The organism is Candidatus Edwardsbacteria bacterium (genome assembly GCA_031082425.1).
Taxonomy (GTDB): Bacteria; Edwardsbacteria; AC1; order AC1; family EtOH8; genus UBA2226.
Window position 1 is genome coordinate 1 of sequence record JAVHLB010000014.1, and the last position, 42065, is coordinate 42065.

The following is a 42065-nucleotide window of genomic DNA, read 5'->3' on the forward strand; positions in this document are numbered from 1 at the left end:
CTTTTTTTATAGGGACCAATAAATTTGCTTGAAAAACATGCCTATAATATGATAACTTAAAAGGGTATGAGAAAGATAATTATATTAGCCAGCCTGCTGGCAATCCCTTTCTTGGCCCCAGCCAATGAAGACAGCCGCGATATTCCGCTGGACCACTGGTCATACCCCGTTCTGCAGAGATTTCAAGCCAAGGGATATGTAAGCCTGCCGGTATCGAAGCCATACCAGCGATGGCAGGTGATCGAACAGCTGCAGGATCTTTTACGCCGACAGATGGACGGGGCGGCGGGCCTGTCAACCACCGACCGTTATTATTTTGACCAGCTCAGCCAGGAGCTTAATATCGGGACAACAGATAGAAGGCTGTCTGATGAAGAAATATTTTCCTACGATGATGGAAGAGCCGCCCTCAGCGCCGATATCAGCCTGGGGCTGGAAGCCGCCATCTCCCATAACGAACCACCTCAGAGCCGGGGAACGGGGATGCTGGATGTTTTTGGAGGGATGCCGGACATTTTCATTTTTGACCAGAGAATAACTTTGACCCTGGAAAAAGAAACCGAGAAGGTCGAGAGATTATCCGGCAGCCTGAAAAGCTGGAGGGGAGGAGAATACTCAACCGGATGGGCTTACTTCCGGACGTCCCATCCCTATTTGGCCCTTACTTTGGGCCGGCAGCAGAGATGGTGGGGCCCGGGCACTTTCGGCACCTTGCTGCTTTCGGACAATTCGGAAGGGTTCGACGCCGTTGATCTCGAACTTAATTATAAGAGAGTTGAGCTCCAGTCCTTCTTCGGAATATTGAGCACCGACCAGAAACGCTATATCTCCGGGCATCGGCTGGGAATCAAGCTGCCGTGGAACATAGGGTGGGGTTTTTCAGAGGCGGTGGTTTACCAGGCCAATCAGATCGATCCGGCCTATATGAATCCCCTGCTGCCCTATTATGCCAACCAATGGAACCAGCGGGATGATGACAATGTCCTATGGTCGGCGGATATTCGCTGGACGCCCGGCCGGGGTTTTTCGACCTACGGGGAACTTTTAATGGATGATGTGCAGTATGAGCAGGATCCGCCGGCCCCCCAGAAACTGGGCTTTCTGCTGGGCGGCCACTGGGCAGATCCGGCCGGGCTGACGGATTCCGACCTGAGGGTAGAATGGGCCGGCAACCAAAAATGGGTATATACTCATCGCAGATACGCCAATCGCTATGTAGGGGCAGATACCGTCCATATACTGGGCCACTGGGTGGGCACCGATGCCGACGCGCTGGACATGGTTCTGGAACACCGGTTTCATCCCCGTCTGAATGCCGGAGTAGGATATCAGATGGAAAGGCACGGGGAGGGGAGGATCGACCGGGGCTATCTTGAGGCCGATGATCCCGGTACTTCATTTTTAAGCGGAGCCTTCAGCCGGATGGACAAGGGTGAAATTATCTTTCAATGGGAGCCTTTCTACTGGGTCGATCTGACAGCGGATATCTGGCTGGCTTATGTAAAAAATCCCAACAACCGGCCGGGAACCGGCTGCAACGACCGGGGCCTGGACCTGTTGATAGAAATATATTTTTAATGAAGAAGATCAGAGACATATTGGAACTTTCCCGGATCGGCAACGTAGCCATCACCGGATTCTCGGTGCTGATAGGCACCGGCGGGGATGTCGGATCGGCCAATATTCGCCTGGTGATCATGGCGGTCATCTCTGCGATGATCATTGCCGCAGGCGGCAATGCCCAGAATGATTATTACGACCAAAAGACAGACGCCGTAAACCGGCCGGAACGGCCGATCCCCTCGGGGCGCATTTCTCCCCGCTGGGCTTTTATTTTCAGCCTCCTTTGTTATCTCTCCGGCATTGTTCTGGGATGGTTGATCGGCAGGGATACCGGTCTGGTGGCCTCCGTTGTGGCGGTATTGCTTTGGCTGTATGCCGCCAGGGGAAAGATGATGGGGTTGGGCGGGAACCTGATCATCGCTTTGATATGCGCTTCGGCTTTTATCTACGGGGGATTGACCGTCAACAATCCGGTGCTGGCGGCATTTCCGGCGGTATTTGCCTTTCTGATGCACCTGTCCCGGGAGATCATCAAGGACGTTCAGGACCTATCCGGCGACAGGCAGTCGGGGGCCAGGACCCTGGTCATCAGGGCCGGCCACAAGAGAGCCCTGTCCGTTTCGGCCTTCAGCCTGCTGCTGCTGGTAAGCTTCAGCCCGGTGCCTTATCTGATGGAGATTTATAATATCAGGTACCTGCTGGCGGTTGTTCTGGGGGTGGACCTGGTGCTTTTGCCGATGATCTATCAGCTGTTAAAAAATCCACTGGGAGTCGATTACGCCAAGCTCAGTTTCATATTAAAAATCGACATGCTGGTGGGACTGATGGCCATTGCCGTGGGGATATCGTAATTAATAAAGGAGTTTATGAACCTTTTTCAGGCGGTCATTTTAGGCTTGGTGCAGGGGTTGACAGAGTTTCTGCCGGTCTCCAGCTCCGGACATCTGGTGCTGTTCGAGGAATTCCTGGGGCTGGGCGCCAGCAATCTCCGCTTCGAGGTGGCCCTGCATCTGGCCACCCTGCTGGCGGTATGCTTCGCTTTCCGTCGGAGGATTGGCAAACTGATCAAGGCCGTTTTTACCGGACGGATAAGGCGGGTCAGGGGGGAATGGCAGTTCAGCGACGACAATCTCCGGCTGGCCCTGATGCTGATCCTGGCCACCATCCCGGCGGCGGTGATAGGCATCCTCTTTGATGATCTCATCGAGCAGGCTTTCAACAATCCGGTGGCGGTGTCGCTGGCCTTGCTGGCCACCGGGGCCATTCTTTTCGGGACCGGAAAAGTGGCCAAGCGGCAAGAGAAGATCTCCTGGAAACACTCTTTGATCATAGGCTTTTCCCAGGCCCTGGCCATATTGCCCGGCATCTCCCGCTCCGGGACCACCATCTCGGCCGGGATCTATTCCGGGGTCGACCAGGAAAAGGCGGCCGAATTCTCCTTTCTGCTGTCCATACCGGTGATACTGGGGGCCGGCCTTTTGGAATTCAAGGATGTGCTGAAGACCGGCCTGCCGCCGGGCGAGCTGGAGGCGATCATATTAGGCGGGCTGGCAGCTGCGCTGTCGGGTTATCTGGCGATAAATATCCTGCTGAAAATAATCCGAAATTCCAAGCTGCAGTATTTTGCCTATTACTGCTGGGCGGCGGGCCTGATCTCGCTGGCATGGCTGCTTTTAAAATAACGTAAGGTAAAGATATGTCCAAAGCCAAGATAAACCCCATCAAGGTGTTTTTGATCATTCTGGCAACGGCAATGATCGTGGGCCTGACCGCCGGGTATTTTTACCGTCCGCTGGAACCCTCGCTGCAGAAGAGCATCAGCCTGACGATCATGGGTTTTTGTCTGGCCCTGCTGGGGATATACGCAATTCTGACGATCAGATACTGGCGGGTGGAAAAACGGGGAAGCTGGCAGTTTTTTCAGGTCCTGATCCTGACCGCCGCCACCGGCCTGGCGGTCCAGCTTAGCGGAGCTGTGGCCTCGCCGCTGGTGCTTTTATACGGCCTGTTGATAGTCCTTTCCATCTTCCGCAGCGATAAGTGGAAAGCCGTGCCTCTGGCATCCATCCTGCTGATCGAGCTGGGTTCCAGTTTTCTGGGCGGACGCTGGCGGCAGGAATTGCTGCCGGGCATGACTATAACCGCCGCATTGATACTGCTCTATGTCATCAGCTTGGTAATCACCAGGCGGGGGCGCAGTTCCGGAGCAGGCGGCCAGCCGGTAATGTCATTCGATGAGCCGGTTACCGTCCAAAAAGACCTTAAAGAGGACCTGGCCTCGCTGTGCAGCCTGATACAGGCGGCCATGAGAACCAAGACCAGCGCCATTTTCCGGGCTGACAATCTTACCGGCACTTTGAATATGATGGCTTTCAAAAGCTACAGCGCCGAGGTCATCAAGGATGCCTCCCTGGAGATCCGCAGCAGCCTTTTGGGCTGGGCGGCCCGGGAGCGCCAGGGCCTTTTATATGCCAGTTACGAAAGGGACTCAAGGGACCTGGGATATTACCGAAAATCCGAGGAGGTCCGCTCGGTGCTGTCGGTGCCGGTGCTGCAGGAGAGCGAAGTGATCGGGGTGCTGGTGGTTGACAGCGAACAGGCCGGGGCTTTCAATGAAAACGACAAGATTCTTTTGGCCGGGTTCGCCGAGGAGGCGGCCAAGTTGGTGCATTTTCATCAGAGCCACTCGGCCCTGGGGCTGGAGAAGGACCGGCTGCAGCAGTGGAACAGCCGCCTGGAGCTGATGGCCTCACGCCTGAAGGTCAACGATGTCATCAGGATAATCCAGGAGCTGATCCCCCGGCTGGTGCCCTGCGACCATATAGTCCTGCTGGAGGTGTTGCCCGAGCCGGGGAAGGCCCGGGTGCTGTTGTCCGACCCGGCCAATGCCGGCTACCCCGCCCCGGGAACGGAGATAGACATTGCCGGCTCGCTGTCCCAGCAGGCGGTCGATCTAAAGGAATGGCGCTCGGTGGATGATTTTTATAGGCGGTCCATAGGCATCAATCGTTTCTCAGGAGACGAGCGACCGGACCACGGATTTCGCTCGGTGCTGGCGGCGCCGCTGTTATACGAGGATGTCTGCCATTACGTGCTGGTGCTGGAAAGCCGCCAGCCTAAAGTCTTTGAGGCCGACCGCGACACCATTCACATCATCGCCGGGCAGTTCTCGCTGGCCCTGAAGAGCGCCGCCATGTACGAGGAAAAGGAGAATCTGGCCATCCGGGACGGCCTGACCGGGCTGGCCAACCATCGCCGGTTCCAGGAATATCTGGAGGAGACCATTACCAAGGCCGGCAGCCAGCCGGTGGGCATAGCTCTGTTCGATATTGATTTCTTCAAGAAACTCAACGACAATTACGGACATCCCATAGGCGATGCGGTGCTCAAGGAAGTGGCCGCCCGGCTGAAGAGAAGCATCTCGTCCTTCGACTTCGTGGCCCGCTACGGCGGAGAGGAATTCATAGCGGTGTGGCCGGGACGGAACGACAAGGAGACCGCCCAGCTGGCCGAGCAGGTGCGCCTGGCCATAGAGGGAGAAAAATTCAAGACCACGGCCGGGGATTTGCCGGTGACCGTCAGCCTGGGGGTGGCTTCCTATCCCCAGGACGCCAAGAAGAAGGCCGAATTGATAAAAGCAGCCGATGAGGCTCTGTATGCGGCCAAGAAGGGCGGGAGGAACAAAGTGGTCCGGTTCGCCGCCATGGAGAAGGACCCGGGTTAGCCACCAAGGCACAAAGGCTTTTACTGTCATTCCCAGGTGACTTCAATGCAATACAGGTTGAGGGATGCGGAATCGTCACCCATTTGGATAGTATGATAACCGGCAGGTCTCAGGGTGACAGCGTCAAGTCATATTTTTATAAAAGTATGCCCATTAATAAATTCATAAAATATATCAAAGTCCAGCGCAATTTGGCCGACAACACCTGCCAGGCCTACCAGCGGGACCTGCGGCAGTTCTTCGATCATCTTAAACATGATGACCTGACCAAGATCGACCGCAATACCATCCGCAATTACCTGGGAATACTGCAAAGGCAGGGATTGGACAAGCGTTCGGCGGCCAGAAAGCTTTCGGCCATAAAAGCCTTCTTCAAATACTGCGCCCGGGAGAACATCATTCCTTCCAATCCAGCCCTGGGCTTGAGATCTCCTAAATTGGACAAGAAGCTGCCTTCGTTCCTTTCCGAACAGCAGGCGGAGGAGGCCGTCCAGTCAAACCAGGAAAAGCCGGAGGATACGGTCCGCAACAATGCCATTATGGAACTGTTATACGGCAGCGGATTGCGGTCATCGGAATTGCTGGGACTGAAGGCCGGGGATCTGGACCTCTCCGGCGGGCAGGTCAAGGTCATGGGCAAGGGCAGCAAGCAAAGGATAGTGCCGCTGACCCGCGAATCCATCAGCGCCTTAAAAAAATACATTGCCGGGCGGGAGAATCAGGAAACAGTTTTCCGGGGGGCGCGGGGGATGGCCCTCAACCGGAGGCAGCTGCAAAGGATCGTCCAGACACGAATCCGCTCGGCGCATTACGGGGGCAAGGCCAGCCCCCACGTTCTGCGGCATTCCTTTGCCACCCATCTTTTGGACCGGGGGGCCGACCTGAAGGCGGTCAAGGAACTGTTGGGCCACGCCAACCTGTCCACCACCCAGATATACACTCACATCACCACCGATCGTCTCAAAAAGGTCTACCAACAGGCCCATCCCCGGGCGGACGACGAGGGGGATGATAAATAAAATCCGAAATTAAACAGATGATATATAAATGCCTGTCAATCGTTAAACCCAACGGTAATAATGTAGCCAGTGGAATTAAGACTATTGAGGTCAGAAGGTGGGAACTGCCGTTTTTCCCATTGAAGGATCTGATCATAATAGAAAACGATAATTATCTTTCGAAGCACTACCAGGAAGAGAATGGCATGATTTTGGCAATGGCCGATGTGATTGATGTCCGGCCCTGGGAGGAAAAAGATCTGATAGCATCATGCGCGAAAGTCTATGAAAAGGGCTATCTGGCCTGGATCTTGTCGAATATAAGAAAAATCAGCTATCCTGCACCGGTTCCGGCCAAGAGGAAAATCTATGAATTGGAATTGGATGAGGGGCAATTGGAATATCAATAAAATTATACGAAAACATAGGGGCGGGTTTCAAACCCGCCCCTACGACCGCCCCCTTGGCCCCCTCCGATACGGAGGGGGATCGTTGTTTGCCCTCTCCAAATGCGTTTGAAGAGGGCGGGGTGAGGGCAAAAAACATCCCGTTGCAAATCAAATTCATTTGTGCTAAAATAACCACTTGTTTTGGAAACCAAAACCCAACAACATATATATTGCCGTGTGATCACGGCAGGAGGAGTTCAAATGTCCAAGTATGTCTATTTCTTCGGCGGGAAATCGGCCGAAGGAAGCGCCAGCGACAAGAACCTTTTGGGCGGCAAGGGCGCCAACCTGGCCGAGATGTGCCATCTGGGGATCCCGGTGCCGGCCGGATTCACCATCTCCACCGAGATGTGCACCGTCTTCTACAAGAACAACAAGAAATATCCGCCGGAGCTGAAAAAGCAGGTGGAAACCGCCCTAGCCAAGGTGGAAAAGGTGATGGGCATGAAGTTCGGCGACAAGCTGAACCCCCTGCTGGTCTCGGTGCGCTCCGGAGCACGCAGTTCCATGCCCGGAATGATGGAGACGGTGCTGAACGTCGGCCTGTGCTCGGCCACCATCCCCGGGATGATAAAGAAGACCAACAACCCCCGCTTCGTCTACGACGCCTACCGCCGTCTGATCATGATGTACTCCGACGTGGTGATGGAAAAGGCCGCCGGAATGGAGCCCAAGGAGGGCCAGGGGATCCGCAAGCAGCTGGACGACATGCTGGGCGAGGTCAAAAAGAACAAGGGCTATAAGACCGATGCCGATCTGACCGAGAACGATCTGATAGATCTGTGCGGCCGCTTCAAGGCCAAGGTCAAGGAAGTAATCGGCCAGGAATTTCCCGATAATGCCATGGATCAACTATGGGGCGGCATCGGAGCGGTGTTCTCCTCCTGGAACGGCAAGCGGGCCATCTCCTACCGGAGGATAGAGGGCATCCCCGATGAGTGGGGAACCGCGGTCAACGTCCAGGCCATGGTGTTCGGCAACATGGGCGAATCCTCGGCCACCGGGGTGGCCTTCTCCCGCAATCCGGCCAACGGCGACAACCACTTTTACGGCGAATGGCTGGTCAACGCTCAGGGCGAGGACGTGGTGGCCGGCATCCGCACCCCCAATCCACTGAACGAGGACACCAAGAACGAGCAGAACAGGCATATGTCCTCCCTGCAGACCGCCATGCCGGAGGTCTACAAGGAACTGAACGGCTTCCGCAACCGCCTGGAAAAGCACTACCGCGACATGCAGGACATCGAATTCACCATCCAGGAGGGCCGTTTGTGGATGCTGCAGTGCCGCATCGGCAAGCGCACCGGCACCGCCGCCCTGAACATGGCCATGGACATGGTGGAGGAGAAGCTGATCACCAAGGCTGACGCCGTCACCCGGGTGTCCCCGGCCCAGCTGGACGAGCTGCTGCACCCCATCGTCGACCCGGCCGCAGAGAAGAATTCCGCGGTGCTGGCCAAGGGCCTGCCGGCCGGACCGGGCGGGGCCAACGGCCAGATAGTCTTCACCGCCAGCGATGCAGTGGCCTGGCAGAAGCAGGGCAAAAAGGTGATCCTGGTCCGCGAAGAGACCAACCCCGAGGACGTGGAGGGGATGAGGGCCGCGGTGGGCATCCTGACCGCCCGGGGCGGAATGACCTCGCACGCCGCTCTGGTGGCTCGGGGCTGGGGCAAGTGCTGCATCGTGGGCAGCAGCTCCCTGCATATCGACGCCCATACCAAGACCATGAAGGTGGGCGACAAGGTTTTCAAGGAAGGCGATCATATCACCCTCAACGGGACCCGGGGCTACGTCTATGCCGGGCAGCTGGCCATGATCGATGCTACCGAGAACCCACGCTTTGTAGGCTTCATGAAATACGTCGATTCCTACCGCCAGCTGAAGGTCCGCACCAACGCCGATACCCCGGAGGATGCAGCCAAGGCCCGGGGTTTCGGGGCCGAGGGCATAGGGCTGTTCCGCACCGAGCACATGTTCTACGGCAAGAATTCCGAAGCCCCGCTGTTCTGCCTGCGCAAGATGATCATCTCCCAGAGCGTCAAGGAGCGCCGGGCGGCCCTGGCCGAGCTGTACCCCTTCGTCAAGAAGGATATCAAGGCCACTTTGGAGGTGATGGACGGATTTCCGGTCACCATCCGGCTGCTGGACCCGCCGCTGCACGAGTTCGTGCCCACCCGCCAGGAGGAGCGCAACAAACTGGCCCAGGCCCTGGGCATCACCCCCGAAGCGCTCGATAACCGGGCCGACGATCTCCACGAGTCCAACCCCATGATGGGCCACCGTGGGGTGCGCCTGGGCGTCACCTATCCCGAGATCACCGAGATGCAGGTGCGGGCCATCCTGGAATCCACCGTGGAGCTGATCAAGGAGGGCAAGAAGATCAGCCCTGAGATCATGGTCCCGGTGGTGGGAATGAAGAACGAGCTGGTGGACCAGAAGGCCATCGTGGACAAGATCTATGCCGAGGTATGCGCCAAATACGGCGTCAAGAAGATCGACTACATGTACGGCACCATGATCGAGGTTCCGCGGGCGGCGCTGACCGCCAACCGGATAGCCGAAACGGCCGAGTTCTTCTCCTACGGCACCAACGACCTGACCCAGATGGGCTTCGGATTCTCGCGCGACGACATCGGGGGATTCGTGCCGGCCTACGTGGAGAAGAAGATCCTGCCGGCCGACCCCTTCCAGATACTGGACCAGGAGGGCATCGGGCAGCTGCTGGAGATAGGCATCCAGCGGGGCCGGGCCACCAGGCCCAACCTGAAGGTGGGCATCTGCGGGGAGCACGGCGGGGAGCCGTCATCGGTGGAGTTCTGCCACCGGGTGGGAATGAACTACGTTTCCTGCTCGCCGTTCCGGGTGCCCATTGCCAGGCTGGCCGCGGCCCAGGCGGCTATTAAAGACATGAAGGCAGAGAAAAATAAAATCGGAAATCGGAAACCGAAGGTGGTGAAGCCGAAAGCGAAGCCGGCCGGAAAAGCGAAAAGCGTGAAGCGGATAGCGAAACCAATCAAGAAAGTTGGTAAGAAAAAAGGCAGAAAGTAATCTGACCTATATTAAAAGCCCCTTCAGCAATGAAGGGGCTTTTAATTTCCTTCCCCTTATGCTTTAGAAGATGAAGGGTGAGGTTGTTTTATAACTCACCCACTTTCAAGAGGGCAATGCATGTTAACCTCAGTGCAGGCCCTCAAGCCCCTCACGGTGGATAACGGGGACCTCTGGACACACCCCTCAATTCCCTCTTTTTAGAGGGGATGCTGGTTCTGTGGATTCCCGCCTGCGCGGGAATAACAATTGTGGATTGCTTAATAAGGGAAGCGGGGAAGTCGTTTCGCAATGACAAGTTGGCATAAAATATCCCTTTGAGCCTTGGTGTCTTGGTGGTTCAGCCCTGGGCCAATAAAAATCAAATATTTTTCACAAATATATTGCAAAGTTGACATAAAATTTGGTATTATGTAAGTTATTGAAGTTACACAAATAAGGTCAATTTTATCGCTACCTCGGAAAAATCAAAAATAGATGTAATAGTCATCGGCGGTGGTCCTGCAGGGATGATGGCGGCCGGAACGGCAGCCCAAGGCGGATCATCAGTTCTTTTATTGGAAAAAATGTCTTCCCTGGGCAAAAAACTGCTGATCACCGGCCAGGGCCGCTGTAATATCACCAACAACCTGGAAGCAAAGAAATTCATCGCCGATTGCGGCCTCAAGGCCCGTTTTCTATACGGAGCTCTGTCCCGATTCGGTTATGAATCCACCTTAAGGTTCTTCGAGGAGCTGGGCCTTAAGACCAAGCTGGAGCGGGGCGGGCGGTATTTCCCGGAGAGCGACAGCTCCCGCGACGTGCTGGAGGCCCTGGAGAGATATCTGGCTGCTGGAAGGGCCAAGGTGACAACCAATGCCAGAGTCACCGGCATCCGAAAGGAACGGGAGGGATTCAGCGTTACGGCCGGAACCGAAGTTTACCGATCGAACAGATTGGTCATCGCCACCGGGGGTAAGTCCTATCCCGGCACCGGCTCCGCCGGGGACGGCTATGCCTGGGCATCGGACCTGGGCCACAGCGTCAGCCCTTTGAAACCATCGGACGTCCCACTTAATGTCAAAGAGGATTTCGTAAAGGAACTGCAGGGCCTGAGTTTAAAAAATGCGGAACTGACCTTTGCCCGCGGCTCAAAGAAGATAAAATATTTCGGGGAGATGCTTTTCACCCACTACGGCATCTCCGGGCCGATCGTGCTGGATGCCAGCCGGGTGATCGGCTCCTGGCTGGATGACGGCCCGGTGGACTGCCGGCTGGACCTGAAGCCGGCCCTGGATGAGGAGACCTTGAATCGGCGGCTGCAGCGCGAGATCCCGGCCTCCGGTAAAAAGACCTTCAGGATATTCATCAAGGAATACCTGCCGGCCAAGCTGATACCGGTATTCATCAAACTGTGCGTGATCGACGGCGAGTTGAGGGTCAATCAATTAAATGCCGGACAGCGCAAAAAGGTCATCGAACTTTTAAAGGATATCAGATTTACCGTAACCGGCTTGCGGGGTTTCGACGAAGCGGTGGTTACGGCCGGCGGGGTGGATCCGGACCAGATAGACCAGGCCACCATGGGATCCAAAAAGGTCAAGGGTTTATATTTCTGCGGTGAGATACTGGACCTGGACGGGCCCTGCGGTGGTTACAACCTGCAGATAGCCTGGTCCACCGGGTTCCTGGCAGGCAAAAGTGCAGGGGAAAAGTAAATGCCGAACCGAGCCAAAAGAGCCATACACATCATCTCCTTTGAGGAGAAATTATCCGGCTGGGTCCGGTGGGCGGTGCTGTTCCTGGCCTTGCTGCTGGTGACCCTCCGGCCCCAGGATCTGGCCGGGCATTACCTGGGCCTGTACTTGACCCTGGGCCTGGCGGCTTTATACAACCTGCTGGTGTTCTTTGCCGGAAGAAAAATGCTTAAATTCCTGAGGGCTTTTTGGGTGAGCCTGGTGTTCGATCTGGTCTTCGCCAGCCTGCTGATCGCTTTTACCATGGGAGCCCAGAGCCAGTTCTTCTATCTGTACTACCTGACGATATTCCTGGCGGCGGTCTCCGGCAACCGGCAGGCAGCCCTTAAGGTCACCGTCCTGGCCTCGGGAATGTATTTTCTGGCCCTGATATGGAGGGGCGAACTAAGCTGGGACCAGTACTTTTTATACGACCTGCTGTTCAAGATCGGGTTGCTGTCGCTGACCGCCTTCTGGGCCGGGCTGCTGTCCGACCAGCAGAAGAGATGGCGGCTGCGCAACCAGGAGCTGTGCCAGATCGCCGACGAATGGACCAAGACGGCCTCCGACATCCAGTCAGCCGCCCTGTTCGGGATGGGCGCCCTGCTTTCCTCCTCCCGCAACATCGAGGAGACCCTGAACCTGACGCTGGATGCGGTGCAGGACCTGCTGCAGGCCGACCGCTGTTCCATACTGCTGTTGGACCACGACACCAATGAGCTGGTCTTAAGAGCCTCGCGGGGCGTTCGGGCCGGGGCGGTGGGCAAGCTGAGGCTGAAGAGCGATCAGGGCATCGCCGGCGAAGTGTTGAGGACCGGCCAGCCGCTCAATGTCCCGGACACCGACAAGGAGCCGCTGTTCGTTCCTTCTCCCAAGCACTACCATAACCGGATCCGCTCCATGCTGGTGGTCCCGCTGATCATCCGTGACAGGCGGATCGGGGTGATCAACATCTCCGAGGTCAAGTCCAACCGCAAGTTCAGCGAGAGCGAGCTGGCGGCCATGGTGTTGGTGGCCAATTATACCGCTGTGGCTTTGGAGAACGCCGGCATCCTGGAGGAGAAGGAGAAGGAGGCCACCACCGACGGACTGACCGGGCTTCACAACTACCGCTACTTCATCGAGGAATTCGGCCGCCGGCTGGAGCACTGGCAAAAGAAGCAGGCCATGGTGTCCCTGATCTGGCTGGACCTGGATTTCTTCAAGGAATACAACGATAATTTCGGCCATCTTAAGGGCAGCGAGATACTGAAACGCCTGGGCGATATCATGAAAACAGCGGTGGGCGTGAAGGAGGCGGTCTATTTCCGCTACGGCGGCGACGAGTTCGCCGTGATCCTGCCGGGGGTGGAAAATCAAACAGCAGTGGAGAAGGCCGAGAGTGTCAGACACAGCATCTACCATACGGAATTTGCCGAAAGAAAGCCGGGGGGCAAGCAGCTTTCCGCCAGCATCGGGGTGGTGAGCTGCCCCGCTGACGGCCAGGAGTACCGGGCCCTGATAGAAAAGGCCGATCAGGCCATGTATCACGCCAAGGAGAGGGGAAAGAACCAGGTGGCTTTCTGGCAGGACGATAAAATAATAATCTACAGGAGGAAAGAATGAAGCTGGCAGTGGTGGGCACCGGCTACGTGGGCCTGGTGTCGGGGGTTTGTTTCGCCGAATGGGGGCATCAGGTGATCTGCGTGGACAATGATACCGCCAAGATCGAGATGCTGAAGAAGGGCCAGATCCCGATATACGAGCCGGGGTTGAAGGAACTGATGGACAAGAATATTCAGCGCCTGGAGTTCTCAACCTCCATCGAGGAGGCCACCGACAAGGCTGACATCATCTTCATTGCGGTGGGCACCCCGCCCCGGCCCAACGGGGAGGCCGACCTTTCGGCGGTGGAGACCGTGGCCGCCACGGTGGCCCGCCGGATGAAAAGCTACAAGCTGGTGGTGGAGAAATCCACCGTGCCGGTGCAGACCGGGGACCGGGTCAAGCAGACCATGGCGGTCAACAACCTCAACAAGGTGGAGTTCGACGTGGCCTCCAACCCGGAGTTCCTGAGGGAGGGCACCGCCATCGAGGACTCCCTGAAGCCCGACCGGGTGGTGTTCGGCACCGATTCCGAGCGGGCAAAGAAAATGCTGCTGGAGCTGTATTCGCCGCTGGGCTGCCCCATCGTGGCCACCGACATCCAGAGCTCGGAGCTGATCAAGCACGCCTCCAATTCCTTTCTGGCCATGAAGATCTCCTTCATCAATGCGGTGGCCAACGTCTGCGAAAAATCCGGCGCCAACGTGGAACAGGTGGCCGAGGGCATGGGACTGGACCGGAGGATCGGCCGGAGCTTTTTGAACGCCGGGATAGGTTTTGGCGGCTTCTGCTTCCCCAAGGACCTGCAGGCCTTCATCCGGATCTCGGAAAAGCTGGGATACGATTTCAAGCTGCTGAAGGCGGTGGAGGAGATCAACGAAGACCAGAAGAAACTGTTCGTCAAGAAGATCGAGGAGCTGGTGTGGAACATCTCCGGCAAGACCATCGGGATGCTGGGGCTGGCCTTTAAGCCCAACACCGACGACATGCGCTTCGCCCCCTCCATCGACATCATCGAGGCCCTGCAGAAGGACGGAGCCAAGATCCGGGCCTACGATCCGGTGTCCATGGACCGGGCCCGGCAGGTGCTGAAGGACGTCCACTATTGCAATGATCCATATGACGCGGCCCGGGATGCCGACTGCCTGGTGATAGTCACCGAGTGGGAGGAGTTCAAAGAACTGGACCTGGCCAGGATCAAATCGCTCCTGAAGGTCCCGGCCATCGCCGACGGGCGTAACATCTTCGATCCCGGAAAGATGAAGGAGCTGGGATTCATATACCGGGGCATCGGCCGATGAGACTGCTGGTGGCCGGGGGAGCCGGCTTTTTGGGCTCCCATCTGTGCGACCGCCTGCTGTCCGACCGGCACCAGGTGACGGCCCTGGACAACCTGATAACCGGGAGTCTGGAGAACATCAGCCACCTGCAGGGGAACAAGGATTTCAGTTTCATCGAACAGGATGTCACCCAGCCTTTCAAGATCGAAGGCCAGATAGATTTCATCCTCGACCTGGCCTCGCCGGCCAGCCCGATAGATTTCGTCAAGATCCCCCTGGAGATACTGCTGGTGGGGTCGTACGGCGTTCATAATCTTTTGGAACTGGCCAGGGAGAAGCGGGCCGGATTCCTGCTGACCTCCACCTCCGAGGTATACGGCGACCCCCTGGTGCACCCCCAGAGCGAGGACTACTGGGGCAACGTCAACCCCATCGGGCCACGCAGCGTCTACGATGAATCCAAGCGCTACGCCGAGGCCCTAAGCATGGCCTACCATCGCTATCGCGGTATCGACACCCGTATCGTCAGGATATTCAACACCTACGGGCCCAGGATGCGCCTGGACGACGGGCGGGTGGTTCCCACCCTGATCGACCAGGCTCTGAACGACCGGCCCCTGACGGTTTTCGGGGACGGCAGCCAGACCCGCAGCTTCTGCTACGCCTCGGACCTGATAGAGGGCATCTATCTGACCATCAAGTCGTCGGAGCACCAGCCGATAAACCTGGGCAACCCCCAGGAGATGTCCATTCTGGAATTTGCCCGGGCCATCAAGAAATACACCGGCACCGGGTCGGCCATCGAGCACCAACCGCTGCCGGCCGATGATCCCAAGGTGCGGCGGCCCGATATCAGCCGGGCCAGGAAGATCCTGAAGTGGGAGCCCCAGGTCGGCTTTGAAGAGGGTATAAAAAAGACCATCGACTGGTTCGCGGCAAAAAAGTAAGCAATGGCAGGCGGGATGCGGATAAAAAAAAATGTTCTTTCATATCTGCTGCTGGGCTTGATACTGCTGAACGGCCTGCTGCTGAGGGTGGGCGGCCTGAACTGGGGTATCCCCCGGGCGCCATACTGGAAAGCCTATCATCCCGATGAAAGCGTGGCCTTCACCACCCTGCTGAAGATGTCCACCGCGGAGGAGGGGCTCAACCCGCATTACTTTGTCAATCCCACCCTGCACTACTACCTGATAGGTGCACTGTGGTGGGCGGCCCATACCGCAAAGTTCGTCCCCTCACCCAGGGAGATAATGGACGAAGCCTCCACGGTGACCCTGGATCACGTCGCCAGGATCTGGCTGACGGCCCGTTCCCTGAGCGTGGCTCTGGGGGTGCTGACCATCTGGCTGACCTACCTGCTGGGGCGGGAGTTCTTTAAAGACCAGATATATGCCCTGGCCGGGGCCTGGCTGGCGGCCGTAATGCCGACCATGGTGATACAATCGCACTACCTGACGGTGGACGGCCCGGTGGGATTCTGGTTCCTGGCGGCGCTGTGGTTGATCATCAAGGCTTTCAAGGATAACCGGCTTTGGATGTGGGCGGCCGCCGGATTGGTGGCGGGATCAGCGGTGGCCACCAAATACAACGCCCTGGCGGGCGTAGTATCGGTTTTCGGAGTTCTTTTGATCCGGCAGAAAATGAACCGCGACCAGCATATTGAAAAAGCGCCGATCAAAGTTTCCCTTTTTGCCGGCTGTCTGATCGCAGGATTCCTGCTGGGATGCCCGTATTCGGTGCTGTCCTTCGCCGAATGGGAGAACGGGATAAGCCGCCTGCTGGCTTACAACGATTTTGCCACCGACTGGCTGTATCCCTGGCTCTACATCAGCCGGCATTCCCTGGGCTGGCCGGGATGGATATTGTTCCTGGCATCCCTGCCAGCGCTGGTTATAAAGCCCGACAAGACCGGCCTGATCCTGGCGGCCGGCATCGTCCCGTATCTTTTGATCTACGGCTACAAGGCTTCGCCCTATATGCGGCACATGGTGCTGATAGTCCCTCTGATGGTGCTGCTGATCATATATGCGGCGGAAAAGGCCGGGAGATATTTTAAGCGCCGCAGTTTTTCGTTGATCGCCGGCCTGCTGATCCTTTTGACCTCCGGCTACGCCTTGGCCAACAGCCTGGCCTGGGTGAAGGTGATGTCCGGCCAGGACCCCCGGGAGGCGGCGGCGGAATACATCAAGCAGCATGTGCCTTATAACTCGATCATCGGACTGGCCGGCCGGCTGTGGTTCTACACCCCGCCCCTGGATGAGAGCCAGTATCAACTGCTGAGGCTGGATTATGATCCGGCCAAGCTGGAATATTTTCATCCGCCCCTGATCATCGTCAGCGAATACGAGTCCAAACAGTACGCCTTCTGCCGGGTGGCCCCCGAGGTGCGGGATGAGTTCTTCAGAGATCTCAAGGAAGATTACCGGGCCAGCCGGGTGTTCAAAAGGATCCCGCAGTGCTGGGGAATAAAATTCGAGGGATATCCCCTGGCCGACTGGAATTACTTCTACCCCGAGATAACCATTTACGAAAGGTCCTTTTAAATGAAGCTTTCCGTGATCATGCCGGTCTACAACGAAAAGGCCACCATCGAAAAGATAATCGCCCGGGTGCTGGCGGTGCCCATCGAAAAGGAGCTGGTGATAGTTGACGATTATTCCACCGACGGCACGCGGGACATCCTGAAGACCTACGAGGGCCGGCCGGGCATCAAGATTTCATACCATCCCTACAATCTGGGCAAGGGGGCCGGGATCCGGACCGGCATCCGGGAATGCACCGGGGATATCGTCATCATCCAGGATGCCGACCTGGAATACTCGCCGGAGGAATACCCCCGGCTGGTGGAGCCCATCGTGCGGGGCGCGGCCGACGTGGTCTACGGCTCCCGGTTCTACGGCACCCACCGGGTGTTCATGGTCTGGCATTACCTGGGCAACAAGTTTTTGACCGCCCTGACCAACGTCCTGTATAATACCATGCTGACCGACATGGAGACCTGCTACAAGGTGTTCCGCTCGGAGGTGATCAAGAACCTGGATCTCAGATCCTTCCGCTTCGATATCGAGCCGGAGATCACCGCCAAGATATTCAAGAACCGGAAACTGAGGGTCTACGAGATGCCCATCACCTACGACGGCCGGGATTACCACGAGGGCAAGAAGATCCACTGGTACGACGCCCTGCCGGCCATCTGGACCCTGATCAAATACCGATTTGTCAATTGATGGGCCGTAAGGAAAAAATACCCGCTCAAAAAGTGACCCCGGCCAAAGGCGGGTTTGATCTGTCGGGATGGGCGGCGAAGCATACCCGGTGGCTTCTGATCTCAGTTCTGGCGTTGTTCATTTTGATCTCCCTGCTGATGTTCGATCCCAAGCCTTTCGTGGGCGGCGATAATGCGGCTTATGTGTCGCTGTCCCGGTCGCTGGTCCAGGGCCAGGGCTTGAGCGAAATATGGACCCCGGAAGGGAAGGCCCATACCCAGTATCCCTTCGGGTTCCCTCTGCTGCTGTCGCCGATATCATTGCTGAAACTGCCCTATGCCTGGTACAAGCTGGTCCCCTGGCTGTCGGGCCTCTTGTCCCTGCTGGCTTTTTGGCTCCTGATGAAGGATGACAGTAAGGTTCTTTACATGGCGCCGGTCTGGCTGCTGGCCATCAATCCCTATTTTCTGGAATACACCCACTGGGTGCTGTCCGAACTGCCGTTCACCCTTTTTGTCCTGCTGACATTTCTGGCCCTGAAAAAATGGGAGAAGAGCGGGGGACACCTTTGGCTGGCCGGCGTCATTCTGTCCGCAGTCTTTGCCAATCATATCCGCAGCGCCGGGATCGCCCTGTATCTGGGGATCTTTATCTATCTGCTTTTTCAGAGGAAGTTCAAAGCATCGGCAATTTTCATGGCCGGTTGCATCGCGTTGACCATGCCCTGGGCCCTGCGCAACAGCCATTACGGAACATCGGGCGGATATCTGGAGCAGTTCCTGATGCGGGACCCCTACCAGCCGGAACTGGGATTGTTGGGGATCGGCGGACTGATACAGAGATTTTTTGCCAACCTCGAGATATATTCTATAAATGTTCTGCCCCGGATGATGTTTCCGTCGGTCGATGGCTGGGGGCTGTCCGGAGGCCTGGTGATATTAATGCTGCTGACGGTGATTCCGGCTGTTACGGCTTTGATCGTCAGGATCATCAAAAATACCAAAGGCTACGATTGGTTCGTTCTTATATATCTAGGGATGTCCCTGCTGTGGCCGGAGGCCTGGTCGGACATCAGATTCTTGCTGCCGCTGCTGCCGTTTTTGCTGTTCTACTTGGTTCAGGCTTACGGATATGCTATCTCCTTAGTTTTTAAGAGGGGATCTTTATGGCCGGCGGTGATGCTGTTATTCCTTATAGCCGCTGCAAATGTCTCAGCCGGCTGGAATATGATCGACAGCAACCTGAAGGCAGGGAATTATCACTCCCAGGATAAATATTCCGGCTACGATCCGGCTTGGCGCAGTTTTTTTGCGGCGACGGAGTGGGTCAAAGCAAATACCACGGAGAATAGCATTGTGGTCTCCCGCAAGCCGACGCTGTTCTACCTTGGCGCGGAAAGAAAAGCATATTGCTATCCGTTCACAACGCAACAGGATTCCTTGCTAAAGTCAATTGAAAAGGCCGATTATGTGATGGTGGAGCCGGTCAGCGGGACAGGGCAGAGGTTTTTGATCCCGGCCATCCAGTCATTATTGGATAAAAAATTCAAAATCATATACGCCAACGGCAACCCACCGACCTATGTGCTGCAGGTTATTAAGTGATTTTAAACCGAGAAGTTAAAAGCTGTCTTTTTAACCGCCAAGACGCAAAGAACGCCAAGTGAATTACTGGGGTTTTATCCTCAACTTTCGATCAACCATAAATCATGATTGCAGTATAATCATTCGTAGTTAATAATACGAAAGGAACAGGTGTGAAAAACTCAAAAGGTTTCTCGTTACTGGAATTCCTGATGTCGCTGTTCATTGTTTTTGTGCTGGCAACAATAGGGTATACGCAGTATGTCACCTCTTCTAAAAATGCCAACCAAGCGGCAATAATTGCCAATATGCATACCATACAGTTATGCACTGAAGATTTTTCTACCAGGGCTGATGGAGCTTATCCTGGCGATATTAATACGATGGTTTGTAAGGTTTCATCAAATTATCTCGATAGTTCGGTTATTGCGGGGACTAATAAACCGCCCTATCCGTTGAAAGCTTTGATTCCAGGTTCAACTTATAACCCTATTGACTCAACACATGATGCTGTAAGAAATGGTAAAGCACGCAAACCTGCCGGGTGTGTATATTACTGTGGATTGGATGCTTCTGGTAAACCGACAGGCGAAGGCAAGCCGGCTTTTGGTTATAAAATTACGGCCATGGGATATTATCGTCCACTAACAGATATTCTTACTTATCGCATTCCGAGTGAATGGGGCAAAGGGGATAAATAATATGACCAATATCAAACTTTCAATCGTAGTCCCGGTCTACAACGAACAGGAGAACATACCCAAGCTGTCAAGCCGGCTGACCCAGGTGTGCAATTCGCTGAAGGCGTCATACGAGATCCTGTTCGTAAACGACGGCAGTTCCGATGGAACGCTGGAGGCCATCAGAAGGGCCAAGGGGAAGGATCCCAACATCTCGGCCATAGACCTGGCCAAGAACTCAGGCAAGGCCCAGGCCTATACCGCCGGATTTGCCGAGGCCAAAGGGGAGATAGTGGTCACCATGGACGGCGACCTTCAGGACGCCCCCGAGGAGATCCCGAATTTCCTGAAAAAGATCGACCAGGGCTTCGACCTGGTGACCGGCTGGAAATACACCGGCAAGGGCAAGCGGTCGCTCTCCTCAAAATTATTCAACCATGTGGCGGGAAAGCTGACCAAGCTCTCCATACACGATTCCAACTGCCCATTCAAGGCCTATCGTTCCGAGGTGGTGAAGAACCTGAAGGTATATGGTGACCTTTACCGCTTCATCCCGGCCCTGGCCTACTGGAAGGGCTACCGGATCGCCGAGATCAAGGTGGAGAATTATCCCCGCCAGCACGGGGTCACCAAATACGGCGCCTCCCGGGCCCTGAGCGGATTCTTCGACCTGATGACGGTGGCCTTTCTCACCCAGTACATCAAGCGACCCCTGCATTTCTTCGGGCTGGCGGGACTGGTTTTCGGCACCATCGGATTTTTGATCGATCTGGTGATAGTGGTCATGGGTCTGATAAACGGCCGGGTGGGTCACCAGGCGCTGCTGCTGCTGGGGCTGGTGCTGATCATCATCAGCGTGCAGTTCATCTTCACCGGGCTGCTGGCCGAGATGCAGTTCCGGCTGTTCCAGGAGCAGGGGAAAGATATTCCGGTATATAAGAAATATTAAAGTGTTTAACCATATAAGATAATCTATCGGGCCCGTGGAAACGAGCATCTAACCTTGGATCCCTGCCTACGCGGGGATGACGCTAATTGTTATAAGGCTTTTACATTTGATCAAACAAAAGAAAATAATAATATTGGGCTCCACCGGGTCCATCGGCGCCCAGACCGTGGAGGTCATCAACAAATACCCCAAGCTATTTAAAGTGGTGGGGCTGGCGGCCAATTCAAGATTTGATTTGCTGCTTGGCCAGATAAAAAAGTTTCAGCCCAAAATGATCTGTATCGGCCCAGATCCGACAGGCATATCAGCCATAGACCATCCTCAAGCGCCTCTAAAGCTGGTTCGCGGCCCGGGAGGATTGAAGCAGCTGGCCTCATTGCCCGGAGCCGACCTGGTGGTCAACGCCCTGGTGGGCTCGGCCGGGCTGGAACCCACCCTGGCGACCATCGCTGCCGGACACGATGTGGCCCTGGCCAACAAGGAGACCCTGGTGGCCGGCGGGCAGCTGGTGATGCGGGCGGTGAAACTAAAAAAGATCCGGCTGCTGCCCATCGACAGCGAGCATGTGGCCCTGCACCAGTGTCTGGACGGGCGGGATCCGGCAACCGTCAAGAATCTTATCCTGACGGCATCGGGCGGGCCGTTCCGCTCGCATTCCTCAAAGCAGCTGCACTCGGTGAAGGCGCACCATGCCCTCAACCATCCCACCTGGTCCATGGGGAAAAAAGTGACCATAGATTCGGCCACTTTGATGAACAAGGGGCTGGAGATGATCGAGGCCCATCACCTGTTCGGCATCCCGCCGGAACGGATCAAGGTGGTGATCCATCCCGAGTCCATCATCCATTCCCTGGTGGAGTTTTGCGACGGCTCTATAATCGCCCAGCTCTCGACCCCGGACATGCGCCTGCCCATCCAATACGCCCTGACCTATCCTGCCAGGCTGCCGTCGCTGGCAAAGGACTGCCGGCTGGATGAGCTGGGCCAGCTTACCTTTCACCAGCCGGACAGGATGACCTTCAAATGTCTGGACCTGGCCTACCGGGCCATTGAGTGTAACGGCGTCATGCCGGCGGTGATGAACGCCGCCAACGAGGTGGCGGTGGAATATTTCCTGGACGGCAGGATAGGCTTCATGGATATCCCGGCGGTCGTAGAAAAGACCATGTCCGGTTTTCCGGCGGGCAGCCGGGTCAACATAGACAACATCATCAATGCCGACAGCCATGCCAGGGCCAAGGCGGAAAAGATCATAAAATCAAGCATCAACAAAAAATAGAGACATGGAAACATTTTTAGGTTTATTGCTGGCGATACCGCCGATACTGTTCGCCATCACCGTACACGAAGTATCGCACGGTTGGGTGGCGTTCAAGAGGGGCGACCCCACCGCGTATCTGATGGGCCGCCTGACCCTGAATCCGCTGAAACACCTAGACATCTTCGGCAGCTTCATCTTCCCCGGGATGCTGATACTGCTGAAGGCGCCGTTCGTGTTCGGCTGGGCCAAACCGGTGCCGGTCAATTTTCTGGCCTTGAAAGAACCCAAGAAGGACATGATCTGGGTGTCACTGGCCGGCCCGGTCAGCAACCTGATCCTGGCCGCCGCCAGCGGTCTGCTGTTCCGTCTGTTGCACCCCTTTTATGAGGGGCCGGGAACCGCGCTGTACCCGGTGATGATGATCCTGTTCTATCTGGTGCTGGCCGATTCGGTGCTGGCGGTGTTCAACCTGATACCCATTCCGCCGCTGGACGGCTCCAAGGTCTTGGCCGGTCTGCTGCCGGGGAAATTGTCCCTGAGATACCTGAGCCTGGAGAAATACGGCATGTTCATCTTCATCGGGCTGATCATCCTGATGCAGGTGACCCGGATAAACATCCTGTCTTACCTGCTTCTGCCGGCATCCTTCATGGCCAGTTTCTTGGCCGGTCCGGAGATATTCAGTTTCCTGTGAAAAATCAAAGAGAACCTTGGGAGGATGATATGGAAACCTACAGCAACAAGCATTATCCGGTAAGGGAGGGGCTGGGCCTGATCACCATCAAGGGGATGCTGGCCCGTTCGGCCGGACTGTATCCCTACAAGACGGCACTGCAGATCAGGCGGGGCTCCGATTTTTACAAGGTCACCTACAAGGACCTGAAAGAGCGGACCGAACAGCTGGCTTCGGGGCTGGCCCAAAAGGGCATCAAGCACGGCGACAAGGTGGCCATCATCGGGGAGAACTGCCCGGAGTGGGTGGAGAGCTATATCGCGGTGGCCAGTCTGGGGGCCATCCTGGTGCCGCTGGACACCCAGCTGAAGGCCCAGGAGATCCGCCACATCCTGACCGATTCCGAGGCGGTGGCCCTGATCGCCTCCAATAATTTCAAGGAGGTGACCGACGAGGCCACCGGCAAGCTGCCCAGCCTGAAGCAGACCTTTTCCATGAACAACCTGTCAAGCCTTTACGAGCCGCCCGAGCCCAAGACCCTCAAGCGGCAGGTGCAGCTGGACGACCTGGCGGCCGTCATCTACACCTCGGGCACCACCGGGCAGTCCAAGGGGGTGATGCTCTCCAACCGGAACATCATGTCCGACGTGGACGGGAGCTACCAGGTATTCGACCACGATCATCACGACAATTTCATCTCGGTGCTTCCCCTGCACCACACCTTCGAAGCCACCGCCGGGATGCTGGTGCCGCTGTACGTGGGCGCCACCATCACCTACGCCCAGTCCCTCAAGTCACGGGACATCATCAACGACATCCGGGACAGCCAGGCCACCATGATGGTGGGCGTCCCCCTGCTGTTCGAGAAGATGTACCAGGGGGTGATGAGGGCGGTAAAAGAAAAACCCCTGCTGACCCGGATGGCCTTCTCCACCTCCAACGGGATCGTCAAATCCATCAAGTCCCTCACCGGGAAAAAGGCCGGGGGCAAGGTGTTTCATTCCCTGCGGGAGAAGGCCGGGATGTCCAGCCTGAGGCTGCTGGTCTCGGGCGGAGCGGCCCTCAATGTCGAGGTGGGAAAGGGCTTCGAGACCCTGGGATTCGAGATCGTCCAGGGCTACGGCCTGACCGAATCCTCCCCGGTGCTGACCATCAACACCGTCAAGAATCCGGACCACGCCTCGGTGGGGGCGCCCATCACCTGCGTGGAACTGAAGATACTGGAGCCCGACGCCAACGGCATCGGCGAGATCGCGGCCAGGGGGCCCAATATCATGCTGGGCTATTACCGGAACCCCAAGGCCACCGAGGCGGTGATCAGGGACGGCTGGCTGCTGACCGGAGACCTGGGATACATCGACCAGCGGGGCTGCCTGTTCATCACCGGCCGGGCCAAGAACCTTATAGTCTCGGCGGCCGGCAAGAACATCTACCCCGAGGAGATCGAAGCTCAGCTGCTGGCCAGCCCCTATATCGCCGAGGTGCTGGTGGTGGGCGAGAAAAATCCCCAGACCGACCGGGAGGAGGTCCATGCCATGATCTATCCCAATTACGAGGCCTTTGACGAATATGCCGCCAGACACAAGATGACCATGGACACCGCCCAGATAGAGAAGATCCTGAAGGATGAGGTCAAGCACCAGTGCGGCCACCTGGCCGATTACAAGCGGGTCAAACACTTCTCCGTAAGGGAGGAGGAGTTCCCCAAGACCACCACCCGCAAGATCAAACGCTACCTGTTCGTGGGCAAGAAGGTCAACGTCTAAACGAAAAACGATAATATAATCTCCCAAATATCGGAGGCAGGAAAAGTATGTTGTTCGCCAAAAAGAAGGAAGACAAGGCTCAGGCCAATCCCCTGGAACAGATGAAGAAGGAGGAGGCCGAGGTCATCGCCCAGGTGGAGCAGGGCCGCCGCAGCTACACCTCCCTGGACCAGCTGATAGCCGAGCGCAAGAAAACCATGGACGAGATAAACTCCCGCCTGGCCGAGTCGCTGGGCGAGGAGATGTCCATGTCCCAGAGGATGGACGATGCCAAGGCCAAGCTGGACGAGGTCAACAAGAAGCTGGATGAGAGGTCCAAGGAGGATTCCAACCTGGCCACCAAGATCTGGGAGAAGCGGGCCGAACTGCTCAACGTCAACCAGCAGATGGACGAGGCCAAAAAGACCGCCGATGCCGCAGTCCAAAAGAGCGAATCCCTGCAGGCGGACATCATGCTGCTGGAACAGCAGGCGGCCGAAGGCCAGAGCCAGGCGGACAAATGGAAGAAGGAGCTGGTGGCCCTGGAGAAGGAGATCAGCCAGAAGCGCCAGGAACAGGAGACGGTGGTCTCCCAGTTCGCCGAGAAGGAAAAGACCCTGGCCGAGTTCCAGGAACGGCGCCAGTCATTGCTGGACCAAGAGAAGGAACTGGGAGGGGCGGTGGAGGATCTCAATGCCCGGATGAAGGAGCTTCAGGTCAAGATAGACCAGGCCCAGGACAAGCAGGCCCAGATACTTTCGGACCTGACGGCGGCCGAGCAGGAGAAGAACGATCTTTTATCCCAAAGCGAATCTTTCAAGTCGGAGACCAAGCAATTGGAGGAGACGGTCAACCTCCTGAAGACCCAGAAAGAAGAGCTGGAAAATGGTATCGCCGAGATCAGGAGCTCCGAGGCCCAGGTGGTGGAGCGCCACGAGAGCCTGAAAAAGGAGGAGGATGCCATAAGGGAAAGGCTTGAGGGTCTGACCAAGCAGGAGGCCAGCGTCTCCACCAAGATGGAGGCGCTGAACGGCGGCCTCAAGGAGGCCGAGGAGAAACTGCAGGCCGTGGTCAAGGAGCAGCACGAGCGGAAGCAACAGCTGGACAAGCTGTCCGAGGAACTGGCAGCCAAGGGAAAGGATCTGGCGGAGAAGCAGGGCCGTCTGGAGGAGATCGAGCTGGATATCGACCTGAAGGCCGAGGAGCAGGCCAATGCCGCCAAATCCCTGGAGGAGGTCCAGGCCGGAGTTTTAAGGGCCGAGACCGAACAGGCGGAATCCCAGCAAAATATACAAGAATTGAACCAGGCCATAGAGGAAAAACAAAAACGGGTGTCCGAGCTGGAGCAGGAGGAGGCCCAGAAGCAGCACGAGGTCGAGGCCATCCGCGAACTGGAGACCAGCCTGAACAATCTAAAACAGCAGATATCCCAGGCCGAGGCCAGGCGCGACGAGATCAGCACCCAGATCCTGACCTCCGAGGAGAAGGTGCCGGAATTGCTGTCCAGCCAGAAGGAGCTGGAGTCCCAGGTGGAGAAACTGGCCAAGAAAGAAGAGAAGCTGGCCCAGAAGGTGGAAGAGCTGGAAGGCAAACGCAACCAGCTAAAGGAGCAGAACGAAGAATTGGCCGGCCAAAAGAAGGGGCTGGAAGAGGGTCTGAAACAGCTGGAGGAGCAGAGCCGCCATTTGGACGATATCCGGAAGCAGGTGGAGGATCTGGAGAACCAGCGCAAAGAGGCGGACGGACAATTGTCTGAACTTCGCGGCCAGAAGGAGCAGGTGGACGAGGAATACAAGCGGAAACAGGAGCAGCTGGGTAATTTCCAGAACGAGGTGAGATCGCTGGAGGATAAAAAGGCCGAATTGGAGAACAGCCACGGCCAGCTAAAACAGGAAATATCCCAGATGGAGCAGCAAAGGAACCAACTGCAGGAATTCCTGTCCCAAAAGCAGGACCTGAGCCGGGAGGCCGAGGAGATCAAGTCGAACATCGCAACCCTGCGGACCGAACTGGAGACCTCGCAGCAGAAGGTGCAGGAGCTGCGGGAATCGGAACAGCAGCTGTCGGCCAGCGTCCATGACAATCAGAACGACCTGAGAAGTCTGGAAAAGGCTGTGGAGAAGAAAAGGGCCGAGGAGGAGGAGATAAAACAGCGGATCGCCAATGCCGAAAGGTCCAACCAGGAGATCATGGCCCTGATGAACCAGATAGACGACAGGAAACAGCAGATGGGCGAACTGGAACAGCAGGTGGCCCTGCTGCAGCAGGAGGAATCCCGGCTGCTGCGGGAGCGGGACGAGAGGGAAAAGCTGGAGGCCCGGCGCAAGGAGGAGGAGAGGGCGGCCTTCCTCCGGATAAAGGCCAAGGGACGTCCGGTGACCGGACTGTCGCAATCAGGTCCTGTTTCCAAACCGGCGGAAACCACAGTTCAGGAAAAGGAAGAAGAACCAGAGGTTCAGGAGAAACCCCAGCCTGTGGCCACCAAACAGCCGATGCCGCTGATGGCCAAACCCAAGCTGGCTCCCATCAAAACCGCCCAGGAGGCTCATCCGCCCTCATTGCTGCCGGCCAGGGAAAGACCCCTGCTGCCCAGACAGCCTCTGCTGTCCCCCAGGCCTGAGGAAAGACCGATCCCCAAGGCGGCTTTGGCCCTCAAACAGGCGGTCAACCCCTTTGCCAAGCCTGCCCTGACACCCAGGCCGGCGCCGGCCCCGTTGCTGAAAAAGGAGACCCCTTCGTCCGATCATCCTTTGTTAAAACCGCCGGCCCACAAGTCACTGCTCAAGCCGGCGGCCGATAAGGACAAACCGGCCAAGGAGATCACTTTCGGGTAATAGCTGACGCCAGAGGGGCTCAATGGAACGCGCTTGCCCGCTCGTGCCACAGGCAGACCCGCCTATAGGTGCTCCCCTGCGGTGGCGGGCTATATGGACTACTTGCTTATGGCGGGGATTGAACGGACAATTGCGGATTAACACGGATCAAATTATTTAAGGATTATTTTGAACAGCAATCCCGAGATACTGGACAGGTTCCTGGGGCATCTGGCCGTGGAGCGCGGTCTGGCCGGGAACAGCATCGAGGCCTACTCCCGGGACCTGCGCCGGTACCTGGATTCCCTGGAAATCCAGGGGATAACCGATCCCTCAAAAATTCTCCGCAGCCATATAGCCCAATTCCTTTCCCAACTGGCGGGATACGGGCTCTCTCCCGGCAGCCTGTCGCAGAATATTTCGGCGGTGAGGGGGTTTCACCGCTTTTTGGTCGGAGAGGGACTCTGCAAAACCGACCCCACCGAGAACCTGGATTCGCCCAAACTGGCCAAGAAGCTTCCCGATGTGCTGGACACCAATGAGATCGAATCCCTGATGTCCCAGCCGGACACCTCGGCACCGCTGGGCTTAAGGGACCGGGCCATGCTGGAGGTGATCTACGCCTGCGGCCTGCGGATCTCGGAACTGCTGGGCCTTAAAAGGTCCGATCTGGCCTTCGACCAGGGATACATCCGATGCTTCGGCAAGGGATCGAAGGAGCGGGTGGTGCCCATCGGTAAGACCGCCCGGCACTGGACCGAAAGATACCTGGAGGGCTCCCGCCCGGTATTGATCAAAAAGATCGCCACCGACGTGCTGTTCCTGAACAACCGGGGGAGGTCGATGTCCCGGATGGGTTTCTGGAAACTGCTGAAAGCCTATGCCCAGAAGGCCGGGATCAAGAAGCGGGTGCATCCCCATATTTTAAGGCACAGCTTTGCCACCCATCTGCTGGAGGGCGGGGCCGACCTGCGCTCGGTGCAGGAGATGCTGGGACATGCCGATATCTCCACCACCCAGATTTACACCCATGTGGACCGGGAGTATCTGAAGGAAGTGCACCGGCAGTTCCATCCCAGAGGATAATTTAATAAATAATATAAGGAGCATCCCATGCGTCAGATAATCAAAACCGACAAGGCCCCGGCGGCCATCGGGCCCTATTCCCAGGGCATCGAGTTCGACAGCAAACTGGTCTTCACCTCCGGGCAGATCCCGCTGGACCCCAAGACCGGCCAGCTGGTGGTGGGCGACATCAAGGTCCAGACCAGGCAGGTGCTGGAGAATCTGAAAGCGGTGCTGGAGGCCGGAGGATCCAACCTTAAAAAAGTGATCAAATGCACTGTGTTCCTGGCCGACATGAACGACTTCGCCGCCATGAATGAGGTTTATGGCGAATATTTCAACCAGGCCCCGCCGGCCCGCTCGGCCTTCCAGGTGGCCCGGCTTCCCAAGGACGCCAGGATCGAGATCGAAGCGATCGCGGAAATCTAATTAACCACAAAGACACAAAGGCACAAAAAGATCTGCTTGGTGTCTTAGTGCCTTGGTGGCAAAAAAGGCTCAACATGCTGAGAACCAAAGTCATCTTCAATCCCAAGGCCCACGGGGGCGAGGCGGCCGGGCATCTGGAACAGGTCAAGGCCCTGCTGAAGGCCGCCGGCGTCAACTTCGAGCTGTCGCTGACCGACCGGGAGGGCGACGCCCGGAAGCAGGCCCGGGAGGCGGTGGAGCGTGGTTTCAAGGTGATCGTGGCCTGCGGCGGGGACGGGGTGGCCGGCGAGGTGGCCGGGGCGCTGGTGGGCAGCCAGGCGGTGTTCGGAATGATCCCCCTGGGCTCGGGCGACGATCTGGCCAAATCGCTGAACATCGGCCGCGACATATCCCAGGCCGTCAGCCACATCAAGCAGCACCGCACCAGGATGATTGATGCCGGGGTGGTCAACGGCTGGTACTATTTCAATTCGCTGGGCATCGGGCTGGATGGCGAGGTGATTATAGAAAAGCAGAAGATCAGGGGACTGCGGGACCTGAAGCTATATCTGCTGGCCACCGTCAAAGCATTGATGCGCTACCAGGGCCAGCGGATCAGCCTGGATTTCGGGCTGGGCAAGGTCTGGGTGGAGGCTCTGCTGGTGGAGATCATGAACGGGCGGAGCGTGGGCGGCGGCTATATTTTGACGCCCCAGGCCGAGATAGACGACGGCTGGCTGGACCTGTGCATCATCCACAAGCTGACCTGGCTGGAGTTCTTCCGGCACGTGCCCAAGACCTTCCAGGGCAAGCATACCCATCTCAAGCAGATCGTGATGGGCCGGACCCAGAAGGTGGTGGTGGAATCGGAGCATACCATGGCCGCCCAGGTGGACGGCGAGCTGTGGCCCAAGAGGGAGAAGCGCTACGAGGTGTCGATACTGCCCAAGGCGGTGGAGGCCATCGTGGGGGATCATAAATGGTAAAATTATCTGTTAGGGATAAATTGACTGATATAAAAACCCATGAGGTTTACGGCTGGTGAAAGCACTTTCCCTTCTCTCCGGCGGGCTGGACAGCATCCTGGCCGCCCGGGTTGTCATGGAGCAAGGCATCGAGGTGATCGGGGTCTGCTTCGTCACCCCCTTCTTTGGGCCGGAGAATGCCCGGAAGGCGGCCAGGGCGCTGGGCATCAGACTCATCGAGCACGATTTCACCGAGGAGTACTTCGCCATGATGAAAAGCCCCCGTTACGGCTTCGGGGGAAACATGAACCCATGCATCGACTGCCACGGCCTGATGCTGAAGACCGCCCACGGTCTTTTGGAAAAATTCGACGCTTCATTCCTGATCACCGGAGAGGTGCTGGGCGAGCGGCCCATGTCCCAGACCCGTGGCGGTCTGAACGCGGTGCTTAAATTATCGGCCGACCGGGACCTGGTGCTGCGCCCCCTGTCCGCCAAGCTGTTGGAGCCCACCAAGCCGGAACGGGAGGGCTGGGTGGGCCGGGAGAAACTTTATGACTTTTCCGGCCGGGGCCGCAAGCGCCAGGAGGAGCTGGCCAAAAGCTTCGGGATAAAGGATTATCCCCAGCCGGCCGGGGGCTGCCTGCTGACCGAGGAAAAATATTCCCAGCGCCTGCAGGAGCTGATCTCCCACGAGGGGCTGAACCGTGATGATGCGGAACTTTTAAGCCTGGGCCGCCATTTCCGGCTGGGGGAGAAGGTCAAGATGATAGTGGGCCGCAACCGGTCGGAGAACCAGCGGCTTTTAGATCTGGCCGGAGGCCAGGATACTGTCATTCGTCCGGCGGAGAATATCAAAGGCCCGGTGGGGATCATCCGCGGTGAGATGTCCGAAGAAATAATGCAGACCGCCGGAAAGATACTGGCCAGATACTGCGATAAGCAGGAGGACCAGGCGGTGGGGATAAACATCTACCGCAACAAAGAAAAGGAAGGCCTCACAGTGATGAAGCCTCGGGAGGATTTTGTTTTGAAGTGGCAGATATGAAGATCAGAAGGATATTGTTCTGGGCGGCCGTGGTGGCGGTGATGTCCCATCAGCTGCCGGCCCAGGAAAAAAATGAGGGAAAGAAGCCCCACCGTTCGCCGCTGTTGTCGGTGTGTTTCTCGGCGGCCCTCCCCGGGGGTGGGCAGCTTTACACCCAGCAGTACCTGAAGGCGGCGATCTTTGCCGGAGGCCTGGGATACCTGGGATACTGCTACAACCGGGAGGATCAGGCGGCCATAGGGAATCCCATTCAGGACGATTACAATTACCATAACCAGCGGCGGCGCAATTACAAATGGTGGTTCATCGGCATCTGGACCCTGTCGCTGGCCGATGCCTACGTCGACGCCCACATGTTCAAGTTCGACCAACACAGCGAGCCGGAGCTGTCGCTGCAGGTGACGCCGGGGTCGGTGGCCCTGGTCAAGCGATTTTGAACGTTTTTTCAGGCGGGGTCTTGTATTAGATGCCAGGGGACTTTTCCCACGCTTGTCCGCGCGGGCCACAGGCGACCCGCCTATATGTACTCCCCTGCGGTGGCGGGCTATAGATGCTAACTTGATAATGGCGGGAAACACACCAAAAGCTCGAAAATTAACCGGGCAATATAAAAATCAGTAAGAACCTTAATGCCTTGGTGGCTAAAAAGCCGAATTAGAGATCTATGTTTTTGTGGTTTTACCTTTAATTAAAAAAGCGAATAATACTTGATCGTACGGATATGAACAAAGAATTCAAAAAAATAATCTGGCCGATCGTCTTTATCGCCCTGCTGGTGATATTGTCGTCATTCCTGCTTTACGGGCTGGCCCGGATGGAGGGCCAGGAGATCACCCTGCTGAAGAGCCTGTACATGGTGGCCATCACCATCTCCACCATCGGCTACGAGGACATGATCGGCACCCAGGGCAGCCGGCTGCTGACCGTGGTCAACATCGCCCTGATCTTCATCTACATGATCGGGGTGGCCTATGCGGTCTCCAACTTCACCGCCTTCCTGATAGAGGGCCGGCTGAACAAATTCTTCCAGTTGCGAAAATTACATAAGAGGGTAAAAAGAATGGACAAGCATTACATCATCTGCGGAGCCAAGGATATCGGGGTCTATGTGGCCCGCGAGCTCAAGGAGACCAAGCGGCCCTTCGTGGTGATCGACGAGAATCCCCACGTGCTGGATGCCATCCGCAAGGAGATCCCGGACGTGGTGGCGGTGGAGGGCGACCCCACCGATGATAATGTCCTGCTGGAGGCCGGGATCAAGAAGGCCCAGGCCCTGATCGCGGCCCTGGAGAGCGACAAGGAGAATCTCTACCTGGTGGTGGCGGCCAAGGACCTCAACAATGACATCAAGATCGCCTCGCGCTTCAACAACCCCGCCACCCGGCACAAATTCGTCAATGCCGGGGCCTCCTACCTGGTCTCCCCCAACATGATCGGCGGGATGCGGATCGCCTCGGAACTGGTCCGTCCGGTCACCGTGTCCTTCCTGGATACGATGCTGCGGAGTAAAAAGCACGATGCCATGCGGGTGGAGGAGTTCCAGGTGCCCGGGAATTCCGGCTTCATCGGCCGGACCCTGCTGGATGTGCACCAGGAGACCGGGGTGCTGGCGATCTCGGCCAAGCGTCCGGGCAGCGAGGATTACGATTACAATCCCGATCCCCTGATGAAGCTGGTGGCCGATATGGTTTTGATCTTCATTACCACGCCGGATAAGAGGATTCTGCTGGAGGAGAAGCTTTCCCGGTGAAATGCAATGCGCTTCAACCGCTTGGTGATGAATATTTTAAACCCCGGCAAAAGAATGGGAAAATGCACCGTTGGTTCCGGCTGGTTCAAATTCGGCGGCATAGAGAACTAGAGAATAACAGAACCCTAAATCCATTTAGCAGGTTACTAAAATGAGACAGTGGATAATCCTCCTGACCATTATTCTGTTTTTGTTGCCGCCGGGGCTTATCGCCCAGAAGGATTCGATCGCGGCAAAAGTGCCGGCCATGCAGGCAATGCCAGATTCCGCCGCCCCAAAGCCCGCCCCGGCTAGTGCCTCGGCAGGTGTGATCGATTCCAGCGATGAATATAATTTCCTGGAGTTGTATTATTACGGACCCGACTACCAAGGTATTTACGACGTGTACGACCCCTGGGACATCTATCCCGACCAGGAGGGCGATTCCCGGGAGCGGGATAACGACAGCCGGGACAGCCAGGAGCGGGATGCCAGGGAGGAGTGATGAGCCGTTAGGGCTTATAATATGCTCACCAGATTGTTCGGTTTCTATGCGGCCTTCAATAAAAAAGAAAGGCTGATATTCTGGCTGATCCTGCTGTCCTGCGTTTTCGACGGAATGACCCAGGGGGTGCTCCTGCTGCAGGAGACCATAGCCAAGAAAGCCCTGGCTGCCAGCGATTTGCAGATATCGGTCATCGGATTGCTGGCCAACGCCACCATGCTGCTGTCGCTGGTGGTCAGCTTTTTCTTCAGCAACCGCAGCAAGAAATGGATCCTGATCCCGGGGATGATATTGGGCCGGCTGATCTTCATCCTGGCCTTCCTGCTGGAAGGGGCCAACCTTTTCCTGTTATTGCTGTTCTTTTACTATTCCCTGTATGCCGTGCAGGGCCCCATAATAAATTCGTTCTATCAGAGGCACATCGCCCAGAAAAAGGGCCAGGTGTTCGGCCTGACCCGGATGGTGCTGATGGTCTTCTCCATGGCCACCTCCTTGATAGTGGGAAGCCTGCTGGATCTTTCCCCGCAGCTGTACAAGCCAATCCTGATGAGCATCGCCGTCACCGGGGGGATCACCTACCTGCTGTTCATCATCATAGACTCGCACATCGCCTACCGCCCGGAATCAAAATACCGGATGAGACGCACCGTCCGCGACCTGAAGGTAATGTTCAAGCGCACCGATTTTTTGATGTTCGAACTGGCTTTCATGACCTACGGGATGGCCTTCATGGTGATGGTTCCGGCGGTGCCGCTATTCATGCTTAATCAGCTGAAATTCAGCTATTCCCAAATGGCCCAGGCCAAGGGGGTGTTCGCCCAGATATTCATGTTGGCCCTGATGCCCCTGGCCGGGATGATATTCGACCGGATAAATCTGTGGAAGATAGCGGCCATCTCCTATGCCATCATGGTGGGATACCCCCTGCTGATGCTTCTCTCCAGCCTTTATCAAAGCCGGACACTGGCCTATGCCAGCCTGTGCTTCTTCTCTCTGGGCCTGACCGGCGTCGTCATGCTGTGGAACCTGGGCTCCCTGCACTTTGCCGGAAGCCGGGACTCCCTGGTGTACCAGGGGCTGCACGTGACCCTGACCGGGGTCCGGGGATTCCTGGGCCCGCTTTTGGGATATTACCTGCTTTCCCGGGTAAGTTACCAAGCGGATTTTATTTTGGCCATGATCCTGTTCACCGGAGCCTCGGGGATGAGCCTCTATTTCAAAAATAAATACAGCCAAGCATCGCTAAAATATGGGAAATAACAAAAAACAGGCCATAGTTATCGGCCTGACCGGCGGAGCCGGTTCGGGCAAAAGCACTGTGGCCCAAGTGTTCCAAAGGCAGGGGGCCTGCGTCATTGATGCCGATAAGCTGGGGCATCAAATGCTGGATAAAAAATCACCCTGCTTTGCCAAAGTTGTAAAAGCCTTCGGCCCCGGCATCTTGTCGGGCAAAAGCAGCATCGACCGCGGCCGGCTGGGCGAAATGGTCTTCTCCGATCCGGCAAAGCTGCGACGTCTGAACCGTATCCTGCATCCCGCTCTGTTAAGGGAGATCGATAGAAACATCCGTCTCGGCCGGAAAAAATATTCCGCCAGGCCGATAGTGGTTGACGCCGCCCTGATCGTGCAATGGGGCCTGGAGAAAAAGCTGGACCGATTGGTGATGGTGGATTCCCGCAAAAAGCTCCGATTGTTCAGGGTGATGGACCGGGGAGTCCCTAAAGACAGGGCTTTGAGAATATTGGCCTCCCAGATGCCGGTCTCTCAAATAAAGAAAAAGGCTGACATCGTAATCCCAAACAACGGCACCATCGTGCAGCTGAAGGAGAAGGCGGCCCTGGCCTGGAGGAGGTTGACGGAGGGAAATGTCATCCTGAAGTAAAAAAAGGTTGAATTGTCCGGCCCTTTTATCATAAAATAGATGCCGGCCCCTGATCAACAACGGGAGGATGGTAAAATGAACAAGATGGATTGGCTGAAAAAGATCAATCCGGTATTATTCCTGGTTTTCTTGGTCCAGGCGGCGACAGGGGTGATCTACTTCCTGGTCGGCAGCGAGATGCTTGGGGTGATCCATCTGTTCGGGGGATTTTTGATGATCTTGATCGCCGGCATCCATCTGGTTTTAAACTGGACCTGGGTAAGATCGAACTACTTTAAAAAGAAAGCACTAACAGACAAAGGATGATACCGTTTTGACAATAGAGGAATTGAAAAATAACGGCCAGATTGCTGATGAGAACATAAAGAACCTGCGGAGGTATCTTTGACCTGGACCGGTTGGAAAAGGAGCTGGCAGAATACGAGGCCAGAATGTCGTCCCCGGATTTTTGGAACGACAATATCAAGGCCAAGCAGGTCATAGCAGAGGCCAACCGACGCCGGGAATGGATAGATCCCTGGAGGGAGCTTAGAAAAAAGTGCGATGATGCGGCCACCCTGCTGGAGCTGGTGGATGAATCGGACGGCGAATCCCTAAAAGAGATCCATGACGACCTGGGCTCCCTGGAAAAAGGGATTGAGGCCCTGGAGTTCCGCCATATGCTGCGGGGAGAGGATGATGAACGAAGCGCTATATTAACCATCCACCCCGGGGCCGGAGGGACCGAATCCCAGGATTGGGCCGAGATGCTGCTGCGGATGTATACCCGCTGGATGGAGCGCAACGGCTACCAATATAAGGTGATCGATCTGCAGCCGGGCGACGAAGCCGGAATCAAAAGCGTTACGGTGGAGGTGACCGGAAGATATGCTTTCGGCTACCTAAAGGCCGAGATCGGCGTTCACCGACTGGTCAGGATATCACCCTTCGACTCCAACAAACGTCGCCATACTTCGTTCGCCTCCACTTTCGTCTACCCCGAGATCGACGATGACATCAAGGTGGATATTCCTGAATCAGAAATTAGGATAGACGTTTACCGGTCCGGCTCGGCCGGAGGACAGAATGTCAACAAGGTGGAAACGGCCATCCGGATGGTTCACATCCCCACCGGGATCGTGGTCTGCAGCCAGAACGAGCGGTCCCAGCACCAGAACCGGATCAACGCTATGAAGGTGCTGCGCTCCAGGCTATATCAGCACTACAAAGCCGAGGATGACAAGAAGCGCCAGTCGCTGGAGGCCACCAAGACCGACATCGCCTGGGGAAACCAGATCCGATCCTATGTTTTCCATCCCTACAGCATGGTCAAGGATCATCGGACCCTGGAGCAGACCGGAGATGTGAAAGCGGTGATGGATGGGGAGATCGACCGGTTCATAAACGCCTATCTCAAGCGGGGCGGCAAGTTCGACAAGGTGGAATCCGGGGATGACCTCTGACCGGATAGGTTTTTTGAACCACAAAGAGCATAAAGGACACAAAGGTTTTAATGTTTTTAACTTTAATAAAGACCCAAAATCAAAATAATGGAAGGAGGTGTGTTGAATGGTAGCAGCTTATGAGTTCATCAATTGCGATGCCGGCAAAGCCGAACTGGTGGTCAGGGCCCTGCGCAAGATCAAAGGGTTGAAGCAGGCTCATGTGGTGACCGGGCTTCATGACATCATCGCCTACGTGGAGGCCCCCACCATGAAGGACCTGACAAAAATGATCATTTCCAGGATCCAGGGGACCAAGGGCGTCGGCCGGACCGTCACCTGCATCGTGGTCAACGGCAACTAGTTTTATCTGCTTTTTAAAAGGGCCGTCCGCTAGGGCGGCCCTTTGGCGTTGCATAACCCGTTAATATTATTAATAAGGAAGCATGCCGCCATCATCATCATGATAGTGCTGATAACCTTGTTGATGGAGAACACGACCATGGAAGCAAAGATGATCACCATGATGATGGTGCCCAATATAAAGGTAATGCTAATTATAAAAAAGAGCTTGACATTGGAACAATAATATGTCATAATCTCGGTAGATAATAATAAATACCGAGGAAATGACATATGGGTTATCGAGCTATTGAAAGAATAAAAAAGCAATTTCCGAAGCAAGCGTATTTTACCAGAGCCGATGCCATTAAGAAGGGTATACATTGGGAAAATATTCGCCAAATGGTCGATAAAGGCGAGGTAGAACATTCTGCTCGTGGAGTATATGGTTTTGTAGGTGCTGAAGTTACAGAGAATGATTCCTTTGCGCGAGCAGCTATAACTGTACCTCGAGGAGTGATATGCCTAATATCTGCCCTTAGGTTTCACGGCATTACCACCCAACTGCCTTCATATGTCTGGATGGCTATAGAAAACAAGATGTGGAGACCTAAACAAGCCGGCATAGGGTTTCAACTGGTGTTCCTCTCGGGTGAATCCTTTACCTCGGGTGTCGAAAATCATGTTATCGAAGGCGTAAATGCCCGAATCTACAGCCCCGCCAAGACGGTGGCTGATTGTTTCAAGTTCCGCAACAAGATCGGCCTGGACGTGGCCCTGGAGGCCCTTAAGGAAGGTCGGAGGACCCGCAAGTTCACCGCCGACGAACTGACCAAATACGCCCGGATCAACCGGGTGCTTAATGTGATCAAGCCTTATATGGAGGCGGTGTTTTGAGCAAAAAGCCGGTGACCGACATCGGCGCTTCGGTGCGCGAGCGCCTTAAGCAGAAGGCTGACAGCTTGGGCTACGATTTCCAGTTTATTCTTACCACTTACGCCCTGGACCGCTTGCTTTATCGTCTTGCCTGTTCTAAATATCATGACCGATTCATTCTAAAGGGCGCTCAGCTTTTTAATGCCTGGTACCATCAGCCGGTCAGGTCATCAATGGATGCTGATATGCTGGGAAAAGGGGATAGTGATGTCTCTATTTGGGTCGGCATATTTCGGGATATATGCCGGGTCGAAGTCGAGCCCGACGGATTGATTTTCTTGCCGGATACGGTTCTCGGTATAGAGATCAGCGAAAATTTAGAATATCAAGGCGTAAGGATAACTTTGATTGCCGGGCTTTCCGATGCCCGTATACATTTGCAGATAGATATCGGCTTCGGTGATGCAGTATTTCCACCGCCTGAAAAAATAGTACTACCATCTTTATTGAATCTTCCAGCAACCAGCGTCAAGGCCTACACACCGTATACGGTGATCGCCGAAAAGTACCAGGCCATGGTAGATAAGGGACTAGCCAATGGTCGGCTAAAGGATTATTACGATATCTGGTACATATCCCGGCACAGCAAACTAGACGGGTTAAGTCTTTCCAAATCAATAGCGATTACCTTTAATAGAAGGAGAACGAAATTGCCGGAATCTTTGCCGGAAGGGCTGGGCGACTATTTTGCGGAAGATAACGCCAAACGGCGCCAGTGGACGGGATTTCTCAAAAAAAGCAAGCCGAATGAAACGTGTGAATTGGATGCAGCCATCAAAGAAATCCGAATGTTGCTTATGCCGGTGGTTGAATCATTGGTTGAAAAGAAACCATTTAATAAAGTATGGCATGCGGGACAAGGTTGGCGCTGAATGTCCAATTAAAAAGGTGTTTAAGAATATTTTAAAGGCCGTCCGACAAGGGCGGTCTTTTATTGTCTGTTACTATTCTATAAACCTTAGGGATGGTCTCAAGCCATCCCCTACAGATAGAAAAAGGCAAACAACCCATTGTGTAAAAACCCGTCAACCACTCGCATGAAACTGCTGGGCCAAATTTTTTTTAAAAATATTAAATATTTTTATTTTAGGGATTGACATTTTATATGAAATCTTATATAATATCAATTCTTTAGGAAAACTTTTATGTATGCCATCTTCTTGTCTTATTAAAGAAAGTAGGACAGGACATGGGGAATTTTGCTTTTAATCCCCGGCAGCATCAACGGAAAATCGGTTAAGGAGATCCCATGCCGACCATCAACCAACTGATCCGACACGGTAGAAAAACCAAGTCCAAAAAGACCAAGGCTCCGGCTCTCAAGAACTGTCCCCAGAAGCGCGGGGTCTGCACCAGGGTCTATACCACCACCCCCAAGAAGCCCAACTCGGCCCTGCGCAAGGTGGCCAAGGTCCGGCTGTCCAACGGCATCGAAATATTGTCCTACATCCCCGGCGAGGGTCACAACCTGCAGGAGCACTCCATCGTGATGGTGCGGGGCGGCCGGGTCAAGGACCTGCCCGGCGTGCGCTACCACATCGTCCGCGGGACCCTGGACACATCGGGGGTGGATGGCCGCAAGAGAAGCCGCTCGCTGTACGGCACCAAACGCGCCAAGAAATAATTTTTTCCACAGCAACATTTCAAAAGTAAAAATATAACACCGAGACTGGTATAAAAATGCCGAGAAGAAAAAGAGTCATAAAACGGGAACTGCTGCCCGATCCCAAATACCACGACACCATGGTCACCATCTTCATCAACAACCTGATGGAGAGGGGCAAGAAGAGCATAGCCGAGCGTATCTTCTACAACGCGGTGGAGATCGTGGAGAAGAAGACCAAGGCCTCGGGGATCGACGGCTTCAAGCAGGCCCTGAACAACATCAAGCCGGTGCTGGAGGTCAAGCCCCGCCGGGTGGGCGGCGCCACCTACCAGGTGCCGGTGGAAGTAAAGCCAGAGCGCCGGACCGCACTGGCCATCCGCTGGATGATCGCTGCAGCCAAGTCCCGTTCCGAGCAGACCATGCGGGAGAGGCTGGCCGGAGAGATACTGTCCGCCATCAAGAACGAGGGCGGCGCCATCAAGAAGAAAGAGGACGCCCATAAGATGGCCGAGGCCAACAAGGCCTTTGCTCATTACCGGTTCTAAAATCAGCTTTAATATCAGGTGAATTCAATAGACTAATGAACAACCTGTCGCCATTTTACATCGCATATCACATCTGATCGGCGGATCGATATTCCGGCCTCCTGATCGATGAAATTTCAGGCGGCGGGAGATAGGAAACAAATTGGCTCAGGAATCATTAAATAAGACCAGGAATATCGGCATCATGGCCCATATCGATGCCGGTAAGACCACCACCACCGAGCGGATACTTTATTTTACCGGCCGGGTCCATCGGATCGGCGAGGTCCACGACGGGGCCGCCACCATGGACTGGATGGAGCAGGAGAAAGAACGCGGCATTACCATCACCTCGGCCGCCACCACCTGTTTTTGGAAAGAACATCGGATAAATATCATAGATACCCCGGGCCACGTTGATTTTACGGTCGAAGTAGAACGCTCTTTGAGAATATTGGACAGCGCCGTGGCGCTGTTCTGCGCCGTGGGCGGAGTGGAGCCGCAAAGCGAAACGGTATGGCGACAGGCCGACCGATATCACATTCCCCGGATAGCCTTTATCAACAAGATGGACCGGGTGGGGGCGGACTTCGACGACGCGGTTTCCATGATGCGGGAGCGGCTGGCCGCCAAGGCAGTGCCCCTCCAGATGCCCATCGGCCGTGAGGAGGCCTTCAGCGGGGTGGTGGACCTGGTGACCATGAAGGCCATGACCTTCGACGACAAGGGCGAGAAGGTCCCCGAGACCGGTCCCATTCCGGCCGACCTGGCGGAGGCCGCCCAGAAATACCGGGACAATCTGGTGGAGCAGGTGGCCGAGTTCGACGAGGAGGCCATGCATGCCTATCTGGACGGCCGGGAGATAACCCCGGAGATGCTGAAACGCTCCATCAGAAAAGGCACCCTGGAGATCAAGATATTTCCGGTATTGTGCGGGGCCTCGTTCAAGAACAAGGGGGTTCAGCTGCTGCTGGATGCCATCGTGGACTACCTGCCGGCCCCCACCGATCTTCCGCCCATCACCGGCATCAACCCCTATACCAGCCACAAGGAAGAGCGGCACGACAGCCCCGACGAGCCCCTGGCCGGCCTGGTGTTCAAGATAGCCACCGATCCCTATGTGGGCAAGATCTCCTTCGTCCGAATCTACTCCGGGATCCTCAAGGCCGGCGAGACGGTATACAACAGCAACCTTGACAAGCGGGAACGGGTAAGCCGGATACTGATGATGCATGCCAACAAGCGCGAGGATGTGGAGCAGATATCGGCCGGAGACATCGCCGCCTTGGTGGGGCTGAAGGAAAGCCGCACCGGGCATACCATCTGCGACAAGACGCATCCCCTGGTGCTGGAAGCCATGAAATTCCCGGATCCGGTGATAGCGGTGGCCCTGGAGGCCAAATCCAAGGCCGATCAGGACAGGATGGGTCTGGCCCTGGCAAAACTGCTGGAGGAGGATCCCACCTTCAGGGTGAAGACCGACGAGGAGACCGGCCAGACCATCATCTCCGGCATGGGTGAGCTTCATCTGGAGATAATCGTGGACCGCATGCTGCGGGAGTTCTCGGTGCAGGCCAATGTGGGCAAACCACAGGTATCCTACCGCGAGACCATCCGCAAGTCGGTCACCAGCAACATCAAATTCGCCAAACAGACCGGGGGCCACGGACAATTCGCCCATGTGGTGATACATGCCGAGCCCAGGGAGCCCGGGACCGGATTCGAGTTCGTCAATTCCATCATCGGCGGCAACATCCCCAAGGAATTCATACCCTCGGTGGAAAAGGGGGTCAAGGACGGTCTGGAATCCGGTGTGCTGGCGGGATATCCGGTGGTGGATGTCAAGGTGGAGCTGACCGACGGCTCTTATCACGAGGTGGATTCTTCGGACATGGCCTTCAGGATAGCCTCTTCAATGGCGGCCCGGGATGCCCTGCAGAAAGCATCATCAGTTCTCCTGGAACCAGTTATGGATGTGGAAGTGGTGGTCCCCGAAGTCTACATGGGCGACGTGATCGGAGACCTTAGCGCCCGCCGGGGCAAGATTTTGGGGCTGGTGAAACGCAAGGATGCCCAGGTCATAGCCTCGATGGTCCCCCTTTCCGAGATGTTCGGTTACGCCACCAGGCTGAGGTCCCTCACCCAGGGAAGGGCCATCTACACCATGCAGTTCCATCATTACGAGGAAGTTCCCCGGTCGATATCCGAGGAGATAATGGAGAAAAACGGAAGCCGGCGCTAATCACGCCAGTTGGCAAAGCAAGATATTAAGAGGAAAAATTTACCAGAATATAAGGAGATTCCAGGTATGGCCAAAGCAAAATTCGAGCGAACCAAGCCGCACGTAAATATCGGGACGATCG

The 42065-nt window shown here is 55.9% G+C and carries 37 protein-coding genes; all 37 read left to right on the plus strand.

All coding sequences use genetic code 11. The features are described from left to right. Positions 1–66: 66 nt before the first annotated feature. A complete protein-coding gene (locus tag RDU76_11180; protein ID MDQ7799482.1) occupies positions 67–1578 on the plus strand; it encodes a capsule assembly Wzi family protein in 1512 nt (503 codons plus the stop codon). Beyond that, positions 1578–2414 carry a geranylgeranylglycerol-phosphate geranylgeranyltransferase gene (locus tag RDU76_11185; protein ID MDQ7799483.1) on the plus strand — a complete coding sequence of 279 codons (837 nt, stop codon included), beginning with the start codon at positions 1578–1580 and terminating at the stop codon, positions 2412–2414. The genes RDU76_11180 and RDU76_11185 overlap by 1 nt, the downstream gene beginning before the upstream one ends. A 15-nt stretch (positions 2415–2429) precedes the next feature. Then, complete coding sequence (gene uppP, locus RDU76_11190; protein ID MDQ7799484.1) at positions 2430–3245, plus strand: undecaprenyl-diphosphatase UppP; 816 nt, start codon at positions 2430–2432, stop codon at positions 3243–3245. A 14-nt stretch (positions 3246–3259) separates the two neighbouring features. Further along, complete coding sequence (locus RDU76_11195; GenBank protein MDQ7799485.1) at positions 3260–5287, plus strand: diguanylate cyclase; 2028 nt, start codon at positions 3260–3262, stop codon at positions 5285–5287. Positions 5288–5433: 146 nt separating this feature from the next. Beyond that, positions 5434–6306, plus strand: a complete 873-nt coding sequence (locus RDU76_11200) for a tyrosine recombinase XerC (GenBank protein MDQ7799486.1) — start codon at positions 5434–5436, stop codon at positions 6304–6306. 17 nt (positions 6307–6323) lie between these two features. Further along, positions 6324–6695 (plus strand): ASCH domain-containing protein, encoded by a 372-nt coding sequence (locus RDU76_11205; GenBank protein ID MDQ7799487.1) that lies wholly within the window; start codon positions 6324–6326, stop codon positions 6693–6695. A 240-nt stretch (positions 6696–6935) separates the two neighbouring features. Then, positions 6936–9782, plus strand: a complete 2847-nt coding sequence (gene ppdK, locus RDU76_11210; GenBank protein ID MDQ7799488.1) for a pyruvate, phosphate dikinase — start codon at positions 6936–6938, stop codon at positions 9780–9782. A gap of 482 nt (positions 9783–10264) precedes the next feature. After that, entirely contained in the window at positions 10265–11479 is a 1215-nt protein-coding gene (locus tag RDU76_11215; protein ID MDQ7799489.1) for an NAD(P)/FAD-dependent oxidoreductase, read from the plus strand. After that, positions 11480–13102: a sensor domain-containing diguanylate cyclase gene (locus RDU76_11220; GenBank protein ID MDQ7799490.1), complete on the plus strand. Its 1623-nt coding sequence runs from the start codon at positions 11480–11482 to the stop codon at positions 13100–13102. After that, the gene (locus RDU76_11225; GenBank protein MDQ7799491.1) at positions 13099–14382 is read left to right on the plus strand and encodes a UDP-glucose/GDP-mannose dehydrogenase family protein; all 1284 of its coding nucleotides are present in this window, start codon (positions 13099–13101) and stop codon (positions 14380–14382) included. Before RDU76_11220 ends, RDU76_11225 begins: the two co-directional genes overlap by 4 nt. After that, complete coding sequence (locus tag RDU76_11230) at positions 14379–15308, plus strand: SDR family oxidoreductase (protein ID MDQ7799492.1); 930 nt, start codon at positions 14379–14381, stop codon at positions 15306–15308. Before RDU76_11225 ends, RDU76_11230 begins: the two co-directional genes overlap by 4 nt. Before the next feature lie 15 nt (positions 15309–15323). After that, the gene (locus RDU76_11235) at positions 15324–16904 is read left to right on the plus strand and encodes a glycosyltransferase family 39 protein (protein MDQ7799493.1); all 1581 of its coding nucleotides are present in this window, start codon (positions 15324–15326) and stop codon (positions 16902–16904) included. Then, a complete protein-coding gene (locus tag RDU76_11240; protein ID MDQ7799494.1) occupies positions 16905–17588 on the plus strand; it encodes a glycosyltransferase family 2 protein in 684 nt (227 codons plus the stop codon). Then, a complete protein-coding gene (locus RDU76_11245) occupies positions 17585–19171 on the plus strand; it encodes a hypothetical protein (GenBank protein MDQ7799495.1) in 1587 nt (528 codons plus the stop codon). Before RDU76_11240 ends, RDU76_11245 begins: the two co-directional genes overlap by 4 nt. Positions 19172–19323: 152 nt before the next feature. Continuing rightward, the gene (locus tag RDU76_11250; protein ID MDQ7799496.1) at positions 19324–19851 is read left to right on the plus strand and encodes a prepilin-type N-terminal cleavage/methylation domain-containing protein; all 528 of its coding nucleotides are present in this window, start codon (positions 19324–19326) and stop codon (positions 19849–19851) included. Between the two features lies 1 nt (position 19852). Further along, positions 19853–20779, plus strand: coding sequence for a glycosyltransferase family 2 protein (locus tag RDU76_11255; protein ID MDQ7799497.1), 927 nt, complete (start codon positions 19853–19855; stop codon positions 20777–20779). Between the two features lie 106 nt (positions 20780–20885). Next, positions 20886–22058 (plus strand): 1-deoxy-D-xylulose-5-phosphate reductoisomerase, encoded by a 1173-nt coding sequence (locus RDU76_11260; GenBank protein MDQ7799498.1) that lies wholly within the window; start codon positions 20886–20888, stop codon positions 22056–22058. A 4-nt stretch (positions 22059–22062) separates the two neighbouring features. Further along, positions 22063–22734 carry a site-2 protease family protein gene (locus RDU76_11265; GenBank protein ID MDQ7799499.1) on the plus strand — a complete coding sequence of 224 codons (672 nt, stop codon included), beginning with the start codon at positions 22063–22065 and terminating at the stop codon, positions 22732–22734. Between the two features lie 29 nt (positions 22735–22763). Continuing rightward, entirely contained in the window at positions 22764–24479 is a 1716-nt protein-coding gene (locus RDU76_11270; protein ID MDQ7799500.1) for an AMP-binding protein, read from the plus strand. Between the two features lie 47 nt (positions 24480–24526). Next, positions 24527–27292 (plus strand): hypothetical protein, encoded by a 2766-nt coding sequence (locus tag RDU76_11275; GenBank protein ID MDQ7799501.1) that lies wholly within the window; start codon positions 24527–24529, stop codon positions 27290–27292. Between the two features lie 168 nt (positions 27293–27460). Continuing rightward, positions 27461–28357, plus strand: a complete 897-nt coding sequence (gene xerD / locus RDU76_11280) for a site-specific tyrosine recombinase XerD (GenBank protein ID MDQ7799502.1) — start codon at positions 27461–27463, stop codon at positions 28355–28357. 27 nt (positions 28358–28384) lie between these two features. Next, entirely contained in the window at positions 28385–28765 is a 381-nt protein-coding gene (locus RDU76_11285) for a RidA family protein (GenBank protein MDQ7799503.1), read from the plus strand. 74 nt (positions 28766–28839) lie between these two features. Beyond that, positions 28840–29730, plus strand: coding sequence for a diacylglycerol kinase family lipid kinase (locus RDU76_11290; GenBank protein MDQ7799504.1), 891 nt, complete (start codon positions 28840–28842; stop codon positions 29728–29730). 55 nt (positions 29731–29785) lie between these two features. After that, on the plus strand, positions 29786–30757 hold the full coding sequence (locus tag RDU76_11295; protein MDQ7799505.1) for a tRNA 4-thiouridine(8) synthase ThiI: 972 nt from the start codon (positions 29786–29788) through the stop codon (positions 30755–30757). After that, complete coding sequence (locus tag RDU76_11300) at positions 30754–31194, plus strand: DUF5683 domain-containing protein (GenBank protein ID MDQ7799506.1); 441 nt, start codon at positions 30754–30756, stop codon at positions 31192–31194. Before RDU76_11295 ends, RDU76_11300 begins: the two co-directional genes overlap by 4 nt. 284 nt (positions 31195–31478) lie before the next feature. Beyond that, a complete protein-coding gene (locus RDU76_11305) occupies positions 31479–32507 on the plus strand; it encodes a potassium channel protein (protein MDQ7799507.1) in 1029 nt (342 codons plus the stop codon). 151 nt (positions 32508–32658) lie between these two features. After that, positions 32659–32991, plus strand: a complete 333-nt coding sequence (locus RDU76_11310) for a hypothetical protein (GenBank protein MDQ7799508.1) — start codon at positions 32659–32661, stop codon at positions 32989–32991. A gap of 21 nt (positions 32992–33012) precedes the next feature. Further along, the gene (locus RDU76_11315; GenBank protein ID MDQ7799509.1) at positions 33013–34251 is read left to right on the plus strand and encodes an MFS transporter; all 1239 of its coding nucleotides are present in this window, start codon (positions 33013–33015) and stop codon (positions 34249–34251) included. Next, positions 34241–34873 carry a dephospho-CoA kinase gene (coaE, locus tag RDU76_11320; protein MDQ7799510.1) on the plus strand — a complete coding sequence of 211 codons (633 nt, stop codon included), beginning with the start codon at positions 34241–34243 and terminating at the stop codon, positions 34871–34873. The genes RDU76_11315 and coaE overlap by 11 nt, the downstream gene beginning before the upstream one ends. Positions 34874–34948: 75 nt before the next feature. Continuing rightward, positions 34949–35179, plus strand: a complete 231-nt coding sequence (locus tag RDU76_11325; protein MDQ7799511.1) for a DUF4405 domain-containing protein — start codon at positions 34949–34951, stop codon at positions 35177–35179. A 7-nt stretch (positions 35180–35186) separates the two neighbouring features. Then, positions 35187–36315 (plus strand): peptide chain release factor 2 gene (gene prfB, locus RDU76_11330; GenBank protein ID MDQ7799512.1). Its coding sequence is split into 2 segments (ribosomal slippage): positions 35187–35258 and positions 35260–36315, totalling 1128 coding nucleotides; the frame shifts between segments, so codons are not numbered across the junction. A gap of 106 nt (positions 36316–36421) precedes the next feature. Next, a complete protein-coding gene (locus tag RDU76_11335; GenBank protein ID MDQ7799513.1) occupies positions 36422–36658 on the plus strand; it encodes an Lrp/AsnC ligand binding domain-containing protein in 237 nt (78 codons plus the stop codon). A 578-nt stretch (positions 36659–37236) separates the two neighbouring features. After that, positions 37237–37533 (plus strand): hypothetical protein, encoded by a 297-nt coding sequence (locus tag RDU76_11340; protein ID MDQ7799514.1) that lies wholly within the window; start codon positions 37237–37239, stop codon positions 37531–37533. After that, entirely contained in the window at positions 37530–38444 is a 915-nt protein-coding gene (locus RDU76_11345; protein MDQ7799515.1) for a nucleotidyl transferase AbiEii/AbiGii toxin family protein, read from the plus strand. Before RDU76_11340 ends, RDU76_11345 begins: the two co-directional genes overlap by 4 nt. Before the next feature lie 377 nt (positions 38445–38821). Continuing rightward, positions 38822–39196, plus strand: a complete 375-nt coding sequence (rpsL, locus tag RDU76_11350) for a 30S ribosomal protein S12 (GenBank protein ID MDQ7799516.1) — start codon at positions 38822–38824, stop codon at positions 39194–39196. 56 nt (positions 39197–39252) lie between these two features. Continuing rightward, the gene (gene rpsG / locus RDU76_11355) at positions 39253–39723 is read left to right on the plus strand and encodes a 30S ribosomal protein S7 (protein MDQ7799517.1); all 471 of its coding nucleotides are present in this window, start codon (positions 39253–39255) and stop codon (positions 39721–39723) included. A gap of 142 nt (positions 39724–39865) precedes the next feature. Beyond that, positions 39866–41944 carry an elongation factor G gene (gene fusA / locus RDU76_11360; GenBank protein ID MDQ7799518.1) on the plus strand — a complete coding sequence of 693 codons (2079 nt, stop codon included), beginning with the start codon at positions 39866–39868 and terminating at the stop codon, positions 41942–41944. The last annotated feature ends 121 nt before the right edge of the window (positions 41945–42065 follow it).

What these genes read in the sequence shown, in the direction of transcription:
- RDU76_11180 (MDQ7799482.1), top strand. Translation starts at nt 67, where the DNA reads ATGAGAAAGATAATTATATTAGCCAGCCTGCTGGCAATCCCTTTCTTG.
- RDU76_11185 (MDQ7799483.1), top strand. Translation starts at nt 1,578, where the DNA reads ATGAAGAAGATCAGAGACATATTGGAACTTTCCCGGATCGGCAACGTA.
- uppP (MDQ7799484.1), top strand. Translation starts at nt 2,430, where the DNA reads ATGAACCTTTTTCAGGCGGTCATTTTAGGCTTGGTGCAGGGGTTGACA.
- RDU76_11195 (MDQ7799485.1), top strand. Translation starts at nt 3,260, where the DNA reads ATGTCCAAAGCCAAGATAAACCCCATCAAGGTGTTTTTGATCATTCTG.
- RDU76_11200 (MDQ7799486.1), top strand. Translation starts at nt 5,434, where the DNA reads ATGCCCATTAATAAATTCATAAAATATATCAAAGTCCAGCGCAATTTG.
- RDU76_11205 (MDQ7799487.1), top strand. Translation starts at nt 6,324, where the DNA reads ATGATATATAAATGCCTGTCAATCGTTAAACCCAACGGTAATAATGTA.
- ppdK (MDQ7799488.1), top strand. Translation starts at nt 6,936, where the DNA reads ATGTCCAAGTATGTCTATTTCTTCGGCGGGAAATCGGCCGAAGGAAGC.
- RDU76_11220 (MDQ7799490.1), top strand. Translation starts at nt 11,480, where the DNA reads ATGCCGAACCGAGCCAAAAGAGCCATACACATCATCTCCTTTGAGGAG.
- RDU76_11225 (MDQ7799491.1), top strand. Translation starts at nt 13,099, where the DNA reads ATGAAGCTGGCAGTGGTGGGCACCGGCTACGTGGGCCTGGTGTCGGGG.
- RDU76_11230 (MDQ7799492.1), top strand. Translation starts at nt 14,379, where the DNA reads ATGAGACTGCTGGTGGCCGGGGGAGCCGGCTTTTTGGGCTCCCATCTG.
- RDU76_11235 (MDQ7799493.1), top strand. Translation starts at nt 15,324, where the DNA reads ATGCGGATAAAAAAAAATGTTCTTTCATATCTGCTGCTGGGCTTGATA.
- RDU76_11240 (MDQ7799494.1), top strand. Translation starts at nt 16,905, where the DNA reads ATGAAGCTTTCCGTGATCATGCCGGTCTACAACGAAAAGGCCACCATC.
- RDU76_11255 (MDQ7799497.1), top strand. Translation starts at nt 19,853, where the DNA reads ATGACCAATATCAAACTTTCAATCGTAGTCCCGGTCTACAACGAACAG.
- RDU76_11265 (MDQ7799499.1), top strand. Translation starts at nt 22,063, where the DNA reads ATGGAAACATTTTTAGGTTTATTGCTGGCGATACCGCCGATACTGTTC.
- RDU76_11270 (MDQ7799500.1), top strand. Translation starts at nt 22,764, where the DNA reads ATGGAAACCTACAGCAACAAGCATTATCCGGTAAGGGAGGGGCTGGGC.
- RDU76_11275 (MDQ7799501.1), top strand. Translation starts at nt 24,527, where the DNA reads ATGTTGTTCGCCAAAAAGAAGGAAGACAAGGCTCAGGCCAATCCCCTG.
- RDU76_11285 (MDQ7799503.1), top strand. Translation starts at nt 28,385, where the DNA reads ATGCGTCAGATAATCAAAACCGACAAGGCCCCGGCGGCCATCGGGCCC.
- RDU76_11290 (MDQ7799504.1), top strand. Translation starts at nt 28,840, where the DNA reads ATGCTGAGAACCAAAGTCATCTTCAATCCCAAGGCCCACGGGGGCGAG.
- RDU76_11300 (MDQ7799506.1), top strand. Translation starts at nt 30,754, where the DNA reads ATGAAGATCAGAAGGATATTGTTCTGGGCGGCCGTGGTGGCGGTGATG.
- RDU76_11305 (MDQ7799507.1), top strand. Translation starts at nt 31,479, where the DNA reads ATGAACAAAGAATTCAAAAAAATAATCTGGCCGATCGTCTTTATCGCC.
- RDU76_11310 (MDQ7799508.1), top strand. Translation starts at nt 32,659, where the DNA reads ATGAGACAGTGGATAATCCTCCTGACCATTATTCTGTTTTTGTTGCCG.
- RDU76_11315 (MDQ7799509.1), top strand. Translation starts at nt 33,013, where the DNA reads ATGCTCACCAGATTGTTCGGTTTCTATGCGGCCTTCAATAAAAAAGAA.
- coaE (MDQ7799510.1), top strand. Translation starts at nt 34,241, where the DNA reads ATGGGAAATAACAAAAAACAGGCCATAGTTATCGGCCTGACCGGCGGA.
- RDU76_11325 (MDQ7799511.1), top strand. Translation starts at nt 34,949, where the DNA reads ATGAACAAGATGGATTGGCTGAAAAAGATCAATCCGGTATTATTCCTG.
- RDU76_11335 (MDQ7799513.1), top strand. Translation starts at nt 36,422, where the DNA reads ATGGTAGCAGCTTATGAGTTCATCAATTGCGATGCCGGCAAAGCCGAA.
- RDU76_11340 (MDQ7799514.1), top strand. Translation starts at nt 37,237, where the DNA reads ATGTGGAGACCTAAACAAGCCGGCATAGGGTTTCAACTGGTGTTCCTC.
- rpsL (MDQ7799516.1), top strand. Translation starts at nt 38,822, where the DNA reads ATGCCGACCATCAACCAACTGATCCGACACGGTAGAAAAACCAAGTCC.
- rpsG (MDQ7799517.1), top strand. Translation starts at nt 39,253, where the DNA reads ATGCCGAGAAGAAAAAGAGTCATAAAACGGGAACTGCTGCCCGATCCC.